At 44.9% G+C, this 57,561-nt stretch carries 46 protein-coding genes, 1 rRNA gene and 1 pseudogene; 20 read left to right on the top strand and 28 right to left on the bottom strand.

The features are described 5' to 3' along the window. A pseudogene (locus L5M71_RS20860) lies at positions 1–163 on the top strand (group II intron reverse transcriptase/maturase); the annotation flags it as partial. Positions 164–244: 81 nt separating this feature from the next. On the opposite strand, the gene L5M71_RS20855 reads toward L5M71_RS20860, so the two are convergent. Together L5M71_RS20855 and L5M71_RS20850 are read right to left on the bottom strand one after the other, a co-directional pair. After that, on the bottom strand, positions 245–721 hold the full coding sequence (locus L5M71_RS20855) for a hypothetical protein (RefSeq protein WP_263167021.1): 477 nt from the start codon (positions 719–721) through the stop codon (positions 245–247). Between the two features lie 105 nt (positions 722–826). Then, positions 827–1,210 (bottom strand): hypothetical protein, encoded by a 384-nt coding sequence (locus L5M71_RS20850; RefSeq protein WP_115334423.1) that lies wholly within the window; start codon positions 1,208–1,210, stop codon positions 827–829. Between the two features lie 570 nt (positions 1,211–1,780). On the opposite strand from L5M71_RS20850, the gene L5M71_RS20845 reads away from it, so the two are divergent. The 3 genes from L5M71_RS20845 (at position 1,781) to L5M71_RS20835 (ending at position 5,301) form a co-directional block, all read left to right on the top strand. Then, complete coding sequence (locus tag L5M71_RS20845; RefSeq protein ID WP_263209584.1) at positions 1,781–2,878, top strand: UDP-2,3-diacylglucosamine diphosphatase; 1,098 nt, start codon at positions 1,781–1,783, stop codon at positions 2,876–2,878. Then, complete coding sequence (locus L5M71_RS20840; protein WP_263209582.1) at positions 2,868–4,754, top strand: lysophospholipid acyltransferase family protein; 1,887 nt, start codon at positions 2,868–2,870, stop codon at positions 4,752–4,754. Before L5M71_RS20845 ends, L5M71_RS20840 begins: the two co-directional genes overlap by 11 nt. A 115-nt stretch (positions 4,755–4,869) precedes the next feature. Further along, complete coding sequence (locus L5M71_RS20835; RefSeq protein WP_113939315.1) at positions 4,870–5,301, top strand: CBS domain-containing protein; 432 nt, start codon at positions 4,870–4,872, stop codon at positions 5,299–5,301. Between the two features lie 62 nt (positions 5,302–5,363). Here the strand turns inward: L5M71_RS20835 and L5M71_RS20830 are convergent, their stop codons facing one another. Then, positions 5,364–6,716 carry an NCS2 family permease gene (locus L5M71_RS20830; protein WP_263209580.1) on the bottom strand — a complete coding sequence of 451 codons (1,353 nt, stop codon included), beginning with the start codon at positions 6,714–6,716 and terminating at the stop codon, positions 5,364–5,366. Positions 6,717–7,408: 692 nt separating this feature from the next. On the opposite strand from L5M71_RS20830, the gene L5M71_RS20825 reads away from it, so the two are divergent. Next, complete coding sequence (locus tag L5M71_RS20825) at positions 7,409–7,780, top strand: PilZ domain-containing protein (RefSeq protein ID WP_173243387.1); 372 nt, start codon at positions 7,409–7,411, stop codon at positions 7,778–7,780. An 81-nt stretch (positions 7,781–7,861) separates the two neighbouring features. Here L5M71_RS20825 and radA read toward each other — a convergent pair whose 3' ends face one another. Next, positions 7,862–9,226, bottom strand: a complete 1,365-nt coding sequence (gene radA / locus L5M71_RS20820; protein WP_006082696.1) for a DNA repair protein RadA — start codon at positions 9,224–9,226, stop codon at positions 7,862–7,864. A 100-nt stretch (positions 9,227–9,326) separates the two neighbouring features. Here radA and L5M71_RS20815 point away from each other — a divergent pair, with 100 nt between their 5' ends. Then, a complete protein-coding gene (locus L5M71_RS20815; RefSeq protein WP_263209578.1) occupies positions 9,327–11,708 on the top strand; it encodes a PilZ domain-containing protein in 2,382 nt (793 codons plus the stop codon). Here L5M71_RS20815 and L5M71_RS20810 read toward each other — a convergent pair. Continuing rightward, positions 11,705–12,691, bottom strand: a complete 987-nt coding sequence (locus L5M71_RS20810; protein ID WP_263209576.1) for an alpha/beta fold hydrolase — start codon at positions 12,689–12,691, stop codon at positions 11,705–11,707. The two genes, L5M71_RS20815 and L5M71_RS20810, sit on opposite strands and share 4 nt — an antisense overlap. Positions 12,692–12,806: 115 nt before the next feature. Continuing rightward, entirely contained in the window at positions 12,807–13,787 is a 981-nt protein-coding gene (serB, locus tag L5M71_RS20805) for a phosphoserine phosphatase SerB (RefSeq protein ID WP_173243378.1), read from the bottom strand. 79 nt (positions 13,788–13,866) lie between these two features. On the opposite strand from serB, the gene L5M71_RS20800 reads away from it, so the two are divergent. Beyond that, entirely contained in the window at positions 13,867–14,901 is a 1,035-nt protein-coding gene (locus L5M71_RS20800) for a YtjB family periplasmic protein (protein ID WP_411568993.1), read from the top strand. Positions 14,902–15,085: 184 nt separating this feature from the next. On the opposite strand, the gene ispH is transcribed toward L5M71_RS20800, so the two are convergent. The 6 genes from ispH to murJ all read right to left on the bottom strand — a co-directional run bounded on the left by ispH (position 15,086) and on the right by murJ (position 22,403). Further along, on the bottom strand, positions 15,086–16,042 hold the full coding sequence (ispH, locus tag L5M71_RS20795) for a 4-hydroxy-3-methylbut-2-enyl diphosphate reductase (protein WP_263209570.1): 957 nt from the start codon (positions 16,040–16,042) through the stop codon (positions 15,086–15,088). 1 nt (position 16,043) lies between these two features. Beyond that, entirely contained in the window at positions 16,044–16,466 is a 423-nt protein-coding gene (fkpB, locus tag L5M71_RS20790; protein WP_028760921.1) for an FKBP-type peptidyl-prolyl cis-trans isomerase, read from the bottom strand. Then, entirely contained in the window at positions 16,463–16,978 is a 516-nt protein-coding gene (gene lspA, locus L5M71_RS20785; protein ID WP_028760922.1) for a signal peptidase II, read from the bottom strand. Before lspA ends, fkpB begins: the two co-directional genes overlap by 4 nt. 9 nt (positions 16,979–16,987) lie before the next feature. Continuing rightward, on the bottom strand, positions 16,988–19,810 hold the full coding sequence (ileS, locus tag L5M71_RS20780) for an isoleucine--tRNA ligase (protein ID WP_263209567.1): 2,823 nt from the start codon (positions 19,808–19,810) through the stop codon (positions 16,988–16,990). Between the two features lie 32 nt (positions 19,811–19,842). Next, on the bottom strand, positions 19,843–20,778 hold the full coding sequence (gene ribF / locus L5M71_RS20775; protein ID WP_263209565.1) for a bifunctional riboflavin kinase/FAD synthetase: 936 nt from the start codon (positions 20,776–20,778) through the stop codon (positions 19,843–19,845). Between the two features lie 65 nt (positions 20,779–20,843). Beyond that, the gene (gene murJ, locus L5M71_RS20770; RefSeq protein ID WP_105249941.1) at positions 20,844–22,403 is read right to left on the bottom strand and encodes a murein biosynthesis integral membrane protein MurJ; all 1,560 of its coding nucleotides are present in this window, start codon (positions 22,401–22,403) and stop codon (positions 20,844–20,846) included. Positions 22,404–22,655: 252 nt separating this feature from the next. On the opposite strand from murJ, the gene rpsT reads away from it, so the two are divergent. Further along, positions 22,656–22,922 carry a 30S ribosomal protein S20 gene (rpsT, locus tag L5M71_RS20765; RefSeq protein WP_011790375.1) on the top strand — a complete coding sequence of 89 codons (267 nt, stop codon included), beginning with the start codon at positions 22,656–22,658 and terminating at the stop codon, positions 22,920–22,922. A gap of 63 nt (positions 22,923–22,985) precedes the next feature. Here rpsT and L5M71_RS20760 read toward each other — a convergent pair whose 3' ends face one another. Then, positions 22,986–23,282 (bottom strand): ArsR/SmtB family transcription factor, encoded by a 297-nt coding sequence (locus L5M71_RS20760; RefSeq protein ID WP_006084975.1) that lies wholly within the window; start codon positions 23,280–23,282, stop codon positions 22,986–22,988. A gap of 136 nt (positions 23,283–23,418) precedes the next feature. Here L5M71_RS20760 and L5M71_RS20755 point away from each other — a divergent pair, with 136 nt between their 5' ends. Continuing rightward, entirely contained in the window at positions 23,419–24,822 is a 1,404-nt protein-coding gene (locus L5M71_RS20755; protein ID WP_263209563.1) for a M28 family metallopeptidase, read from the top strand. 65 nt (positions 24,823–24,887) lie between these two features. Here the strand turns inward: L5M71_RS20755 and yaaA are convergent, their stop codons facing one another. Then, positions 24,888–25,661, bottom strand: coding sequence for a peroxide stress protein YaaA (gene yaaA / locus L5M71_RS20750; RefSeq protein ID WP_219252020.1), 774 nt, complete (start codon positions 25,659–25,661; stop codon positions 24,888–24,890). Between the two features lie 129 nt (positions 25,662–25,790). Next, complete coding sequence (locus L5M71_RS20745) at positions 25,791–27,233, bottom strand: alanine/glycine:cation symporter family protein (protein WP_113941318.1); 1,443 nt, start codon at positions 27,231–27,233, stop codon at positions 25,791–25,793. A gap of 428 nt (positions 27,234–27,661) precedes the next feature. Here L5M71_RS20745 and L5M71_RS20740 point away from each other — a divergent pair, with 428 nt between their 5' ends. The 5 genes from L5M71_RS20740 (at position 27,662) to L5M71_RS20720 (ending at position 34,661) form a co-directional block, all read left to right on the top strand. Beyond that, the gene (locus tag L5M71_RS20740; RefSeq protein ID WP_105249944.1) at positions 27,662–30,028 is read left to right on the top strand and encodes a phosphoketolase family protein; all 2,367 of its coding nucleotides are present in this window, start codon (positions 27,662–27,664) and stop codon (positions 30,026–30,028) included. Between the two features lie 242 nt (positions 30,029–30,270). Further along, positions 30,271–31,395, top strand: a complete 1,125-nt coding sequence (locus L5M71_RS20735) for an OmpA family protein (RefSeq protein WP_263209561.1) — start codon at positions 30,271–30,273, stop codon at positions 31,393–31,395. 250 nt (positions 31,396–31,645) lie between these two features. Beyond that, positions 31,646–32,602, top strand: coding sequence for a transaldolase (gene tal / locus L5M71_RS20730; RefSeq protein ID WP_263185993.1), 957 nt, complete (start codon positions 31,646–31,648; stop codon positions 32,600–32,602). 19 nt (positions 32,603–32,621) lie between these two features. Beyond that, positions 32,622–34,259, top strand: a complete 1,638-nt coding sequence (gene pgi, locus L5M71_RS20725) for a glucose-6-phosphate isomerase (RefSeq protein ID WP_219252934.1) — start codon at positions 32,622–32,624, stop codon at positions 34,257–34,259. A gap of 216 nt (positions 34,260–34,475) precedes the next feature. Further along, positions 34,476–34,661 (top strand): DUF3545 family protein, encoded by a 186-nt coding sequence (locus tag L5M71_RS20720; RefSeq protein WP_006080618.1) that lies wholly within the window; start codon positions 34,476–34,478, stop codon positions 34,659–34,661. A 311-nt stretch (positions 34,662–34,972) separates the two neighbouring features. On the opposite strand, the gene L5M71_RS20715 is transcribed toward L5M71_RS20720, so the two are convergent. The 4 genes from L5M71_RS20715 to L5M71_RS20700 form a co-directional block, all read right to left on the bottom strand. Continuing rightward, the gene (locus L5M71_RS20715) at positions 34,973–35,509 is read right to left on the bottom strand and encodes a hemerythrin domain-containing protein (protein WP_105249947.1); all 537 of its coding nucleotides are present in this window, start codon (positions 35,507–35,509) and stop codon (positions 34,973–34,975) included. Positions 35,510–35,745: 236 nt separating this feature from the next. Next, a complete protein-coding gene (locus L5M71_RS20710; RefSeq protein WP_263174636.1) occupies positions 35,746–36,477 on the bottom strand; it encodes a hypothetical protein in 732 nt (243 codons plus the stop codon). Beyond that, complete coding sequence (locus L5M71_RS20705; RefSeq protein ID WP_263209558.1) at positions 36,470–37,075, bottom strand: sigma-70 family RNA polymerase sigma factor; 606 nt, start codon at positions 37,073–37,075, stop codon at positions 36,470–36,472. The genes L5M71_RS20710 and L5M71_RS20705 overlap by 8 nt, the downstream gene beginning before the upstream one ends. A 45-nt stretch (positions 37,076–37,120) precedes the next feature. Further along, positions 37,121–38,992 (bottom strand): vWA domain-containing protein, encoded by a 1,872-nt coding sequence (locus tag L5M71_RS20700; RefSeq protein ID WP_263209556.1) that lies wholly within the window; start codon positions 38,990–38,992, stop codon positions 37,121–37,123. Positions 38,993–39,224: 232 nt separating this feature from the next. Between L5M71_RS20700 and dauA the strand changes: the two genes are divergently transcribed. The 4 genes from dauA (at position 39,225) to L5M71_RS20680 (ending at position 44,284) form a co-directional block, all read left to right on the top strand. Continuing rightward, positions 39,225–40,988 (top strand): C4-dicarboxylic acid transporter DauA, encoded by a 1,764-nt coding sequence (gene dauA / locus L5M71_RS20695; protein ID WP_263209553.1) that lies wholly within the window; start codon positions 39,225–39,227, stop codon positions 40,986–40,988. 284 nt (positions 40,989–41,272) lie between these two features. After that, positions 41,273–41,764 carry a 5-(carboxyamino)imidazole ribonucleotide mutase gene (purE, locus tag L5M71_RS20690; RefSeq protein ID WP_263175564.1) on the top strand — a complete coding sequence of 164 codons (492 nt, stop codon included), beginning with the start codon at positions 41,273–41,275 and terminating at the stop codon, positions 41,762–41,764. Beyond that, a complete protein-coding gene (gene purK, locus L5M71_RS20685) occupies positions 41,764–42,867 on the top strand; it encodes a 5-(carboxyamino)imidazole ribonucleotide synthase (RefSeq protein WP_263209551.1) in 1,104 nt (367 codons plus the stop codon). The genes purE and purK overlap by 1 nt, the downstream gene beginning before the upstream one ends. Before the next feature lie 163 nt (positions 42,868–43,030). Further along, positions 43,031–44,284 (top strand): sensor domain-containing diguanylate cyclase, encoded by a 1,254-nt coding sequence (locus L5M71_RS20680; RefSeq protein WP_263148967.1) that lies wholly within the window; start codon positions 43,031–43,033, stop codon positions 44,282–44,284. 193 nt (positions 44,285–44,477) lie between these two features. Here L5M71_RS20680 and L5M71_RS20675 read toward each other — a convergent pair whose 3' ends face one another. From L5M71_RS20675 to L5M71_RS20655, 5 genes are all read right to left on the bottom strand, one after another. Then, the gene (locus L5M71_RS20675; protein ID WP_317630058.1) at positions 44,478–45,095 is read right to left on the bottom strand and encodes a hypothetical protein; all 618 of its coding nucleotides are present in this window, start codon (positions 45,093–45,095) and stop codon (positions 44,478–44,480) included. A 166-nt stretch (positions 45,096–45,261) separates the two neighbouring features. After that, the gene (locus L5M71_RS20670) at positions 45,262–45,726 is read right to left on the bottom strand and encodes a hypothetical protein (protein WP_105249955.1); all 465 of its coding nucleotides are present in this window, start codon (positions 45,724–45,726) and stop codon (positions 45,262–45,264) included. After that, the gene (gene gshA / locus L5M71_RS20665) at positions 45,723–47,372 is read right to left on the bottom strand and encodes a glutamate--cysteine ligase (RefSeq protein ID WP_219252011.1); all 1,650 of its coding nucleotides are present in this window, start codon (positions 47,370–47,372) and stop codon (positions 45,723–45,725) included. Before gshA ends, L5M71_RS20670 begins: the two co-directional genes overlap by 4 nt. 185 nt (positions 47,373–47,557) lie before the next feature. Continuing rightward, positions 47,558–50,410 (bottom strand): M16 family metallopeptidase, encoded by a 2,853-nt coding sequence (locus tag L5M71_RS20660; RefSeq protein WP_173496309.1) that lies wholly within the window; start codon positions 50,408–50,410, stop codon positions 47,558–47,560. Positions 50,411–50,590: 180 nt separating this feature from the next. Continuing rightward, positions 50,591–51,016 (bottom strand): YqaA family protein, encoded by a 426-nt coding sequence (locus L5M71_RS20655; protein ID WP_263174626.1) that lies wholly within the window; start codon positions 51,014–51,016, stop codon positions 50,591–50,593. A 291-nt stretch (positions 51,017–51,307) separates the two neighbouring features. On the opposite strand from L5M71_RS20655, the gene L5M71_RS20650 reads away from it, so the two are divergent. Together L5M71_RS20650 and L5M71_RS20645 are read left to right on the top strand one after the other, a co-directional pair. Next, positions 51,308–52,561: a dicarboxylate/amino acid:cation symporter gene (locus L5M71_RS20650; protein WP_263209545.1), complete on the top strand. Its 1,254-nt coding sequence runs from the start codon at positions 51,308–51,310 to the stop codon at positions 52,559–52,561. A 232-nt stretch (positions 52,562–52,793) separates the two neighbouring features. Continuing rightward, positions 52,794–52,961, top strand: a complete 168-nt coding sequence (locus L5M71_RS20645) for a hypothetical protein (RefSeq protein ID WP_212601273.1) — start codon at positions 52,794–52,796, stop codon at positions 52,959–52,961. A 166-nt stretch (positions 52,962–53,127) separates the two neighbouring features. Here L5M71_RS20645 and L5M71_RS20640 read toward each other — a convergent pair whose 3' ends face one another. From L5M71_RS20640 to rrf, 4 genes are all read right to left on the bottom strand, one after another. Then, positions 53,128–54,258 (bottom strand): sodium ion-translocating decarboxylase subunit beta, encoded by a 1,131-nt coding sequence (locus tag L5M71_RS20640; RefSeq protein WP_168823572.1) that lies wholly within the window; start codon positions 54,256–54,258, stop codon positions 53,128–53,130. 8 nt (positions 54,259–54,266) lie between these two features. Beyond that, positions 54,267–56,093: a sodium-extruding oxaloacetate decarboxylase subunit alpha gene (gene oadA / locus L5M71_RS20635; RefSeq protein ID WP_263209542.1), complete on the bottom strand. Its 1,827-nt coding sequence runs from the start codon at positions 56,091–56,093 to the stop codon at positions 54,267–54,269. 11 nt (positions 56,094–56,104) lie between these two features. Beyond that, positions 56,105–56,371, bottom strand: a complete 267-nt coding sequence (locus L5M71_RS20630) for an OadG family transporter subunit (protein WP_263209541.1) — start codon at positions 56,369–56,371, stop codon at positions 56,105–56,107. A gap of 964 nt (positions 56,372–57,335) precedes the next feature. Then, positions 57,336–57,451, bottom strand: a 5S ribosomal RNA gene (gene rrf, locus L5M71_RS20625). Between the last annotated feature and the right edge of the window lie 110 nt (positions 57,452–57,561).

Genomic DNA, 57,561 nt, shown 5'->3' with positions numbered 1-57,561 from the left:
AGCGGCCGTTGCTTGTGGAATTACAAGCAAAGGGCCGTGGCGAAGCTCGAAAACACCAGGGATACAGCAAGCGCTGAGTAATGAGTATCTCAAGAAAGCAGGTTTATGTTCACTGAGAGATGGATGGATTGCAGTTCATTATCCTAACCAGAAAGTGAGTTAGGCGTTCTAAATGAACCGCCCTGTGCGGAGCCGCATGCAGGGTGGTGTGGGGGCTGGAGGCTAGATACCTCCGGCTACCCGATTAGGAGTTGCTGACACTGCGATCAAAACTGACACCGCCTCTGCTCAGGAACCCTAGAGATTGTCGATCGAGAAGGGTCGGACTCTGACGGATATACATTTTGTACCCCGTTGCTTGCAAAGATACTTCTCCTTCCTGGCATGCAAAGCAAAATTTGTACTGAGTAAACTTCCCATTTGGAGAGGGGCCCAGCTCTGTGCAATGCAGAGCCGAAATCTCCATATCTCCTTGAGATGATTGGATATCCACTCTTACGTCAAAAGCATTTTCAAAGACCATTGTTACTGGTGCAACCCAGAACTTGTAATAGGTTTCGCCGGGGCCTGGATCAACCCATTTGAATATGTAATCAAGGTCAATCAGAAACTCGAAGGACTCAGTATTTGCCACCATTGACCAAATTGTGGCGTCATGCCAACCCATGATTTTGAAGTCATGGTGATCCCAAATGTTTTTGTCCGGGCGGTAATGGTCCATGATTATGTCCTGGCGACTCCTAACGCCAGCAGCACGCGCGGCTTTGTAGTGGAGGCGAAGCCGCAACGAAAAAGCCGTCGCTGTGCCTGCGATTGTTAGGCATTTCTACTCCCTACCTCTCGAGATATAGTCAGCATATTCGTCTTGAATCATTAGCTCATTCAGTAACTTTTCAGATGATCCAGTGAATCGCTGCTCAATAAATTCGATCGCTTGTCCAAATGAAGCGAACGATATGTCTTCATTTGCTTCTTCAAGCTCCAGGTCTGGATCAAGCGGACCAAATTCATAAATATCAAGGAATGACTCATCACCCAAGTCGGCTGTTTCGTAAACCGAGACATCTATTTGGGGGCCGGCCCCCCGAATGCTTAGCCACTTTATGCCGGCACGGCCATCCCGTTCGCATCCGCCAAGGAAGCACTCAACTGCTTTTCCTCGTTTAAGCGCCGATTCGGCTTCCTGAAGATTGAGATATCTACGGCTCATTGTGTATGCCTAACATTTTATTAGTGCGCATGCGCGTTTACCTCATTAGACCAGTGAAAACGCGCACAGTTAACTACCTGTATGCAAAGAACTTATCAGTTTTTTATCAAATACACCATCCGGAAAAACGCGCATGCGCGTTTTCCAAACCTATTAACTAATTTTGGAAAAATATATACAAATGATTTTAAAGGGTTTTGTTAATTTCATGCTGGATAAACGCGTAAAAAAATGAGCTTAAAAACACTCAAAAGCATCTAAATTTAAATACGACTGTACCCATACATTGTTAGTCGCTTTACGGTAGGGCCAAACATTCGTTAAATAGATGAGATTTTGTAGGGCAATTTATTCGTCCGTTTTCGACTCACTAAATGAATGCTAGCAAGCTTTGGGGCAGAAGTAAGTTAAACCAACCTATCGGATCTAATTGTATCCAGATGTGAATCTTGCAGGTTCAGTCCAGGCTAATTCACCTTTTGTCATCTGCATGTCATCTAAACTTCATCATTCGGTCAAAGCCCCCCACTAAGCTCATATTCGTTAACAGCCTAATGGGGTGAATACGAGATGACAGGATTTAATTTCAGGAAACTTGAGAGGTCTACGCGGGAAGAGATAAATGACCCCAGCCTTTCTCCTCCCATCTTTAATCGCTCAACACAAACGCCAACATTAGCACCAACATCCTCAAATCAATTCAATTGTGCCGCGATTACCCCATCCGCATTAACTTCAGCCCATACAGCAAGCATCACAGTTAACGCCCTCTGGTTGTCAGATATCCATTTAGGCTGTAAGGATTGCAAGGCTGACTACCTGCTCAGCTTGCTTGAAACCGTGCGTTGTCAGCACTTGTATCTGGTCGGTGACATAGTCGATTTATGGGCGTTGAAACGTAAGCTGCACTGGCCCGATAGCCACAATAAGGTACTGCAGAAATTCATTGAACTGGCACAAAACGGCACCCAAGTGATTTATCTGCCGGGCAACCACGACGAACTGATTAAACCCTACGCCGAGCTAAGCCTGTGGAATATTAAAATTGCCCGCCAACATATTCACCACGGAATTGGCGGCCATAAACTCTTGATGCTCCACGGGGATCAGTTTGATGCCGATGTGTGTGTCGGACGTTTCTACGCCATATTGGGCGACCATTTATATGACCTATTATTGTTCCTCAATCGCAATCTCCATAGCTTGCGGGAACGCTTAGGTTATCCCTATTGGTCACTGGCAAGTTATATCAAGTCCAAAGTGGGCAAGGCTCAAGCCGCTATTGGACATTACCGTCAAGCGGTACTCAACTATGCCCAGCACTTTGATGTTGACGGTGTGATCTGCGGTCATATCCATCAGCCCGAACTCTCGACTCACTCCAGAGCCGCCCAATATTACTCACCACTCAGTCCCCCAGAAAAGAGGCAGATCATCTACGCCAACGACGGTGACTGGGTCGAAAACTGCAGTTTAATCACAGAAACCTTAAGCGGCGAATTACAACTTTGCCGCTGGAACGAGCAAACGCTCAAGCTCGATATTCTCAACAGTATAGCGCTGGTACAACAGCCGCCTGAGACGCACAAAGACAAGCAACAAAAAACGGCAGCGCAGCAAATGCCAGACATAAACACCGGCGAAACTCGCCCAAGGGATGTTGCCTAACACTATGAATCAATTACATAACGCTATGAAATACAATGAAAAAATGCTAAACAGCAACCTTAGCCACAAAAGGCATGCTGTGCCGTTTAAGGCGAATAACATGATTTTTACCGTTGATAATGTGGTTGAACAAAATCTGCCAGCGATCAATGACAAACCTTGGCTCGCTAAACCTGCCAAGGCCATGCTGCGTTACCTGCTCAATGAAAAACAGTGCAACGATATCGCCAGTCAATATACCTATTTACAGGGCGTAGACTTTGTCGAACAAATGCTGGCGAGTTTTGACTTTAGTTTTACCGTGCCCGCCAACGAGATAGAAAACATTCCCTGTGAAGGCCGAGTGGTCATATTCGCGAACCATCCTATAGGTTCACTCGATGCATTAGCGCTCATCAAACTCATCAGTGAAGTTCGCCCTGATATCAAAGTCGTCGCCAATGAACTCTTAATGGCGCTGGAACCGCTGCACTCAATCCTACTGCCAGTGCGCAATATGACCGGCGGCACACCGAAACAGCATTTAGAAAAAATCCACCAGCACCTGCGTAACGAAGGCGCAGTGCTGATTTTTCCGTCGGGCGAAGTCTCGCGTTTGCGTCCTAACGGCGTGCGTGATACCCAATGGCACTCAGGCTTTTTAAAGATGGCGATTTCCTGCAATGCGCCCCTACTGCCAATATTTTTAGATGCCAAAAACTCTGCCACTTTCTACGGCGCATCTATGATTTACAAGCCACTCGCGACACTGCTGCTAGTGAAGGAAATGTTCAAGCAGGCTAAACGTAATATGCCGATCCGCATTGGCGAGCTCATTCCCAATGAAGCCGTACGCTCAATGGACTTTCCACTCAAGACCAAGATAAAACTGCTTAAAAATCACTTGTATCGTATTGGCAAAGATAAAGATCCACTGTTTATCACCCAAAGCGCTATCGCCCACCCCGAATCGCGCCGTGAACTGCAAGCGGCACTGCAACAATGTGAACTTCTAGGGGAAACGCAAGATAACAAGTTGATTTATCTCTACCAACACCACGACAGTAATCCCATCATGCGGGAAATTGGCCGCCTGAGGGAAATCGCCTTTCGCGCCGTAGGCGAAGGTTCGGGCAAGCGCCGCGATATCGATAAATACGATTCCTACTACCAACACTTAGTGTTGTGGGATAAAGAGCAGTTTGAAATTATCGGCGCCTATCGTTTTGCCAGTGGTGAGCAAGTCTTAGCAAAATATGGCGACAACGCACTCTACAGCCAATCCCTATTCCAATACGCCGACAGCTTTATGCCCTTTGTGAAGCAAGGGTTAGAACTCGGTCGCAGCTTTGTGCAGCCTAAATATTGGGGTAAACGCAGTTTAGATTATCTGTGGTTTGGCATTGGGGCTTATCTCGCCAAGCATCCTGAATATCGTTATCTATTTGGCCCTGTGTCCATCAGTAATCAACTGCCTGGAAGTGCTAGGGAAATGCTAGTGCACTTTTATGCGCGGGAATTTGCACCTGCGCAGCAGATGGCAGTTTCCATGTCACCCTTTGGCTTATCTAAATCCCAAAAAGCTAAGTTAGATGACTTGTATTTCTCCGAGGATTATCAGAGTAACTTTAAGCAACTCAAACAAGTGCTCGCGAGTATGGGGGCGGCCGTACCTACGCTCTACAAACAATATGGTGAACTGTGTAAAGCGGATGGGGTTAAGTTTCTCGCCTTTGGTATCGACGCCGACTTTGGCGATTGTATCGATGGCTTAGTGCTGGTGGACACCCACAAACTGAAAGGCAAAAAGTATCAACGCTACATAGGCGCACACTTACCCGAATCGGAGCGGATGCCAATAACAGCGGATGATGAGCCAGAGGTCCAAGATCTTTGAGTTAAAACTTTGTAATGGGTGTTGGCTAAACTTGCACCACTCTGTTATAAGTAACTGTAATGCAGCGCATTAACAGAGCGCATCCTAGGATGCGCAAGCTTAACAGGGGATCATCATGCCGATCATTATCGCCGATATTATGAGTACCCGAGTCGTCACGGTTGAAATGGACGATCGATTAACTGTGGCGAAGGAAATCTTCGACCAAGCGAGCTTTCATCACTTGTTGGTCGTAGATGAGTACCAACTTGAAGGCGTGTTATCGGAGCGGGATCTATTGCGTGCGATTAGCCCGAACTTGGGCAGTAGCGCCGAAACCGCAAGAGACTTAGAAACCCTACAAAAACGTGTGCATCAAGTGATGACGCGTAATCCGGTTACCGTCGCACCCCACATCAATTTAGACACGGCTACCCGCATGTTATTAGATAACAATATAGGCTGCTTACCCGTGTTAGAGGACGGTAAATTGGTTGGGATTGTTACTTGGAAAGACTTATTACGTGCCTATTGTGAGTACAGAGCACAAAATCAAAGCGAGTGCTAATCCTAAGACTGCACTCGCTTCTGTTATCAATAACTCAGTTCAAATCACTCAGTTTGCCTAGCTTAAATCGCCCAACCACCCATATAGAACACCACTAAACCTAAGGTGATGGCAAGCACGCCTAACTTCAGTTTGCGCCATTCGCCACTGCAAATACGGCCTACCACCAGTGTCACAAAACCCAGCATTATACCGGTAACGATATTACAGCTTAAGATGATAAACACAGCGCAGGTTAAGCCCGACATGGCATCAACTTTATCGTCAAAATCGAGTTTCGCCACATTACTCAGCATCAACAAACCCACATACATCAAAGCAGGCGCTGTCGCATAGGCAGGCACTAAGTAGCTTAATGGCGCTAAAAACATCATCAATAAAAACAGTACGCCAACGATAGTCGCGGTTAAACCTGTCTTACCGCCCGCTGCAGTCCCCGCCGCCGACTCGATATACACAGCCGCTGGTGCTCCGCCGACTAAACCTGCCACCATACTGCTGACTGAGTCTGAGGTTAAGGCTTTACCACCGCCGACAATATTGTCGTCTTTATCGAGTAAATTCGCTTGCCCAGCCACAGCACGGATAGTGCCGGTCGCATCAAAAATCGCCGTCATCACTAACGCTAATACGATAGGCAATACCACAGGATTAAAGGCGCCCATGATATCGAGCTGACCAATCAGTGAATGCTCTGAGGTTAAATCAGGCAAGGCAAACAAACCTTGGTATTTCACGCTCGGATCGAACACTAAACCAAATACCGATAACGCGATAATCACCAACAGAATACCACCAGGTACACCGCGGCGCTCTAAACCGATAGTTGCCGCTAAACCTAGAATAGTCGCGATAACAGGTAAGCTGTTAATGTCGCCCAACTTCACCGGTAAGCCTGCGCTATTGGCCACAATCAATTGCACGCTGTTAGTCGCAATCAAGAGTAAAAACAAGCCGATACCTATGCCAGTACCGTGGGCTATGCCCTTAGGTAAATTAGCCAGCACCCACTGACGAACACCGGTCACGCTCACAAGCGTAAAGGTCACGCCCATCAGGAAAATCGCGCCTAAGGTAACCGGAATCGACATGCCCTGACCGAGCACTAAGCTAAACGCAGTAAAGGCGGTAAGCGAAATCGCGCAGCCAATCGCCATAGGTAAGTTTGCCCATAAACCCATGAGCAAAGAACCAAATGATGCAATTAAACAGGTAGCGATAAACACGGCACCAGGATCAAATCCCGCTTGGCCTAACATGTTTGGCACCACAATCACCGAGTAGACCATAGCGAGGAAAGTTGTTAATCCCGCAATCACTTCTTGGCGAACTGTGCTGCCACGTTGTTGAATAGAAAAATAACGGTCCAGAAACGAACCAGAGGGTACGGCTGTTGAACTCAATTGCTCAGACATAATGTTGTTATACCTTGTGATCTCTTAAAATGGGGTCGGTACCAATTACCCTAAAACGCAATTGGCGACGCTGGCTGCGGCAGATTAGAGCCCCAAATCCATCAGACTTGGGTGAGAGATCCACATCATTTTCCTACTGTGGGAAAAATCCATGATCTGCAAGCAGTGATGCTTCGCGATGATTAAAAAGCCATTAATCATGTAGACGCAGCCGTTGTTGGCCGCGGATGATACTGGAATCTCCCAAAGATAGCTAAGACATCACCTGCACTTCGATAAAAAATTAGCGGCAAAAGCCGAAATCAGTTGTTTAAAAAAACGCCTAAACCTATGTAATAACTGCTACTTAATATCACATTAATCACGATAAGAGTCTGCCAGTGCCGCGTAAACGTACGCTAACTTCCCCCCTCCTTCATCTCCCAATATTAGAATATGGCAAGTCAACCAAACCTTGATACTTAGTGTATTGATACTTGGCGTATTAACGTTTCAGGGGTTGCTGTACAAGGAGCCACACTTACGCTGTCTGTAACGAACACCTCGTCATTCACCGCCTGCGTGAATATGCGATCTTGGTAGCTTTATTGAACAAAAAATTACTCTGCTTTTACAGTCACATCAATATGACTTATGCTTAGAGGCACTGATGGGACTACACTTAGCTGACTATGAAAGAAAAAGGATTGGGTATGGACGAAAGGCGTAAGTTTTCGCGGATTCTATTTGCCACGAGCGCACATCTACAACAAGGTGGTGCACAGTGGGAGACGACCATTCTCGATTTGAGTCTAAATGGCGCCTTGGTTGAAGAACCGCAAAATTTTATTAATTCGGGTGATGCTATTACCCTCAGTTTTGCCTTACCAGAATCTGACATTGAGATCCGTATGGAAACTGAGTTGGTCCATCAAAAAAATGCCCAATTAGGTTTGAAGTGTAACTTTATCGATGTTGATAGTATCAGCCACCTAAAACGTATGGTGGAACTGAACCTAGGTGATGCTTCTTTGCTGAATCGTGAACTCATGTTGTTTATCGAAAAACACAATATCACAGATTAAGACACTCGCTCACAAACACAAACAGCGCCTCATGGCGCTGTTTTGCTTGCTGGTGTTAACTCACTTCGCGAGCATTTGATGCTAAATCGCTTCTAGCGCTTCGGATAACTTAGAAACACCCACCACTTCCATCCCAGCAGGAGGCTTTTTCGGCACATTGGCCTTGGGCACTATTGCTCGCTTAAAACCATGCTTAGCGGCTTCGATTAATCGCTCTTGCCCATTGGGCACAGGACGAATTTCGCCGGACAGCCCGACCTCACCAAAGGCCACTAAATCGCTAGGCAAAATATCACCGCGAAAACTCGATACCATAGCAAGCAGCAAGGTTAAGTCGGCACTGGTTTCAGTCACTTTCACGCCGCCCACCACGTTAACAAACACGTCCTGATCCGACATCTGCAAACCACCATGGCGGTGCATTACGGCAAGCAACATGGCCAAACGGTTTGCATCCATACCCACAGCCACGCGGCGCGGGTTAGACATGGCCGAGTTATCCACCAGCACTTGCAGCTCCACCAGCAAGGGCCGCGTGCCTTCCCAAACCACCATGACAAGCGATCCAGAAGATTCTTCTTCACCACGAGAAAGGAAGATTGCCGAAGGATTGGCGACTTCCTTTAAGCCGCGCTCTGTCATGGCAAATACGCCTAATTCATTGATCGCGCCAAAACGATTTTTATGGGAGCGCAAGGTGCGGTAACGACTATCGCTATCCCCTTCGAACATCACAGAGCAGTCGATACAATGCTCCAATACCTTGGGCCCAGCCAAACTGCCATCTTTGGTTACATGGCCGACCATGATCACGGCAATGCCATTTTCTTTCGCAAAACGGGTTAAGTAAGAAGCGGATTCACGCACCTGCGACACACTGCCAGGGCTCGATGCCACATCACTCATGTGCATCACTTGAATCGAGTCAACAACGATGACTTTAGGCAATTCTTTAAGGGCAACTTCGCAAATTTGCTCGACGCTGGTTTCAGACAACATCCGCAATTTATTGGTTGGTAAACCAAGGCGATGGGCGCGCATAGCTACCTGCTGCAACGATTCTTCACCCGTGACATACAGTGCAGGCATTTGCTCGGCCAGATGACACAGAGTTTGCAATAAAAGCGTACTCTTACCTGCGCCTGGATGTCCGCCTATCAAAATGGCAGAACCTGGTACAATCCCACCACCGAGCACTCGATCTAATTCGCCAAAATGACTCAAGATCCGCGGTAAGGCATTGAGATCGATTTGATCTAATGTCTTCACTTCATTGCTGCTTGCTCCGGCATAACCGACAAACTTAGTGCTGCGCCCAGGCGAAGCTGCACCGAGCCTCACCTCAGTGATCGTATTCCATTCCTGACAAGCGCTACACTGCCCTTGCCAACGGGGAAAGTCTTGCCCACACTCATTACATACGTACGCCGTTTTATTCTTTGCCATAACTCATTAAAATCTGTATAAAATCAATTTAAGTAACTGCGAATACTGCCGACATAAGACTAACAGCCCAATACAAAATAAGCATTAAAAAGAACCCTACATGAGTCTAGATAACCATAGTGCACTCATCGAACAGCTCAAGCCATTGCTCATGGAACCTAACTTCCAAGAGATTTTCCAGCAGCTGACGATAGATGAAACCAATTCGACCCGTTTTCTAGTGAAAATGGAACTCAGTCGTTTGGCTTCACCATGCACGCGAATTATCGATCTCAGGGATAAATCTGAGCTTCCTTGTGTTGAAGTGATGTTAGGTCAACAGCGACATTTTTTAGATGAACCCGCCAAAAACAGTATGCATGAGGCCATGTCACTGTTTCGCAATCAATATACCTTGGGAGTATACGAGTATGTGCTCAATGCTCACCAACAACGTCGGTTAAAGTTGCGCCAAGGTGTCACGCAGGTAGAGGCCGCTGAGTCAGAGCCTTTTATGGTGCCCGGCGTGGTATTAGGCAGTTATTTCAACCGCACAGAAGAGCGGATGAATTACAGTATTCGCATCGCAGCATCGCAAACTGGTCGTGGTGAAGTACAAGGAATAACTGCAGATTTATCCGTAGGTGGTGCCCGTATTCGTCTTGCAGCCAACCATCCCTTCGATCTCGACCATCCCCTAAAAATAAAGTTACTGGAACTCAGTGAGGAGTTTTACTATCCCGATCTCCAGCTCGGTGTTGACTATGAGGTTGTCGATAGCCAAACCAATGGCGAATATATTTGGTTAAGACTCAAGCGTATTGGGGGCAGCGAAGCCTTAAGTGAAATGCTTGGCAATTTAATCCGCGGCTACAAACTGCGTTACAAAGTAGATGTGAATGATGTGATAGTCACAGCAACAGGGCTTGGATTTGAGCGTCATTATTTACCCCATTTGCCGCACTTACCTTTATATTTCAATACTCAAACTCAAGGTTTGAGCCACATGCTACTCAGCCGAGATAACCAGCAGATAGTGCATTATTTTCAAGATGAAAATGATGTGAGTCAGTTACCAGCTATGCTGACACCAAGCCGTTTATCTGAGCTACTTAATCACCCTGAAAATCCCGACCATGGGCTATTTTTTAGCTTTACCTATAATGCCCAAGGTTGCTTATATTTTTACTCTGCCACCTTAGCAGAGCTTAAAGCTAAGGGCATGATGCCTTTATTTTTAGGCTTTGCATCGACCAAGCCCAGCTGGCGGATCTTCAAAGTCACCCAAGATAAAATTTATCATGATAAGGGTTATCGACGTGCGACCCTCCCAGGAGATGAAGCAAAATTTAGCCCATTGGTCGAACAACAATTATCACAATTTAGTCATTTGCTTCAGCTCATCGAAATCAGTAACGAAGATACCAGAGGCCATTACAAAGTTTGGCAAGACGACAGTAATGCCAACGCCCTAAAAACCTTTGGTCAACAACGACTGACCACCAATCAAATTAAGTTAGTTTCCATGCAGTTTAGCGAGCGACGCCAAGAAGCGCGTTTCGCCTTTAAAACCTTAGTCAATGTGACTCAAGACAAGCACAAAGCCACGGGCATTACTTTAGATATTTCTAGCCGAGGCATGCAATTAACCTTGGATAATCCTGCAGATTTTTCATCAAATAAACCACTACTGTTAAGCTTCCCAAAGCTCCAAACCATCGCAGGCAAAACACAGCTAGATAACCTCCCCTACCGCTTAGTGCGTACCCGCAAGAATGGTGTAACCTTACATTTAACCGCTGTTATGGGTCATACACCCCATGTTGGGGTCGAATTTTTAAATAAACTTATTGCCCATAACAAAGAAAAATTAGAGCAACTCACCGAAAACAATAGTGAAATCAAAGAACTTGCCGATGGTTTAAAAAATATTTTGATGCATGATTTACATTCTGTGCCCTATTTTGTTGAAAAAACGACAAAATCCGCCCAAGTCGCTTGTTTAGGCGTTGGCACGCAACAGGATGAGATCAGCGATATTTTTGCCGCAGGCACCTCAGATACCCTGCAATATAATTTAGCGCCACTGCTAAAAGACGGTTTTTTTAAGCAAGATATTCTCGAACCTATCCGTCAAATGAAACCTCAACAGGACATGGATTTTATTGAAGTATTTATTCAGTTAATTCGTCAATCTCGCGGAAAAATCTTTTTAAAGTGCACTCTTGCTACTGAAATCGGTGATGTCGAAGCACAGATAACCTTTATCAATCAGAGCAAAGCACTAGGCAGGTTCCTCGCCCTACGGATTTATCGCGGCGCGACAGAGAAGCCTGACATGAACTACCTACGCCGTGAATTGGAATACATTAATATTCATGCAAACCATAAAGCTAAGCAGTTAGAAGAACAGTTATGGCGTGTGATTGGTGTCGGCGAACTGTTAGATATTACCCAAGAAGTCGAATTAAGATACCCAGTACTTCATAAAAAGCAGTCTTAATTGTTTAATACCGCCAGATCAAAACTTAAATACCAATCCCTTATCTTAGGAAAATGATCGCTGGTGGCATCTAAATGCGTCAGCATATCTGCATGACCATAGTCATGCTTAAAGCCATTATCCTTAGAGAGAAGCGTCGATTTAACCCGTTTAAAACCACACTCTACGATCATATCCGCCACATCTTCTGGATGCCCCAACACAGTATCGTTTTGCCCTGAGATAAACCAAGCCGGTGGCCAATGAGCATGCTTTGCCGCTTTCGCATAATCAAATCTATCATCGTGATCGATCCAATCACCCCGCACCCAATCGATACTTTGAACTAATGAGGCACGGCTCTCATTATCCATCCCAATGCGCAGCTTATCGGCGGCGAGGTAACCTTGGCCCATCGCTAAACCTGGCGCTAAACGATTCCAAAAAACATCAACCATTAACCACTTTTTGAAGGACTTAACCCGAATTGTCCGTTTGCTACCGAAAGTAAGCAGTGAACGAACGCTTTGCTGCAAATCAGGATATCGGGCCAAACTACTCGCCATCAACACGCCGCCCCATGAATGGGCGCACCAATGCACCTGCAAAGGCGCCACGGCTTTACGAGTCGTCTGCTCTTGGCAGACTTTTTGATGTAAATCGAGAATAGCCTGCTGCACTAAAGGTAACTGCTCGCGGATCACTTCACCCTGCCCTAAGGTAAAATCACGATCGATTTTAGGCAAGCTGAGCCCTCTTCCTGCAGTATCCAGCACATACACTACAAATCCCGCCTTCGCTAAATAACAACCAAGACCACGGCCACTCTGGCTATAAAACACCCGACCGTTAGACATAGCGCCATGGAGCATGAGGATAGGCGTTTTAGAAAAATCAGGCGCAGCCGGTAATAACTGGCGTAGATGCAGTTGACCATCGCGGTACGGCAGGTAGATTGAAGACTGTGAAATGGTCGAAATTGAGCCTTGGGCAAGCTGAGTCAAAATAAGTCACTGGTAGTTTATCAATCTCCCTAAACTACCAGTTCATCGATAAAAGACAAGAGTCCTTACTCTAACTCAGTCTATATCCAGACTTATATTTAAATAAATGAATAACCTAGATTTGTAGCAGATAGGGTAGAACCCGCAGGTCGAGATGGCGAATATTGGCATCCGCCGCCGCTGCCAGCTTAGGTTTGGCATGGAAAGCGATACCAAAATCCGCTGCCATCACCATAGGAATATCATTCGCGCCATCGCCGATCGCGACTCTTTGGCCTTTTGGAATTTGCCACTGCTCACTGCAACGCTCAACCACATCTGCTTTAAACTGCGCATCCACAACTTTACCTGTTACTTCCCCCGCAAGTTTACCGTCAGTGATCACTAACTCATTAGCAAAGGCCGCATCTAAGTTTAAAAGCTGCCTTAAATGGCCAACAAAAGGCGTAAAGCCGCCAGATGCCACCACTAAACGCCAGCCATGGGATTTAAGCTCTAAAAGCATAGGCTCAAGCCCTGGCATCAAAGGCAAGTTGTCGCACAAGGTCGTGATAATACTGGCATCAGCGCCCTTAAGCTGTGCCACGCGCTGGCGCAAACTCTGCTCAAAATCTAGCTCACCTTGCATAGCACGTTCAGTAATCGCCGCCACGCGCTCGCCAACGCCCGCCATAGCCGCTAATTCATCAATACATTCAATCTGAATCGCCGTTGAATCCATGTCCATCACTAATAAACCGGGATGATTCAAGCAAGGCAAATCAAAATTGATGACATGCAATTCAGCTAAAGACTGCGGGAATGCCGCTAACTGCGCCTGAGAAGGCAAATTTACCAGTGCCAACTCGATACAATGTAAACCAACTTGGCGTTCGATATGGGCGATACCGATAACATTAGACTGAGGCAATTGTGCTATCCAGGCCGATATTGTCGCCTCTACCGCGGCATCTTGATAAATAATTCGCACGCGTGAAACACCAGCGGGGTTTGCTGACTCTTGATAACGTTCAAACACTTGCCCTTGGCGTTCAAACCTTGGGGAATGGTCAGAGACTAACCACAAAAAAAGCGCATCTTGGTTCAAGCTTTCCATCGGACTTAAATTCTCCAACTATCGGGCTCACTCAGAATCAATTATGATTAGGCAAGCGCTCTACATTTTAAGGGTCAAAGTGTTATATCTTAAAGGGCTAAAGAAAAGCCATAAAATCAGTAGACTGATCCAAATTGCCGCCGCCTTCGCCTTGATATTCGGCTTAGTACAATTGTGGCAAACAAGCCTACTACAAGGTCAGCTGCTTCTAAAGTCCCAAACTCAAAAGATGGCCAGATTACTGGTACAGCAAACCGCTTATGGTGCCGCGCCCGCGCTACAACTGCAAAATGACGAGCAGTTGCAATGGCTCGCCAGCGCTTTAGTGGAAGATCCTAAGGTGATGTCCGCCGCCATCTTCAGTGACCAAGGCATGCGGCTATCCTTCGCTCAAAGCATCACTAAGGATGTAGTTGATCCTGACTCGGAAGAAATGAATTTGCTGCTAAGCAAATATCCTCCCTATGTAGAGCCCGTGATCCAAGAAGGGAAAAATCTAGGTTATGTCGAAGTCAGGCTTGATACCAAGTTATTTTTCAATGAAATCAAAGAAGCCCATAATTTAAACATGGAGCAACAACAAATCATGCTGCTGGTTGCAGGCTTGATTGGTATGTTACTTTCGCGCTCTTTGTCTTTCAAACGTGCCGACTTCGACCGCCGTCGCTTTCGGGTTAAGTTGCGTCAAGCGCCGAAAAAACCTGAGAAACGATCATTAGCTAAAGAGCCATCAGAAAGTGTTAATGATGGTTTGGCGCAAGAGCTAACCGAAGATCAACCGGTGGCTACCACTGATAACCCACAAGAGAAAGCGACTAAGCCCACTAAAGCACCAAAAGCAGTGACAGAGGCAAATACCGATAAGCTCACTCAGACCAGCGTGCGAACTAAGGCCGAAAAAACGTCAGAAAAATCATTGGAATTACAGGATAATACAGCAGTTGAAAACGCGGCAAACGATGCGGAACAAGCGGTACCTGTTAAGGTTAAACCTAAAGTAAAAAGTGTCCGCCGAGTAAAACACGCGACTAAAGCAACAGCCGCTGCGGTCGAAACCTCGACGCCAAAAACGCCCAGTGAACCAAGTGATCTCGACACAGATTCAACAGGTTAATCTCGATCTCAATAGATAGGAAAATCACTACACTCTAGATAGCTAAGCTCTAGATAAGCCTTAAACAAGCAATTTCTAATAACCAAACCATTAATAACAAAGTCGAATAGAACAGCCGCTAAAAATTTGCATAAAAAAATGGTTCGCATTGCGAACCCTTTTTTCAGAATTAAACAGTCACTATTTAACGTAATTCGGCTGGCACAGCAAAAACAGTGTCTTCTTTACGCCCTTCAACTTCAGTCACAACACTAGGAGCAAGTTTAGCGATTGCTTGAACCACTTGTTGGACTAAAACCTCGGGGGCTGAAGCTCCAGCGGTGACGGCTACACGTGTAACATTATCAAACCAACTAGACTCAACATCATCTGCAGTATCCACTAGATAAGACTGAGTTCCTGTTTTCAATGCTAGCTCGCGTAAACGATTAGAGTTAGAGCTGTTCTTTGAGCCAACAACAATCAACAAATCAACGTCTGCAGACAAATTACGTACCGCATCTTGACGATTCTGCGTTGCATAACAAATATCGTCTTTTCGCGGACCTTCAATAGAGGGAAACCTTTTTTGTAACGCAACAATAATGTCCAAAGTATCATCTACAGACAAAGTAGTTTGTGTCACGAAGCAAAGATTATTGGGATCGCGCACTTCCAAAGCTTCAACATCTGCAGGCGATTCAATCAGATAAACACCACCATTAGGATTATCGTATTGACCCATAGTACCCTCGACTTCAGGGTGCCCTTCATGGCCAATCAGGATGCACTCAATACCTTTGCGGCTGGCACGCGTCACCTGAAGATGTACTTTAGTCACTAAAGGACACGTCGCATCAAAGACTCTCAGCCCTCGCGCCTTAGCCTCTTGTCTCACCACTTGAGATACACCATGGGCACTGAAGATAACAATGTTGTTATCCGGCACTTGATCTAACTCTTCGACAAAAACCGCACCGCGATCCTTCAGATTCTGCACGACATAGCGGTTATGCACGACTTCATGGCGAACATAGATAGGAGGCGAAAATAATTCCAACGCCCGTTCAACAATACTGATAGCACGATCAACACCCGCACAAAAACCGCGCGGGTTAGCGAGCATAATATTTAAACTTGGGCTAGTAGGATCGAGTTTCATCTTAAAATACCTTTACTACGTCCAGTTCAAAAGTGATCTTGTGTCCTGCCAGAGGATGATTAAGATCGACTGTGATGGAATCACCCGCAACATCACGGACAATACCTGGGATCTCACTACCACCAGGGCCAGCAAAACTCACAATCACGCCAGCCTCTAAACTCATGTCAGCCGGAAAACGGCTTCGATCTAGATAATGGATAGCATCAGGATTGGACTCGCCAAAGGCATCAATCGCTTCAAGCGTGAAACTGTGCTTATCACCTTCAGCAAGCGTCACCAGCTGCGCCTCAAATGCAGGACTTAAAGTACCATCACCCACATTTAATCGAGCCGGTTTACCCGAAGCTTTAGTGCTATCGGCAGTTGAGCCATCAGCAAGCACAATGTTCATGTGGCATAATAATGAACGTGTCACAGTCACTTTTTAACCCCTTCAGCGCTATCAGCTTCAGACTTATCGCTTACAAATGCATCCCAAATAATCAGCACTGCACCGACGCAAATGGCAGCGTCGGCAATATTGAATGCTGGATAATGGCTCTTATTCCAGAAGAAATCGATAAAATCAACCACGAAACCATGCATCAATCGATCGACTAAATTACCTAAAGCACCACCAATCACTAAGGTGTAAGCTAGATTCAGTTTCCACAAAGAAGACGATTGCTTACGCAACCACACAGTCAATAACGTACTGAATCCAATCGCAACAATCGTAAACAGCCAGCGCTGCCAACCTCCAGCTTCACTTAAAAAACTAAAAGCTGCACCATAGTTACGTACATAAGTGAAATTAAAGAAAGGCAATAATTTCACTGATTCATACAAATCAAAATTGGCTAAGACCCATTGCTTAGATAGCTGATCGGCTAAAAACACCAATACAGCTACCCAATACCAACGTAAGCCACTGTCTTTCCAAGTTAATGGCATACAGATCCTTTACGCAAACTGACGAACTTCGCCGTCACCTTCAATATTGGTTACGCAGCGAGTACAAAGTGTTGGGTGAGCCTCAATAGTGCCAACCTCTTCTCTGTGGTGCCAACAACGCTCACACTTCTCGGCAGTGCTTGAAGCAACCACTAATTTCAGTGATGCCAACTCAGTCTCAACCGCTTCCAATGTCGCATCGGCTAAAGGCAATACTTTGGCTTCAGAGGTCAACAACACAAATCTCAGCTCATCGCCGATATGGGTTAATTGCTCAGTCAAGGCAGCATCCGCAAACAAGGTCACTTCAGCTTCTAATGAGCCACCGATACGTTTGTCGCGGCGAGCTTGTTCAATCACTTTATTGACTTCATTACGCACGGTTAGTAACTGCTGCCAATAATCATCGCTTAAATCAGTCGCTAAGGTGACTGATTTCAAGCCTTGATACCATTCTTGGGTAAAGACATAAGCATCACGCTCGCCAGGCAGTAGTTGCCATACTTCGTCAGCAGTGAAGCTTAGAATTGGCGCAATCCAACGCACCATGGCCTCAGAGATCAGATACAGCGCCGATTGACAACTACGACGTGCATGGCCTTCTTGCTTAGCCGTATATTGGCGATCTTTAATGATATCCAGATAGAAACTGCCTAACTCAACCGAGCAGAACTGCATCAGTTTTTGAGTCACTATATGGAAGTTATATTGATCATAGGCTTCGATGATTTCCTGTTGCAGCGCAGCGGCACGGCGAACAACCCAACGGTCTAACGCCACCATATCTTCAACGGCCACTAAATCCTTAGCGGGCTCGAAACCGTTTAAGTTGGCTAATAAGAAACGGGCAGTGTTGCGAATACGACGATAGGCATCGGCGCTGCGATTTAAGATTTCGTCTGAAACCGTCATCTCACCGCTGTAATCTGTTGCCGCAACCCATAAACGCAGAATATCGGCGCCTAATTTGTTGGTTACCGTTTGTGGTGCAATCACGTTACCAATAGATTTTGACATCTTACGGCCTTTACCATCGACGGTAAAACCGTGGGTAAGCACTTGCTTATACGGTGCTTTGCCATTCATTGCGGTTGAAATCATCAAAGATGACATAAACCAACCGCGATGTTGATCGCTACCTTCAAGATACAAGTCAACACCGTGTCCGTGGAATTCAGGACGTGCGGCTACCACTGATGAGAATGTTGAGCCAGAGTCATACCAAACGTCTAAGGTATCGGTTACTTTGCGGTATTGTTCCGCTTCGTCACCCAACAATTCGGCGGCATCAAGATCCCACCAAGCTTGAATGCCTTGCTGTTCAATACGGCTGGCTACACGTTCCATTAACGACACGCTATCAGGGTGCAACTCTTCGGTTTCTCGGTTCACAAACAACGTGATAGGCACACCCCAAGTACGTTGGCGTGAGATACACCAGTCAGGGCGGTTTTCAACCATTTTTTCGATACGACTTTGGCCCCAATCAGGGATCCATTGAGTCTGTTCGATTTCTTTCAATGCTTGCGTACGTAGACCGTGGTTATCCATAGAGATGAACCACTGCGGTGTCGCGCGGAATATAATTGGTGTTTTGTGGCGCCAGCAATGTGGGTAGCTGTGACGGTAAGCCACGTGATTCAGCAAGGCACCTTTTTCTCTCAGCAAAGCTACGACGTTATCGTTAGCTTTAAAAACATGTTGCCCAGCAAAATACTCAGTATCAGGCTTGTATACACCGTTGTCGCCAACAGGGTTTGCGACTTCTAAGCCGTACTTTTGACCAACAACAAAGTCGTCTTGACCGTGACCAGGGGCAGTATGAACGATACCGGTACCCGCATCAGTAGTGACGTGATCACCTAAAATTGCAGGCACATCAAAATCCAAGAACGGGTGATTAAAGCGGACAAGCTCAAGCGCGGCGCCTTTGGTTGTACCAAGCACAGTATGGCTTTCGATGTTATAGCGAGTCAGGCAAGATTCAACCAAGACTTCAGCTAAAATAAGCGCTTGCGTCACACCGTCTTTTTCGAATTCGACTAAGCTGTAATCCAGTTCAGGACTCAAAGACAAGGCGCGGTTCGCTGGTAGCGTCCATGGCGTGGTCGTCCAAATTACCATAGAGACAGGATGTGAGTAATCGCTTACCCCAAACTTAGCCGCAACGGCTTTACTGTCAGCGGCGACAAACGCCACATCGATTGCGGGTGATGTCTTATCTTCATATTCGACTTCGGCTTCGGCTAAGGCTGAACCACAGTCGGTACACCAATGCACAGGTTTGACGCCTTTATGCAAGTGACCACTCTCAATCACTTTCGATAAAGAACGAACGATATTAGCTTCCGTCGAAAAATCCATTGTTAAGTACGGATTTTGCCAATCACCCAACACACCTAAACGGATAAAGTCTTCACGTTGACCGTTAACTTGCTCTGCAGCGTATTTACGGCATTCTTCACGGAATTCTGCTGCAGAGATTTTTTGACCTGGCTTACCCACTTTTTGCTCAACTTTCAGCTCAATAGGCAAACCATGGCAATCCCAACCTGGTACATAAGGCGCGTCAAAACCAGACATGGTTTTTGACTTAACAATAATGTCCTTGAGGATTTTATTAACTGAGTGACCAATATGAATACTGCCATTCGCATACGGTGGGCCGTCATGCAAAATGAAGGGAGTACGGCCAATTCGGCTATCACGGATCTGTTGATACAAACCGTCTTTTGTCCAGCGCTCTAACATCTCTGGCTCGCGATTTGCCAAATTACCACGCATCGGAAACTCTGTTTCCGGCAAATTCAAAGTAAATTTATAGTCGCTCATTGATCCTATACCGTTAATTAAACTGATAAATTTCAGCCTGCATCATTACCAAATAAAGCTCTGGCTTCATTTGCATCATTTAAAATCTGTTTTTTTAGCGCATCCAATGAGTCAAAAGGTTGCTCATCTCGGAGTTTAGCCACCAACTCGACTTCAACATGTTTGCCGTAAATGTCACCTTCAAAATCAAAAAGATGCACCTCAAGCTGACACACTTGACCGTTCACTGTCGGGCGAAACCCAATATTGGCTACGCCCTCATAAATATCGCTGTTATCCCAATAACATTTAACCGCAAACACACCGCGTACCGGCACAACATTGCGCTTTAAGGCGATATTCGCGGTGGGAAAACCAATTGTGCGGCCAATTTTTTGCCCATGCGCTACACGGCCACTCAAGGTAAAAGGATGTCCTAATAGGCGTCTCGCCTGTTCAAGATTGCCCTTCGCCAATTGTTCACGCACAGCAGTCGAGCTCACTCTTTGCGAGCCCAGCATAAAACTTTGAGTGCTGACCACAGTAAATCCATATTGGATACCCGCCTGCACTAGCATTTCAAAATTGCCTTTACGGCCTTGACCAAAACAAAAATCATCACCGACGACGAGGTATTTGACACCCAGTTTGCTGACCAACAATTCTTCAATAAAATGCTCTGCAGGTTGATTAGCAAAAGTGCGATTAAAGTTAACACACACTAACCGCTCAACCCCGAGTTCATCGAGTAAAATGACTTTATCACGTAATAAACTTAAACGAGCCGGCGCGTTGTCGCCGCTAAACAATTCTTGCGGCTGAGGCTCAAACGTCATTAATGTCGATGGCAGCGATAACTGCTTCGCCTTCTGCACTAAATTCGCAATCACTTGTGCATGACCACGATGGACGCCGTCAAAATTACCTATAGTCAATACACACCCGTGGTGGGATGACAAAATGTTATGTATACCGCGGATTAATTCCATAACGTTAGACAACTGCCAAGCGCAAATCGGCTGATTATATAACAGCTAGCGATGAGAATCAGCAATCAAGCTCCTCGTTTAATTGACCAAGGACGAATTCCGAGCAAAAGCAGACACAATAAATAACTGACTGCCCCAACTAAAATTAAGCCTATCAAGGCTTTCGCACGATCGAACAAATGCCAATCTAACCAAATTTGTTGTGAAGGCAAAAAGTAATACAAGACTACCACCATCAAGGCTGTAGAGACCACGGCTTTAGCAAAAAACACCATAGTCGGCCTAGAAACACGATAAACGCCAGCTAAATGCAAGCCTCGGTATAGTAATGTGGCGTTAAGCAATGCTGACATCGAAGTCGCAATCGCCAGTCCAACATACCCAAAAGGAATAGCAAACAGCAAGTTAAAGCCCATGTTTGTGATCATGGCAATAATGCCATAACGCACAGGTGTTTTGGTATCTTGACGAGAGTAATAGCCAGGAGCAAGCACCTTAATCAACATAAAGCTAAGCAAACCACTGCCATAAGCCATCAAACTATAGGAAGCCATTTCAACATCATGCAATGAAAAAGCGCCGCGCATAAATAATACCATCAGCATGGGCTTTGCGAGCACGATCAACCCCATCATAGCCGGTAGACCTAGCAGTAGAATCGCTTTAATCCCCCAATCCATCGTCTTGCCAAAGCCCGCACCTTCGTCATTCACATGGTTTCGTGACAACGCAGGTAAAATCACAGTAGCAATCGCGATCCCAAACAATCCTAAGGGGAATTCGAGTAAACGGTCGGCATAATAGAGCCAACTTATTGAACCCGTCATCAAAAAACTGGCGATAAATGTATCAAATAGCAGGTTAATCTGTGAGACAGACACGCCAAACAATGCTGGGATCATCAAAGTTCTGATTTTCACCACGCCTGGGTGATGCCAGCCCCAAGAAGGCTTGACGAGCGCATTTTCTCGCAATAAAAAGGGAATTTGAAATAGGAACTGAATCAAACCACCACAAAAAACGCCCCAAGCCAAGGTAATCTCAGGCTGGGTCGATGTAGGCGCATAGAAAATAGCCGCCGCAATAATTGCCACATTGAGAAAAACGGGTGTAAAAGCCGATACCGCAAAACGGCCTCGGGTATTTAAAATTGAGCCAGCTAATGCCGTAAATGTGATAAACCACAGATAAGGAAAAGTAATTTTAAGCACAACGGTAGCGAGTTCAAATTTAGCACCATCTGGCTCGTTGTTAAGCCAAGCGATAAACCAACCACCACCGAATAAAGCTGACAACACAGGTGATGCAACCACCCCCAAAAGGGTCACTATTGTCACTAGTAAACCTAATGTGCCCGCAACTTTACTCAATAAATCACGAGTCTCTTCTGCGGTATGTTTCTCTTGGTACTCAGTTAAAACAGGTACAAACGCCTGTGCAAAAGCCCCTTCAGCAAACAAACGGCGTAAAAAATTAGGAATTTTATTTGCAAAGAAAAACACATCAGCACTTGTCCCTGCGCCCATCAAATTAGCAACAACCACATCCCTAACTAGACCTAAAACTCGGGATATCAATGTCATAGCACTAACAATCAGGCCAGATTTTAATAATTTTCTACTCAAACGTCCCCCAGACCCATATCGAATTGATTAGGTGATACATCTCAAAAAATCGATTCAGGCTCTGTCACACTGCAGTAATAGCTGCTAGAATTGCGCCACATATTACACGAGTTGGGTCGAAGATAGCCAAGGCAGGTTGGATTAATTTATCTTTATGATGAATATTCAATCATAGTCATTGACAAAGTGACTAAATGCAGGCATATTCCTCGGCCTTTAAAAGTATCAAATCCAGTTTTTAGGAGTTGCACCTTGGCTAATAGCAAGTCTGCAAAGAAGCGCGCGCTTCAATCTGAAAAGCGTCGTCAGCATAACGCCAGCCGTCGCTCAATGTTACGTACATACGTTAAAAAAGTAATCGCTGCAATTAAAGCAGGCGATCACAAAACAGCAACAGAAGCTTTTGCTGTTGCACAACCAATCGTTGACCGTATGGCGACTAAAGGTCTTATTCACAAGAATAAAGCCGCTCGTCAAAAGGCACGTTTGAACGCTAAGATCAAAGCAATCGCTGCTTAATCTATAAAATAGCAAATGAAAAAAACCGGCAATTGCCGGTTTTTTTATATCTGAAAAACACTATTAATGACAATAAATGTTGTTCAATAAGTGAATCATCTCCCGTACTTCATCACTCTTGAGTGAATAAAATACCGTTTGCGCTTCTTTGCGTGTGGTTACTAAATTATCTTTGCGTAACCAAGCAAGGTGTTGTGATAGTGCCGATTGACTTAAGCCTAATTTTTTATTCATTTCGCCAACGCACATTTCTCCTTCATTCAATAAATAACAAAGAATAAATAAACGGCGTTCGTTCGCGAGTGCCTTTAATAGCACTACGGCATGATCGGCTCGCTCCTGCATTAATTCAATATTCATTACGCACTTTCTCTCCTAAAACTAACCCCTGCGCTAATATAGCGTCGCCTTACGGATATAGTCGGGACATAAAGCACACTTTTTGCTAGATTGTTTTTAAAAATGGGACATGCTTAATAAAAATAAAGGAAATCTAATGAAGCCCTATCAAACTACACTTCTCTCGAGTCTTTTAATCGGGGGGTTAAGTGCGTGCCAAACTCAAGTAGAAACTGCCCCTAATAAAATCATTCAATTACAACAGGCAGCATTATCTTCGCAATTAAGCTATGACTTAGTCGAATCACTCACGGTTGAAGTGGGTCCAAGACTTGCAGGTAGTCCAAAGGATATCCTCGCCGTTAACTGGGCGATAAATAAACTGACCAGCCTTGGTTTTGACCGTGTTTATAAAGAAGCCGTACAAGTGCCAATTTGGGAGCGCGGTGAAGCCAAAGCCAAAATCACCGTCCCTGTAGAACAGCCGTTGGTCATTACTGCGCTTGGTGGCAGTATTGCGACTCCTGCTGGAGGTATACAAGCTAAAATCGCGCGCTTTGATAGCCTAGAGGCATTACAACAAGCCAAGCCTGAAGAGGTGCAAGGTAAGATTGTTTTTATTGACCAAAAAACAGAGCGCCATATCACTGGTGAAGGTTATGGTAAAAGCGTTGGTGGCCGCTCGAAAGGGGCAGTCGCTGCAGCGCAAAAAGGCGCAGTTGCTATCGTGATCCGCTCTATTGGCACAGATCATGACCGCATGGCCCATACTGGCATCATGCGCTACCAAGATGGCGTGCCTAAAATCCCCGCGGCTGCCATGTCAAATCCCGATGCTGATTTGGTTGGTGCATTACTAAAACGCGATCCTAATGCCCTGCTCGAATTGCATATGTCGCCAAAAAACTTAGGTTTTAATACTTCCTACAATGTCATTGCCGAAGTAAAGGGCAGTAGTAAGCCCAATGAAATAGTGCTCATTGGTGCTCATTTAGATTCCTGGGATGAGGGTACTGGCGCGATTGATGATGGCGCTGGTGTCGCCATTGTGACGGCTGCAGCCAAGCATATTCAAGATCTCCCCATAAAACCCGCTCGCACTGTTAGAGTCGTGCTATATGCCGCTGAAGAAGTTGGGCTCGTTGGCGGTAAAGCGTATGCAGAGGCTCATAAAGCTGAATTACCGCTGCACTACATAGCTGCAGAGTCTGATTTTGGGGCCGGTAGAATTTATCAAATCGATACTAAAGTGAATGAGAACATATTCACCGAAGTACAGCAAGCGCTCAGCCCTATGTCATTCAATGGCGTTGCACTGGGCAATAACCAAGCTTCTGGCGGGCCAGACGTGTCTATGCTCCCTGCCTTAGGTGTTCCAGTTGCATCCTTGAGGCAAGATGGCCACGATTATTTCGATTACCATCACACACCGAATGATACCTTAGATAAAATCGACCCTGCCGCATTGGCTCAAAACGTCGCCGCCTACGCACAATTTGCTTATATCATGGCAAATTCAACGGTGACATTAACGCCTTTAGTCACTCAATCTGAAAAATAGGCCATCAATAATATAGAGAACAGCATTAGCTGTTCTCTATCAATTAACATCTTATCGATATTTCGCTATTGCTCTTCACGTAAAAACGTTGGATTTGTTGGGGAACTCTGCTCTTCACTATAATAATAACCAGCAACATTAAATGCTTTTAATTCATCTAAAGTGTCAATTTGATGCGTAATGAGATATCTCGCCATCATGCCTCTAGCACGCTTAGCAAAAAAACTGATCACTTTATATTGACCATTTTTACAATCTTTAAATATGGGTGAAATTAATTGCCCTTGAAGTTTTTTAGGCTTTATTGCTTTAAAATATTCATTAGATGCAAGATTGACAATAATATCACTACTCGTTTCAGCAAGCGTTTCATTTACCGCTTGAGTTAACGTCTCTCCCCAAAACTCATATAGGTTTTTACCTTTAGGATTAGAAAGTGCCGTGCCCATTTCTAAACGATAAGGCATAATTAAATCCAGCGGTCTGAGCAAACCGTAAAGTCCAGATAAAATACGTAGTTGTGACTGAGTTCGAGCAATTTCATCTTCAGACAATGTATCAGCATCAAAGCCAGTATACACATCGCCTCTAAAAGCAAAAATGGCCTGTTTTGCATTATCTAAACTAAAATCTGGCCGCCACTCCCCAAAACGTGCCGCATTTAAACCCGCAATTTTATCGCTCACCTTCATTAAAGTGGCGATGTCTGTAGGGGTCAATTGCCGACACACTTGGATCAACTCCTGACTATAAGTTAAAAAATCAGGTTGTGAATACACCTGCGTCAGTGGCGGCTGTTCAAAATCTAAGGTCTTCGCCGGCGAAACCAATATCAACATCAAAAACTCCCAACAGAAACAAAAATACATGCCTATGATACTGAACGAACATAAAAAAACCACGCTTTAACAGCGTGGTCTTTTCGATTACAACAATCAGTAATGCCTATTCTCGATGCGCTAGGCTAACTAAAGCTTTTTAGCCGGCACGAGACTGGTATCTTGCCAAATATCATCATCAAGCTGATCCATCAACTCAGGAAATTTACTACGATCGAATTCTGGAGTCTTACCCGCGTTGATCTGTTCGCGATAATCATTAATAACGCGAATTGCCAGGCCCGATAATAGTAATAGAGCAACAATGTTTACCGTCGCCATCAACCCCATCGAAACGTCAGCCAAGTTCCACACTAAACTTATCTTAGCGACGGCACCAAACATGACCATGCCAAGCACGCACAAACGGAATAAAGGCAGTGCTTTGGTACTATTTCCCATTAAGTACATCACATTTGTTTCAGCGTATGAGTAATTGGCTATGATGGATGTAAAGCAGAATAAGAAAATAGCCACCGCAATAAATGCGCCACCCCAGTCGCCAACATGTGCAGACATGGCATTAATGGTTAATCGAATCCCATCATCACTCGAGCCAATATCCCCTGATAGCAGGATTATCGCAGCCGTTGCAGTACAGATAACGATAGTATCCGCAAACACACCCATCATCTGCACAAAACCTTGGGATGCTGGATGATTAGGGTTAGGCGATGCACTTGCCGCGACATTCGCCGCACTGCCCATACCCGCTTCGTTCGAGAAAAGTCCGCGAGCAATACCCGCTTGCATTGCCTGCGCGACAGTATAAGCCACGCCGCCAGCGGCAGCCTCTTGCCAACCAAAAGCACTTTTCACAATTAAGCTAATAATCGCAGGTAATTGTTCTAGGTTGAAAATAACGATAATGAAGGCTACAAGAATGTAGGCTAAGGCCATAATGGGGACAAGAAATTCAGATACTCGCGCAACTTTACGTAGACCACCGACAATCACAAATCCACTGGCAATCACTAGCCCAATCCCTACATAGGTTGGATTAAAACCAAATACTCGCTCCATGGCACCGGTAATAGTGTTAGCTTGTACTGCATTGAATACTAAACCAAAAGCAATGATCAAAAAGACAGCAAATAAAATGCCCATCCATTTCTGACCCAATCCTTTTTCCATATAGTAGGAAGGACCACCGCGGAACTGGCCATTATGATCTCGGACTTTATAAACCTGCGCTAAGGTTGATTCAACCATAGCGGTCGCCATACCTAAAATAGCGATAAGCCACATCCAAAATACTGCACCTGGACCCGCTGCACCAATAGCAACAGCAACACCGGCCATATTACCAGCACCGACACGGGCTGCCATACTCGTACAAAAGACTTGAAATGAAGAAAGACCGCTATCGCAACCTTGCCGACTCATGGTCATAACTTTGATGGAATGTTTAAAGTGGGTTAACTGAATAAAGGCAAGTCTAATGGTGAAATAGAGACCAGCTCCTACTAGTCCATATACTAACAACTTACCCCAAAGTAGCGCATTCAAAAAATTAACTATGGTTTCTAACATATTATTTTACTTCTTCCCGTAGCAAATGCTCCTCTAATTGCAATTAAAGGTACAACATCTGTGGTGAATGAATCCTTCCAAGTTAAAGGTAAGAATTTCGGTAGATTTATTTTTTCAAATTATCCTTCCGTGAATTTACAACATCACGGCTACCGAATTCAACGCAGCAAAATAGCACAGTATTCGAAATTGCTCATGTGATCAAGCTCGCGTTTGCACAGCTAAACGTCATTGACATCACGTCTTACAACACTAGCTAAGCTACTGTTAAAGCTGGATTAACAAAAGGTCTAAGTTGCGCTATTATTTTTAACAGCAAAAACAACTTTTAAAATTTGGATGTAGGGCACATTTTTGTAATAAAACTACAAATATAGTAACCCCATAGAAACTTCAATCATCTCTTGTTTGTTTTAGTGAGGCTTAACATGACACAAATACATGAAATCAATGCTCTGAAAAAGTACGTCAGAGCGACAAACTTTCTTGCGACCTCGCAAATTTACCTCAAACAAAACGTCTTACATAAACGTCCACTTGCCCATACTGATATCAAGCCACGTTTACTTGGCCATTGGGGTACCTGCCCAGGTATTAACTTTGTCTATGCCAACATTAACCGCTTGATAGTGAAGCATAACCGCTCTTTTATCTATTTAGTCGGTCCAGGCCATGGTTTTCCCGCTGTACAAGCAAACTTATTCATTGAAGGCTCTTTAAGTCATTTCTACCCAGAAACTATTCCCTACAATGAAACTGGCATCGAAGATATTTGTAAGAAGTTTTCTGCCGCTTATGGTTATCCTTCACATGCAAACCCTGAAGCACCTGGACAAATTCTTGAAGGTGGCGAATTAGGCTACTCACTCTCAGTAGGCTGGGGGGCAGTATTAGATAATCCAGATCTGATCGCAACCGTCTTAATTGGTGACGGCGAAGCAGAAACGGGACCATTAGCCGCATCTTGGTATGCAAACCGCTTAGTTTCACCAGCGACCAGCGGTGCAGTATTGCCAATTGTGCATATTAACGGCTATAAGATTTCCGGTCCTACCCGCATGGGACGTATGAGCCATGAAGAACTGGATCTTGAATTCCGTGGTCTTGGCTATTTCCCCATCATAGTTGATAACGAATTAGAAGAAGATATCTATGTGCAGATGACAAATGCCATGGATACCGCTTATACCATGATCAATGACATTCAACGTCGAGCACGCAGTGGCGAAGACGTAGTTAAACCAAAATGGCCAGTCATTTTAATGCGCACAGCCAAAGGTTGGACTGGTGTCAGTGAATATAAAGGTAAGAAATTAGAAGGTAACTGCGAATCGCATCAAGTAATCGTCAATAAATGTGCCACTGATAAGGGCCATTTAGATGCACTGGATAATTGGCTTGCCAGTTACGACTTCCAAGAACTCTATCAAATGAATGAAAAAGGCGAACTGATTTTTGATGCCGACATTTGTTCATTAATCCCACCCAAGCAACTTGCCTGTGGCCGTCAACATTTAACCTATGGCGGGGAAGTTGTTAGAGCATTAACCAATCCAGATCTTGAAAAACTCAGCTATGGTCCAGAAGTACCACGTGGTCAACGTGGCTATTCAATGTTAAAAATGGGCGAATGGATGCGCGATGCATTCAAGTTAAACCGCGACCAACGTAATCTACGTATTTTTAGTCCTGACGAAACCTATTCAAATCAACTACAAGCTGTATTTGAAGAAACCGATCGTGCATGGCAGTGGCCAATTGAGAGTTGGGATGAAGATATGTCCCGTGAAGGTCGAGTCATTGAACTGCTTTCTGAAAACTTACTTTTTGGCATGCTACATGGTTACACAGTAACAGGCCGCCACGGCATGCTACCCACCTACGAAGCATTCTCACAAGTTATCTCATCGATGGCCGATCAGTACTGTAAATATGTCTACGCCAGCCAAGGCGTACATTTCCGTAAGCCACTGCCAGCCTGTAATGTCGTATTATCTTCATTACTTGAGCGCCAAGATCATAATGGCTATTCACATCAAAACCCATCTTTCCTTGGGGCTATGCTGGAGAAACATCCAAAAATAATCTCGGCTTACTTACCCGCAGATGCCAACAGCACATTGGTTTATACAGAGCGAGCCTTCGCAGACCGTGACAAACTCAATATTCTGGTTGCAGGTAAAAAAGAGTTACCACAATGGCTAAGCTTGGAAGAAGCGCGTAAACAAACAAAAGACGGCGTAATGGTGTGGGATTTTGCCTCAGATGAGAATCCCGATATTGTGCTGGCAGGTTGTGGTGATTATGTCACTCAAGAATGTATGGCTTCTCTAGTATTAATCAGAGAACTCCTTCCAAGAGTGAAAATCCGCTTCGTTAGTGTCACTGAATTAAGCAGTGATGGCTTAGGTAGCCGTAAATTTAAAGAAAAACCTTGGTTAATGGACGAAATATTTACTCAAGATAAAGGCGTGGTATTCAACTACCATGGTTACCCAAATACAATCAAAAAGTTAATTTTTGATTACAAAGGCAGCCGTCGCTTCAGAATTAAAGGCTACGAAGAAGAAGGTTCAACAACAACGCCATTTGATATGGGTGTTCGTAACGGTACATCACGCTATCACCTTGTAATTGATATGGCTTACAAGCTGTTCCAACAGGGCGTTATTGATGAAACTATGCACGTTTCTATCACCACTGATATGCTGCAAAGATTAGTTGACCACCGCAACTATATTAAAGCGAATGGTGTAGACCCAGTAGAAATCGAAAATTGGGTATGGACACGTTAACATTTACATAAAGCCAACAAAATAGTTCATTTTAAAGGCACTCCTCGGAGTGCCTTTTTTACGTTTAAAAATAACTTACAGAATGCCTACCCATAAAAATAAAGAGCCTTAGCTCTGGCTAAATTTAACAAACCAAGTGATAATTAATCGCTGGCTACAATACCAAAGGATCCCCACACTAAGTGCTAGCAATGTTTTGCGCACACATAAGCGCAAAACATATTGGTGGAGAATCATAAATAATGGAATTGGAGAACATGATGAATCATAAATTAAAATTTGTACTGCTTGCATCGCTATTACCTTTCACTGTATCTGCGGCTCAAGAACTGACACCTTGGTATATCGGTGGCGGACTTGGCGTAAATAACTATGAGCCGAACTGCGATTTAAAAACGACTAAAGTGTGTGGTGAAGATGACCCATATGCTTGGGATATATTCGCAGGTTACATGTTCAATGACTACTTTGGTATTGAGTTAGGTTACCGTAATCTTGGTCGTGCAGAATGGACCGACTATAGCAATAAGCTAAATGATCTAGGAGTTAAAGGTACTACTCTTGGGCTAGTTGGTGTTTGGCCGATTGCTAACAACTGGAGTTTATCAGTCGAGGCTGGCGCGATGAACTACTTAATATCCAATAATAAACAATGGGGTAGCGAATACTATAGTGATAGCGGTATTGCTCCTTATTTGGGTACAGGTATTGGTTATAACTTCACTGAAAACTTAAAACTTCAAGCTAAATATCGTCGTTATGAAAATTTAGATGAAGATAAGTGGGGTTCGTTTGAAGGTGAAAGCAACTACTGGGGTCTAGAACTGAGTTACCGTTTCGGAACTCCAGTTGCAGCAACTCCAGTTGCAGCAACTCCAGTTGCAGCAGCACCTGTTGATTCTGACAACGATGGCGTTTACGACGACAAAGACCAATGTCCAGCAACACCAGTAACGCACAAAGTTGACTCTGTTGGCTGTACCATTTACGAAAACGTAAAAACTAAAGAAGACGTAGGTTCAATCCAGTTTGCTAACGATTCTGCTGTAGTTAAAAATGTTTACTACAAAGACATCGAAAGATTAGCTAACTACTTGAACAAAAATCCAGCTTTCACTGTTGAAATCGCAGGTCACGCCTCAAATGTAGGTAAACCAGAATACAACATGGAATTGTCTGACAAACGTGCTGACGCCGTTGCCAAGATTCTTGTAGAGAAATATGGTATCAGCGGAAGCCGCGTAACTTCTAACGGTTACGGTGTTACTCAGCCATTGGTTGCTGGTGATTCAAAAGAAGCTCACGCTGCGAACCGTCGCATCGAAGCTATCGTGACTACCACAACAAAACAACCTGTTCTGAAGTAATAGTTCTTACTGAAGTAAAAAAGTCGCTGCTTGCAGCGACTTTTTGTTTTTATGGGGTATACACTAGGACAAGCGACGCCCTCTACTGCTGCCAAGATGATAGCCCGTAGCTCGAGCCATACCTTAATAGACATAAAATTGTCATTTTTGTAATTTTTTTACATTCAAGGTTGGAAAAGTTGGCAAAATCGCTTCTAATAGTCATCAGTGAATTCCGAGTTAAAACTGCTACCTGAGAAGGATGTTTTTCATGGCCAATACATTAGAGCAACTCAAGTTATATACCACTATCGTCGCTGACACAGGCGACATCGAAGCGATTAAACGCTACCAACCTGAAGATGCGACCACTAATCCATCACTCATCTTGAAAGCGGCTCAAATTCCTGAATATGAATCCCTTATAGATAACGCTATAAACTGGGCAAAATCACAAAGTACCGATCTCGTGCAGCAACTTGATGATGCCAGCGACAAACTAGCGGTCAATATCGGCGTAGAAATACTGAAACTCGTTCCAGGCCGAATTTCAACTGAAGTTGATGCACGTTTATCATTCGATAAAGAAAAATCAATCGCTAAAGCCCATAAATTGGTTCGCCTATATAAAGAAGCGGGTGTAGATAAATCACGCATTCTGATCAAACTTGCTTCAACTTGGGAAGGCATTTGTGCCGCTAAAGAACTAGAGCAAGAAGGCATCAACTGCAACTTAACCCTACTATTTAGCTTTGCTCAAGCGCGTGCGTGTGCCGAAGCGGGTGCTTATCTCATTTCTCCTTTTGTAGGCCGCATACTTGATTGGTACAAAAAAGATACAGGTAAAGATTACAATGCCGTAAATGACCCTGGTGTCATTTCAGTGACTGAAATTTATAACTACTACAAACAACACGGTTTTGACACTGTTGTTATGGGTGCAAGTTTCCGTAATATCGGTGAAATTATTGAGCTAGCAGGTTGCGATCGTCTGACCATTGGCCCTTCTCTATTAGAAGAACTGGCTAATTCGCAAGTTGACATCACACCTAAACTGGTTGCAGCAACGACCACTGTCGCTGCAGAACCCCCATTGACTGAAGCACAATTCCGTTGGGACTTTAACCAAGATCCAATGGCGGTTGATAAGCTTGCCGAAGGCATTCGAAACTTTGCGATAGACCAAGGTAAGCTCGAAGTCATGCTCACGGCTAAGCTCGCGAACTAAGCACTCTGGAGACGGTGAAATGACACTCTTGACCCAAAGCTCAACATGGCAAGCTTTATCAGCACACAGTAAAAATGTTCCGCATATGCGGGAATTGTTTGCAACTGACGCGGCACGTTTCAATAAAATGTCGCTATCAGCCTGTGGTTTATTACTGGATTACTCTAAAAACAGAGCAACAGCGGAAACGCTGGATCTGTTATTTGCGTTGGCAAGCAATAGCCAACTTGAAGCAAAAATCAAAGCGATGTTTGCAGGTGAAATCATTAACACCACAGAGAAGCGCGCCGTACTGCACACAGCGCTTCGCAGTACTGCAGAACAATCGATTATTGCCGAGGGTCAAGACATAGTTCCTGAAGTTCAACAAACTCTAGATAAGATGCAAGGGTTTGTGAACTCAGTGACGTCAGGTCAATGGAAAGGTTACACAGGTAAAGCGATAACCGATATTGTCAGTATTGGTATTGGCGGCTCTTTCCTAGGCCCCAAAATCGTCTCTCAAGCGTTGCGCCCTTATTGGAACCCCGAATTAAATTGTCACTTTGTGGCAAACGTCGACGGGACTTCTATTAGTGAGAAGCTGAAGTTATTGGATCCTGAAACGACCTTGTTCATCATGTCATCCAAATCTTTCGGGACACAGGAAACCTTAACCAATACCCTCACCGCAAGAGACTGGTTCCTAGCGAAAGGCGGTTTGCAGTCTGATGTGGCAAAACACTTTGTCGCAGTCACTTCAAACGTGGCAAAAGCGACAGATTTTGGTATCGATGCAAACAATATTTTCCCTATGTGGGATTGGGTTGGTGGCCGTTACTCTCTCTGGTCAGCGATTGGCTTGCCGATTGCACTTTTGATCGGTATGGATAACTTCAGAGCTCTACTCACGGGTGCGCATCAAATGGATGAGCACTTTGCTACAGCGCCACTGACTGAGAATATGCCAGTTATCATGGGATTACTCTCTCTATGGTACGGAAACTTCTTTAATGCTCAGTCCCATGTAGTATTAACCTACGATCATTATCTGCGAGGCCTACCCGCTTACTTCCAGCAGCTCGACATGGAAAGTAACGGTAAGTCAGTCACCTTAAATGGTACTGATGTTGACTACAGCACAGGTCCCGTCATTTGGGGGGGCGAAGGCACTAATGGCCAACATGCCTACCACCAGCTATTACATCAAGGTACCGCACTGATCCCTGCCGATTTCATTATGCCGCTGCAAAGCCATAATCCTATCGGTGAGCACCATGACCAATTAGCGTCAAACTGCTTCGGTCAAACCCAGGCCTTAATGCAAGGTCGTACTTTTGATGAAGCTTTAGCCGAACTTGCTAATAGCGCATTATCCGCCACAGAGAAGCAGCTGATCGCTCAACATAAAGTCATGCCTGGTAACAAGCCGAGCAATACCTTACTTATGGATAAGCTCACACCAAGTACCCTAGGCGCTTTAATTGCCTTGTATGAACATAGAACATTCGTTCAAGGTGCTATTTGGGATATCAACTCCTTCGATCAATGGGGTGTAGAACTCGGTAAGAATCTCGGTAACGATGTGTTAGCACGCATTGGCGCAGAGCAAGATTCCGATGCTTTAGATGCCTCAAGCAACGCATTGATTAACCTTTATCGACAAGGCAAAATCTAATCGAACAAAAAGCCAGCAATTGCTGGCTTTTTAATTCTACCCCGTTCTTTTTATTAAATTTTCCTACTTAACTCCGCTCTACTTCTGCATATAACATCAATGACATATCACTCAAAGTTCATTTCAACTTAACACAAATGAAACATAATTCTTGCACCCTGTTTTAAAAATATGTTATTTAATCGCTGACAAAACATACAACAACAGGAGGTTGCCATGGATCGTTTAGATTATGGTTGTGCGCTAGATGAAGTCGTTGAAAGACCCGATCGTTCGCGAGGCTCCAATAAAAAGCGTAAATGGCGTGAGATCGAAGCATTAAAAGATAAGCATCGTTTGCTCAAAGAACTCCAAGAAATCGATAATAACTTTAACTACGACATTGATGCTATCCAGTTGTAATTACATGTTTATATGAGCTAGTTATCATTTCAAACATGAATAGAAAAGCGCCCTTCGGCGCTTTTTTTATTTACAACTATTGGAGCAAACAGAATATAAGCATGGTATGGCCTTACGAGCCGGAGCTTTAAAAAAACCAAAAAAACCAGTAAGTTACGATAAAATCCAACGTCATCAACACCGATAATACTTTACAAATCCCAACCAACTTTGGCTCACGAGACATCGCCGTCAGAATCAAAAATGTGCTCCTCAGCCGTATAAAAACACCAGCTTAAGCCGACAACATGGGCCCAATAAACTAAAGAGTATTAGTCAGACGCTGTGAGATAAACCCGTAAATCTTCAAATTCTTTCTGCTCTCGGTCAAGAAACAAAGGATCATCGATCAGCGATTTCTGACACTCTAACTCAATAACTTGCCAATCTTGCTCAGTTAAACTTTTGGCTAACAAAGGAAATATTTCCCGTTCCTCCATCTGCATATGTCGCTCTTGCAATGCGACATACTCTGCAAAATCAACAATCAGTTTCTCGCGGGCAACCACAATATCACTGAGGATCAAGTTTAAAGTCGCCATCAAGGTGGCCGAGGATTGGATCACAGACTCATGTTCGGCACTCAATTTATCGATAGTATCGTTCGTTTTATGGGCTAGGTAGTAGGCATAAATAATGTCTTCAATGGGATGATGGCATCGTTCAGCATATCCTTGCATATATTCAACAATATCGCGCACGACGCTGAAGTTGATTGACTCACCTTCGGATAGTTTCATCTGCTTGTTTTTTAAAACATTTAGCAATACAGCTATATGTTTATGATCATGCATGAGTCTTTTAAGCATAATGCCTCCTGAATATGGGTCTGACTATTGATACTAGCCAAGTCGTGAACTAACACCAATATAACAGGCTAAAACCTGTTCACTTTATGATGTTGATCAAGTAAATCACATACCAAACAGTAAACAGACCACAAACATTAGCACGTCTCGGCATATTTCAGGGAAATTTAGCTGTTTATCTCACCACTTTGCGATTTCTAATCACTTTTTTATTCGTAAATACCACAACCACATAGTCATTTGGCAAGCTGATGTAATTGCTGTTGTAGCTTTTTAAACTCAAGTCTTAATACTTGCTGCGATTCGATTAGCTGCGCTTCATCGACATCCTTAACTGCAAGATACGGGTAATCCTTGAGCAGTTTTTGTTCCAGCACGAATGCTTGCTCAGTCTCCTTCGCTTCGATAAGGACTTGTAACCGATGTAAATACTCAGTCAATGACACTTGATTGATTTCAGCAGACTCAGATAATTTTGGTGCATTCATAGACCTTGCAGCGATAGCGGGGCTAATTGCATCCTGCTGCTCAGTTGCTCCCAATGCGGCTTTAGCTTGCTGCATTTCCGTCTGTCTTTTATGTTCAGCCACGGCTTCTGTTTGCATTTTTAAAGATTGCATCGCTTCAGTATCAGCCATTCTTGCCATCATTTGTGGCGCGGGGGCACTCATCACCATAGGACTTGGAACAAGTGTATCTTCGACTTGAGGTCGATTCAGCACCAGCAGACCAACAACAAGCACTAACGATGCCGCGCTCGATAACACCCAAGGATGGCGTCGCCAGACAGAACTTGGCGCTTCAACGGCGGTTATTTTGCTTTGATGCATTTCAGCTAAGTGAGTTTGCGCCAGCTGTAAGATATCTTGATCGAGTTGCTGCGGTGGAACCTCTAAGGCCTGCTGGCGATACCAAGCCAGCACTTCCTGTTGTAATGCGCGCTCATCAGCACTTGAAGAATTACTCATGACCCGCCTCCTGCCATTTCGCGCTGACACAATCTTTTAGGCTTTGGTAAGCATAACGAATACGGCTTTTAGTCGCTTCTAAGGTCACGCCCGCAATGTCGCTAATGATGGCAGCCGTAAAACCCATTTCAATATTCAGGATAAATTCCTCTTTCTGAACTTGGGGTAACAGTGCGATACAGGTCTTTAGCAATAAGCTCTTTTGCGCTTCTTGCCACTGCACATCGGGTTTATCTTGCTCACCCGCCACAAAAGTATCGAGCCCTACATCATCTTCATCAGTAGCGACAAAATCCACGGGCTTAACCGCCCGCACATGATCAATCAATAAGTTATGAGCGATACGATACAACCAGGTAGTAAACTTAGCACTGGCTTCGTAGTTAGCCGCAGCGCGGATCACCCGCCCCCAGGTTTCTTGATACAAATCTTCAGCTAACTGCTTATCACCTAACTGGCGTACAAAGTAGCGATAGAGTGCACCTTTGTGCTTCAGGTATAACTGTTCAAATGCTTTTGAATCGCCCTTGGCATAGCACAACATCAATTGCTCATCTGAGTGCTCATGGTTTGATAATTGCGCTATTGCTAATGCCACGGGAAATTCCTCATCATTGGGGTTAGCCCCACGAATTTACTTTTACTATTGTAATCTCTCATTGCGCGTATTGCTCTTGTCTCTCACTGGCTCGCCATGAAGCTTATCTTGGGGAGGAAAAGGTTTATCCGTACCATCGAATACCTTCTTAATCGGCACATGATTAGATTGCTCTATGGCCGCAGCGGTTTCCATTAATTGCACAAACTCATGGCGATAGCCAAAGGGATCGTCCCCTAATGCAGAACGTGCTAACTGGCTTAACTTAGTATAATCAAATTGATGTAGATAATGGCTGCCATTCAGTAATTGCCCTAATCCTGCAACTGCTGCTGCAAATCTAAAATCATCACTCGCTTGTTCTAACAGCTTAACATTTTGGTCTAACCTGATGGGATAACTCAGTAACTGACTCTGTGTTTGCTCTGGCAACTTGTATCTCAGTTTAAGGAAAGCGATTTCTTCACGGCTGTATTTTTCTTGCCCCGTTTGAGCATCAACGCCATATCTGAGTTTATCATTCGCCATCTGCCCTGCTTCAACATATCTTAATTCATATAAGGCAGTCACTGTATGACCCGCGCCAATTTCGCCCTCATCCACCTTATCGTTGTTGAAATCCTCCCGTGCTAAAGCACGATTCTCATAACCAATTAGACGATACTCAGACACTAAGGCCGGATTAAACTCCACTTGCACTTTGACGTCTTTAGCAATAGTGAACAAGCTTGAACTTAACTCGTCCACCAGCACTTTTCGCGCTTCATTCAGGGTATCGATATAGGCATAGTTGCCATTGCCCTTATCCGCTAATTGCTCCATGAGTTGATCGTTGTAATTCCCCAAACCAAACCCTAAGGTTGTCAGGCCAATACCATGATCTTTTTCCTTCTCAATCAAGGCAATCAAATCATCAAAATCTGTCATACCAACGTTGAAATCACCATCAGTCGCGAGGATGACTCGATTAATACCATGGGGGATGAAATGCTTTGTCGCCAATTGATAAGCTTGTGTGATTCCTTGCCCACCATTGGTTGAACCACCTGCGCTCAATTGCTCTAACGCATAGGTTAAAGTTTGAGTGTCATTCCCCGACGCGCCATCGAGCACCACACCAGCAGCCCCAGCATAAACCACAATAGAAACTTTATCCTGCGCGCTTAATTGCGCCGTCAGCAACTTGAGTGCTGTTTGCAGTAAAGGCAATTTATCGGCAGATGCCATAGAACCTGACACATCGAGCAAAAAGACTAAGTTCCTCGCGCCTAACTGAGATTTAGCTAAGTCATACCCTTTAAGACCAATCCGTAACAGCATCATGTCATCGTTATAAGGGGATGGCGCAAGCTCTGTCGTAACGCTAAACGGCGCGGCATTTTTAGCAGGTAAGGGATAATCGTAGGCAAAATAATTGAGCATTTCCTCGACTCTGACTGTACCTTTCTCGGGCAAGCGCCCTTCCCTCAGCATCCGCCTTAAGGTGGCATAACTGCCAGTATCAACATCGATGGAAAAAGTCGATACTGGGATTTCTCCCGCCACCATGATGCCATTTTGCACCAGCGGCTCGAATTTATTTTGTGCTAACGGAATCGCGGCATAGTCTGACGGCATTGGGGCTATGTTCATTCCCATCACTGCACCATGGGTAGACATTTGCATCGGCGCCGCGACTCTGGCCATCTCAATCTTAGTAGCATCACGCATTTCAGCACGGCGCAGTGACACTTCTTTATTATTCTGTTCGGCTTGCAGCTCCGCTTGTCGTTGTTGAGCCTCAGAGCCTTTACCGCCACAGGCCGTTAAACTCAGCATGACTAAGAATAAAGCTGCGCTATTGCTCGCCGATATGCTGGCGTTTCCCCAAGGTAATAAGGAATGTGCAATGGTTTTCTGGAAGTATATTGTTTTCATGTTGAATGCCTTTGATGTTGACCTAAGGCTGTAAACGGCGCAAATGACTAAAAGGGTTAAAGTATCAAAATATTTTACAAACCACTCTTAAATGAGAATCAAACAGCCTCCAAGCACACTATTTATACAAAACAAAGTATTTTCAATCGTTTTTGCAATCAAGCTCACACTGCGTCTTGTATCAGGTCACTAAAATAGAAGCTTGTTACTCGCCTCGCTATGGGACCCACTCGTGTCACACTCAGCTCATTTGTTTTCCCTAAGAATCGCCCACGCACTCACAGAAGCTTGCGTGAAGGATAAGTATTCGTTTAAACGTTTTGGGCAAGATCTTCTTGCAGGTCTCACTGTCGGCATTATTGCCATTCCGTTAGCAATGGCATTAGCCATTGCCAGTGGAGTTGCACCTCAATACGGTTTATACACTGCGATTGTCGGCGGCTTTATTATCGCCATATCTGGCGGCTCACGTTATAGCGTGTCAGGCCCGACAGCGGCATTCGTAGTATTGCTCTATCCGATAGCCCAACAATTTGGTTTAGCAGGATTATTAATCGCGACTGTGATGTCCGGAATGATACTCGTCGGCATGGCAATGCTGCGACTTGGCCGATTAATTTTGTATATCCCTGAATCCGTCACCTTAGGCTTTACCGCGGGGATAGGTGTCGTCATCGCTACCTTGCAGCTCAAAGATTTTTTCGGACTCGATATAGCCCAGATGCCAGAGCAATATCTGGCTAAGTTGATGACATTAGCTCAAGCCCTACCCTCGGTGCATTTACCTAGCCTACTGGTAGCATCCGCGACCTTAGCGACTATGCTACTTTGGCCAAAACTCAAAACACCCGTGCCAGCGCACCTTCCAGCTATTATACTCGGCACTATGTTCGCCTTGGTTCTCAATGCCATGGGTGCAGATATAGAAACCATAGGAACCCGTTTTCACTATCAACTGAGTGATGGCACCACAGGCATGGGAATTCCTGCCGTATTACCCAGTTTCGAATGGCCTTGGCTGCAAGCTGGCGCGAATGGCCAAGCCTTTCAGTTTAATCTCGCGACCTTTCAAGCCTTATTACCTGCCGCCTTTGCCATTGCCATGTTAGGCGCAATTGAATCACTACTTTGTGCAGTGGTACTCGATGGCATGACAGGTAAACGTCACAGTGCCAACAGTGAATTACTAGGGCAAGGTATAGGTAATATCATCACGCCGTTTTTTGGTGGTATTCCGGCCACTGCAGCAATTGCCCGTAGCGCGGCAAACGTCAAAGCGGGCGCTCAGAGCCCGATAGCGGCCATGATCCACGCCATAGTAGTCTTAATTGGTTTAGTCGCCTTAGCGGGCGTATTAGCTTATTTGCCCATGTCAGCCATGGCAGCCCTGCTACTTGTTGTGGCTTGGAACATGAGTGAAGCCCACAAAGCGCTGCATTTAATTAAAACTGCGCCCACCAGCGATATCATGGTTTTTGTCAGTTGCTTTTCATTAACGGTTATTTTCGACATGGTGATCGCCATCAGTGTGGGAATTATCCTTGCTGCCTTGCTGTTTATGAAAGAAATTGCCGAGATGACAAAGCTTTACGATATCAGCACCAACAAGCGTTATGTAGATCAAGAGCTACCTGCCGATTGGGCTGTCCTTAAAATTAACGGGCCGCTATTCTTCGCTGCTGCTGACCGCATTTTCTCCGAAATCGCGAGTCTCACTGAAGATAAACAAGTGATAGTGCTTTATCTCGATGGAGTATCTATTCTGGATGCGGGAGGATTAGCCGCACTGACGAAGCTGATTGAAAAATGCAAAGCGAATAAGACTAAGCTCATTATCGCCGATCTGCAGTTCCAGCCCATCCGAACGCTGGCAAGAGCCAAGATCCAGCCAATTGAAGGTGTATTGAAGTTTTACTCGACCCTACGTGAAGCCATGACAGAAGCGCCAGTCATCACTCAGCAAACAGAAATCACTACTGATAAGCAAATACTGTAAACCTTGCAACCCAATATCAGCTGCTTATCACTGCAAACTAACGCCAAAGGCCAAAGGCCAAAGGCCAACCTCAGTGTTGGTCTTTTTTATTGCTCCATCACCTCACCTATTCATCGCCGCGAAAGACGTTTTTTCACACGCAAAAACGGGCAGAAATCGCTAGGATCATGGTATTATTCAGCGCCATGATGCTAGCTACCGGTGACGGCGAGACAAGCATCAACTGTACCTAGACCTGAAACAAGGTCAAAATATAATTAAAATTAGTGAGTTAAGGAGTTATCATGCAAGCCCTTGTTGCTGTTGTTATGGGTTCTAAAAGTGATTGGCCCACGATGGAAGCCGCCGCTGAGATAATGGATAAACTGCAAGTGCCTTATCATGTTGAAGTGGTTTCCGCCCATAGAACGCCAGATAAACTCATGGAGTTTGCAGCCTCTGCCGCCGAACGTGGTTTTAAAATCATCATTGGTGGCGCTGGTGGTGCAGCGCACTTACCCGGTATGATTGCCTCTAAAACTCGCTTACCCGTATTAGGTGTACCAGTCCAAAGTAAAGCCCTATCCGGCATGGATAGCTTATTATCCATCGTTCAAATGCCAAAAGGCATCGCCGTCGGCACCTTAGCCATAGGTACAGCGGGCGCATTCAATGCGGGATTATTGGCCTGCCAAATCCTTGCGAATAACGATGCAGAATTAGCGGCTCGTGTTGACACTTTCAGAGAAGAACAGACCCGTGCGGTATTGGACAATCCAGACCCGAGGGAAGCCTAATGACCCAGACAAACACTAAACCTAAGGTTTGGGTATTAGGTAATGGTCAGCTGGGCGCCATGTTGACCCACGCTGGTGAGCCATTAGCGATTGAAGTTAACGCCGTCGATATCATGACGCCTTCGGATGACATTCTGCCACTCGCGCCCCACGACATTATTACCGCCGAGCGCGAACAGTGGCCAGAGTCCGCCCTGAGTTTACAACTCAGCTCACACCCCCATTTTGTTAATGGTCCGGTATTTAGCCGTTTAGCCGACCGTTTTAGCCAAAAGAGTCTACTCGACCAGCTCAACGTTCCCACGGCGCCTTGGACCTTAGTCGACGATAACACCCAAGTCGATACCCTGTATCAGCACTATGGTCCTAGAGTCTTGATGAAACGCCGTACTGGGGGTTATGACGGTAAAGGTCAACATTGGCTAAAAGAAGCCGAAGCGGGTGATATTCCAAACGATTGGCGTAACCTTGCGATTGCTGAGCAAGCGATTAATTTTGATGAAGAAGTATCATTGGTTGGCGTGCGTACTCGCAAAGGCGAATGTGTGTTTTATCCGCTGACGCTGAACTTACATCAGGACGGCATTTTAATGGCGTCGATTTCGCCACTGGCACGCTTAAGCCCCTTACAAGCCCAAGCCGAAACTATGCTCAGCGCCATTATGCACGAGCTTGAATACGTTGGTGTAATGGCGATGGAATGCTTCCGTGTTGGTGATGAGTTATTGGTGAATGAGCTGGCACCGCGAGTGCACAACTCTGGCCATTGGACTCAAGCCGGAACCCATATGGATCAATTCCAGCTGCATCTTAGAGCACTTTGCGGAATTGCGATCCCACAGCCACAAGTGAATTTTCAGTGTGTTATGGTCAACCTTATCGGTATCGATAATGACCCTCGCTGGTTAAGTTTGCCCAATGCTGAGTTGTACTGGTACAACAAAGAAGTTCGCCCGGGTCGTAAAGTCGGACATTTAAACCTATCAGTGCCAAATCAAACTGTGCTCAACCAGAGCATAGCCGCACTGCAAACTTGGATGCCAATCCAATACCAAGCACCATTAGCTTGGATATTGGCCGAATACGCAGAAAATTCGCGTTAATTCAGTATTTAGTACCAAAATCACTGATATGAAATTGTTCACAGTTTCATATCAGTTTATATTTCAATTTTCGTTATATACTTAACTGAACTCAGTGTGAATACGTTAGTGATGTATAGCATTCAATGATTACTAGCAATGACACAGATAAAGGAATAGTCGAGTGAAATTAAGGGATAATTTCAAACGTAAGACCATAGATCGCTTAGATTATCGCTATCATCTGCTACTGCTTATAGTGCCGATATGTCTATTCATCCTGCTGTTTATCTTTAATGCATCCACAGAAAATTGGACTATCCTGCCCTTACTGTTTGTTTGCATCATTTATATTTTTGCCTACAGCCTAATTTACTATTTGCATCAGGGTCGTTTAACTCGACTATGGCAGCATTTAGAGCAAGTCGTCACCATCAACGATGCCATCTATGAACTCGCCCATCTCTCGAGTCATTATAAAAATGAGCATGCCTTTCTGGACGCCTTACTCAATAAAGCCGTGTACGTGATTAATGGTGCCGAAATGGGCAGCATCATTAAAATCAACGAGGTGAATAATAAACTGTATTTTGAATCTGTCGTGGGGCTCGATTTAGCAAAGCTCAGACAACTGGATTTTACCTTAGAGCAAACTTTTGAATATCGACTCACTGAAGGGAGATGCGATCAAGTGGTGGTCATCAATGATATGAAGAATATCAATGCGGCTAGCACTTTAACGGAAGATGATCAAAAAGTGTTACTCTCAGTGTCGAAGCAGCCGATACGCTCAACCCTGTCTAGCCCTATTCGTATTGATGGCAAACTGTATGCCATGCTCAATCTCGATAGCAGTAGCATTGGCGCCTTTAGCGATTACGACCGCAATCTTGTCTCTATCCTAACTCACGAAGCTAGCAATGCCATTGCGCTCTATCAGAAGTCACTGCAGATCACTAAACTTGCCAATTTTGATCCATTAACAGGGCTTTATAATCGAAAGAATTTTGAAGATGAACTGCACCACTGGCAGCACAAACCTCACTTAGGCAGTTTTTTAATTATTATCGATATGGACAATCTCAAGTCCATTAATGATGCCTATGGGCACCAGATGGGTGATGTTGCCATCAAGCGAACAGCCACCGCCATGCTCACCTATTGGCAAAATAAAGGCATTATTTCCCGTTTTGGTGGAGATGAGTTTGTCGCTTTATGCCATGGGCCGTTAGCTCAAATTGAACAGGACTTAGATGATATGCGCAAAACCTTGAATCAAGGTTCAGAGCTTAGCCTAGGTTTTAGTTTTGGTATTGCGCCGTTTGAAACCGATTGGTATCAATCCTTTAAGACTGCAGATCATGCTATGTATGAGCAAAAGCGTGCGAAGAAAAAAGCCATTCAGGCATTAGAAACCTTCGCAGTGAAAGCGCAATAAATCAATTGAAGTATGGTGCTGCAGCCGATGTCAAAAGGCTAATATCAACAATCAGTAAGCGTCGGAGTTGAATATCTGAGTTTAAGATTTGAGTTTACTATCTCGATTAGCTATCTCGATTAAATATCTAAATTGAACACCGACAGTCAGCCATTCTCACTTAAGTGGCTAACAATGATATAAAAACGTAATCCTAACCAAAAAATAAACGCCACAGCCAAGATGAATCTAAATCTTCTTGGCAGGTTTTATATTGAGCCGCGTAGCGTTTCGACCTTTCATCCACCTTATTCGCCACTTTCACTAACCACGCCTTAGATTTATAACTGCCACGGCGATAACCGCCCCAGCCTTCGTGATAATTAAGATACTGCGCCCGCGCATCCCATTTAGATACGCCATTTATCTTATGGGTTTTGCTGATAAACCAGCCCATAAAATCCAAGGCATCATCGAAATCACTGCGGCTCGACCAACTGTTTCCCGTCTCACGCACATAATCATCCCACGTCATAGTCTTAGCCTGCGCGTAACCATAGGCATCGCTGGCACGGCCAATTGGAATAAAACCTAAAAAGTATTCCATCGGTGGCGCGGCGTTGTGCTTGAATGAACTCTCTTGATACATCATAGCTAACGGCACATGCACTGGCACACCCCATTTATCACGGACATCTTTAGCGGCATCGTACCAATCTCGGTGTTCTTGAAATATCTCACACAAATTTTCGGGAGACTTAGGCGGAGATGTCGCGCAACCTGACAAGATGCCGAGACTGGCGCAGAGTAAGATAGCGAAGGATTTATTCATTAATATCATGTTCTTTGGAGAGTTAGCTCGCGCCATAATGTCATAGACTCAGGCTGAGGCAAGCATAAAAAGCCTTTTTTGCGCTTAGAAGATCTCAGCGCTAGAGGCTAAATCAATATGACTTAATCGTATGTTGCTGGCTTACCACTTGAACTTAACAATTTGGCTATTTCGTTTCGGGACTCAGCTCAAACTGACACTCATGCTCTTCTTGCTGCCACACGCCGGGTTCCCAATACGCAGTGTCTTTACCCATATAGCGCTTATCGGTGTGAAATAACGCACCGATATGATAACGCTGATGACTTTCGACATTGAGCTTGAATACTTTGGGTGTCCGCGCGGCAAGCGTGACTGACAAACTTGGATCATCGATCAGCTCCGCAACGGTAAATTCATATTCGCCAGGCGCTAACTGATAATTAGGCTTAGAAACGACTGCCTGCCCGTTTAAATGGGTCACCACAACTCGATACCAGTGAGTACTGGCATCGGGCTGCAAATAACCCGACACAGTACCACAGCCCAGTGGGTCTTCAGGTGACGCGGCGCAGCCAGATAACAAGGCACTGAACACAATCAAAGCTGCGCGGGCACGTAGGCCAGTGAAAGAGAATAACCCCTCTTTCACGGCTTCACTCCAAAGTAATCTTCCAGATAATCATCGAATGAAACTGCACTCTGCGCCGCCTCTAGTTCAGCTTGCTTGTTAAGCGAACTGGATGCTTCAGCTTGATACTGCGCTATGGTCTCGCTCGACAAGGGATAATCGATAAAATATTGATAGTATTGTTGCGCTAACGTCATCACCCACTGACCATGATCTTGGCCCTTGTTGATCACGTTTTGCAGTACTTGTCCCGACAGGGTTAAATTCGGATCTTCAGCCGCTTTACGCCAATGGGCCAAAGCCACTTGATAATCCATCCCCTCACCATCAAGCAATACTGCCAAAGGTTGCAAGGCATCAAACAACTCTTCTAACCAAGATTTAAGCGAACGTGAACCGTCTGCAGTTAATAACTCAAGCCCAGGTTTACGGCCTTCAAGCACCACAGCTTTAAGATTCGCGCTTAATCTCGCCTCTTCGCTCGCCTCAGACTTAGGCGACTGCGTTAATAAACAATAGAGTAGGAATAAATCGAGGAAACGCACTTGTGTCGCCTCAATGCCAACTGGGCTAAATGGATTAACATCCAGCGCTCTCACTTCAATGTATTCCACCCCAGCACGGGCCAGAGCTTCAGACGGTTTCTCGCCACTACGTGTGACCCGTTTCGCACGGATTGGCGAGTAGAACTCGTTTTCAATCTGCAATACATTGGCATTAAGTTGACGATACTCACCATCGACTTTAACGCCGATATTAGCAAAGTTTGCTGAAGGCATTTTAGTGGCAGCATTCACGCCAGCCAGATACTCAGGCAAAGAGTTATAGCTGATATTTAGATCTTCTTGCTCTTTGTTGGTGTAGCCTAAATCACTCATACGCAACGAAGTGGCATAGGGCAGATACAGAGTTCCGTGGCCCGTTTTTTCAAACTTGAGGTCGGTTTTTTGATCTTTAATAAAGGAGCTACATAACGCTGGCGAGGCACCAAATAAATAAGGTAGTACCCACACTAAACGGCGATAGTTACGGATCAAGCCGAAATAGGATTCTGAAATAAAATCATCGTAAGTTAACTCTTTATCACTTAACTCATACAGACTTTGCCATAATTCTTGCGATACCGAAAAGTTAAAGTGCACCCCAGAGATGATCTGCATCAGGGCGCCATAACGATAGGTTAACCCCTTACGATACAAGGTTTTCATCATGCCAGTATTCGATGAGCCATAGCGGGCAACGGGGATCTGTTGCTCATCTTTCACATAGCAAGGCATGCTCACGGGCCACAAACGCTGACCATTTAAGTGGCGCACGCTGAAGGCATGAGTCTCAGTTAACCCAGTGAGAAGTTGCTCAACATTGTGATTTACTGGCGTAATAAACTCGAGCAAGGCTTCACTGTAATCCGTCGTAATACGTGAATGCATTAACGCCGAGCCTAAGGCTTCGGGATGCGAGTCTGTAGCGAGATAACCAAACTCATCAATCCGCAACGCCTCACGTTCTATGCCACGTAACATACCCAAGAGTGCGGTGCGCCCATTGGCGTCCGAGAGATGTTGTACTAATTCATTGAATGACTTCAATTTGCGCTTCTCTAATTGGTGATTCGCTATCGCGACAAGGTTAACAGTCAGACCTTTATTTTGAGGCTTATCTTGCAAAATATGCCTCAAAATAAATCTAAACCTGTCTGTGGGGCAAGCCAAATTCACACCTTGTATGATTAAAAGCAGACGGTGACAGCTAATGCTGTCACCGTCTTTCGATGTAAATCCGGTAAATATAGGGCAAATAGTCGTTAACTAATGCACCCGTCTATCTACCTATATAAGGGCGAAATACTAATTTACAATACTAAAGTTTCAATTGGATAGCCCAATACCGCTAAATCCGCTTCAATTGTCGCTTTATCTCCCACCACCAGAATCACCATTTTATTGATATCTAGCTCGGAAGCCGCGAGGGCATTGAGTTCATCTTTTGTTACAGTATTAATGATCTTGTCCTGTTGAGTCGTAAAATCTTGACTCAATTGGTAACGTTGGATCATCCGCATAAAGCCCGCTTTTTGATACGGTGTTTCATAATCAAGAGCTTGCCCTTGAGAGACTGAATTACGCATAAAGGCAAGTTCAGCATCTGTCATGCCCTGCTGCTGATAAGCACTGATTTCTTTTACAAACTCAATGAGTGCTTTCGCCGTCACGTCACTGCGAACGTTACTTGATGCGACAAAATCGCCCACTTCAGCACCGCCAGTAAAACGAGTGCGAGCACCATAGGTATAACCTTTATCCTCACGTAAATTCAGGTTGATACGGCTATTGAATGCGCCGCCTAACGGATAATTCATCAGATAGGATTTAAAATAATCGCCTGTGGCATCGTAGGGTAATGCGCGCTTGGCAATATTGATTACCGATTGCGCCGCACCAGGTTTATCAATCACATAAATTGTGCCGCCTTTTAATGCAGGGAGTGGCTTAAGTGGCGGTACCACAGCTGCTTCTCCTTTCCACTGGTTTAATCCCGCTAGTTTAGGCAGCAATGCAGATTCAGATAAATTAGCAACAGTGACAATTTTAGCGTTGCCGCCTTGATACTGCTGGGCATAAAATGCTTTTACATCGGCTAACGTAAGCGCCGCGACAGAATCGAGCGTGCCGAGATCATTCACACCTAACGCATTGTCTTTACCGTATAACAAAGACGACAACGCCGTATCAGCCAGATAGCTAGGATCGGACTGCATATGCTGGATTTGTTGTAATTGCTGCTGTTTCACTCGCGCAAAGTCAGCTTCGCTGAACGCTGGTTGAAACAGCTTTTCTTCCATAATCGCCAGCGTCTCATCTAAATGTGCTGTCAGAGCCGATACTTTGATCGAACTTTGATATTCAGACGCACTAAAGTCGACACTACTACCTAGCATTTCTAAGGCTTGTGATAGTGCTTCACTGCTGCGCTTCTGGCTCGATTCATTAAGCATTTCCGCAGTCAGCGTTGCTAAGCCTGCTTTTTCGACGGGTATGAGTCTGTGGCCACCATTGAGATAAACAATTAACTCAACTGTTGGCGTTTCAGTACTTTGAGTGCCCATGACTTCGATGCCATTGGCTAAGGTTTTTGTCCAAATTTTAGGTACTTTGAGCATAGGTGCAACGCCAGATGCAGGCATCTTAGTCCGATCAAAACTTGAAACAAGTTCAGGCTTGGGCAAATCCCCCTCTACCGCAGAGTGTGCAATCGGCAACGTTGCTGGCGTGAAGTTATCCGCATGGGCAATAAGTGACGTCATTCCCTGCGGCACCACACTCATAACCACCATAGGTTTATCTTTAATGTATTGCTTAAACACGCGCATCACATCGTCTTTGGTCACATTGGCATAACGATTCAGATCTGAGGCAATCATGTTCGGATTGCCCGACAGCGTTTGGTTCATCGCTAAGGTCGACACTTTGCCAGAAACACTCTGCAGGCTATAAATGGTATCAGCCTCAAACTGCACTTTGACTTTTTGCAAATCGTCATCGGTAACGCCACGTTGCTCAAACTCCTTAATCGAGTCGAGAATACGTTGCTCCAGATCCGCCAGTTTGCCGCCCTTTTCAGGATTGGCTAAAGCATAAATCGACATCTGACACGCAAGCTCTTGACAAGGATGACTCACATTAGCCTGCACGGCATAACCGTCCTTAACCAAGTTTTTATATAATAAGGATGTTTTACCACCACCTAAAATATTGGCTAACAGATCGAGCGCGGCCTCATCTGAATGTCTAGCGTATACGGTTGGAAAACCAATACGGATCAAAGGCAAGTGCACTTGATCTTCCATGGAGATGTAACGCGTCTTGTCTAAGTTAACCAGCGCCTTTTGCTCTAACGAGACTTCAGGACCGCGGGGGATTTCACCAAAATATTTATTGACCCAGGCTAAGGTCTGCATTTCATCGAAATCGCCACCTATGGTCAAGGTCGCATTGTTAGGGCCATACCAACGTTGGAAAAAGTGTTTAACATCGTCAACCGTGGCGCGATTAAGATCGTCCGGCCAGCCAATTACAGGCCAAGAATAAGGATGACCGACAGGGTACATAGCTTGGCTAAAACGCTCACTCATGCGGCCATAGGGCTGATTATCGATACGTTGTGCGCGCTCGTTTTTGACGGTTTCGCGCTGCACTTCAAATTTTTCACTGGTGAGTGCCGGCAACAAAAAGCCCATACGGTCCGACTCGAGCCACAACATTTTTTCTAATTGATTGTTGGGTACTGTCTCAAAGTAATTGGTTCTGTCGGTATTGGTCGTGCCATTTAGGGTACCACCGGCTTCGGTAACCACTTCAAAATGCTGTTCATCGGCAACATGCTGCGAGCCTTGGAACATCATGTGTTCAAATAAATGCGCAAATCCCGAACGCCCAGCTAATTCGCGAGCAGAGCCCACATGATAAGTGACGTCAACATGCACTAAGGGATCGGAATCATCTTGATGTAAAATAACCGTTAACCCATTGGCTAATTGGTACTTTTTGTAGGGGATCCCTACTTGCGAATCGGCCAATTGCACATTTTCGATAAGTTTAACGCCTGCGGGCAAGTTCGCCGTAGTCGTTTCAGATGCACAACCCGCAAGTGCGGCAGAAATTGCGACCGCTAATATCCATTTCTTCAAAACATTCCCCTCATACATCAATGGGCCAAAAATACAGCTTCATAATCATAGTGCTGCGTTTAGTCATAGTGCGCTTAAATGATTAAGCATTGGGATTTATGACTCGCAAAATTGACACTAAGTTCCTATCTATACAGTAAATTCAGTCTAAACGGAAAAACACTCCCGCCCTTGACCATTAAATGCATCCTAGCGCCATCATGCCATCCATTGCAGCACGGCAGCGGCAATAATTAAGTAACGAATTGTTTTACCAATTAAAATCATCACCAAAGAAGGTATTAACGGTAGCCTCAACCAACCCGCCAATAAACAGAGAATATCACCGACAACCGGTGCCCATGAGAGTAACAACGCCCACACGCCGTAGCGTTCGATCAAAGCGAGCCCCTTTGCGTGTTTACCTTTCGCTAACGCTTCTGGTGATTTTGCTAGACGGCCTAAGCGGCCTAAATAGAAACTGGTCATCGCGCCCAAGGTGTTGCCAATGCTAGCCACCACGACCAGCGCAACCCAAGCCTCTGGAGTTTTGTTTAATAGCGCCACGAGTAAGACTTCAGATCCCCCCGGTAACAAAGTGGCCGCTAAAAAAGCGCCGGAGAACATAATGCCTAACTCAGTCATAATGGCTTACTCAATGATAAATCTCTCTTTTTGTATTCAATGCGATAAGGTTTGTCATGGGTTAATTGAATGTTTCACTTAATCTTTTTACAACAAACTCACTTATCACAATAAGTTATAAGAAAAACGGTTTGTTATAACCCTAGCTCTGTCGATACAATGGTTAACTATGGCAGGCAATAACCATGCGCATGACTGAGAGCGCGTTAACATCACGCTCATCTCGTTAAATACGAATCCTATCATCGCAGGCCTATTGGCTCACTCTTAATTTATTTTTCTGGAATATGCATGATCCTTCAAACCATTAGCCGCATTCCGTTTTGGCAAAAAGTCTTAGCAGGCTTTATCTTAGGTGCGCTCGTTGGCGTTATTTTAGGTGAAAGCGCCACAGTGCTAAAACCATTAGGTGATCTGTTCATTGGGGCCATTAAGATGTTGGTCGCGCCTTTGGTATTTTGTGCCATTGTCGTGAGTATCACATCGCTCAACTCGCAAACCAGTCTGAAACGCCTGAGCTTGAAAACTTTGGGTATGTTCATGCTGACAGGCACAATCGCCTCTCTGATCGGCTTAGCTGTTGGCTCAATGATCGACATGGGTGGCACCATGCAACTCACAACGACTGAAGTGCGCGAGCGTAATATTCCCGGTTTCGCACAAGTGTTGCTCGACATGATCCCTGTCAATCCTTTTGCTTCACTCGCTGAAGGCAATGTACTGCAAATTATCGTGTTTGCAGCTTTGGTGGGTATCGCTATCAATAAAGTCGGCGAGAAAGCAGAGCCATTAAAACGCACTATTGAAGCAGGTGCTGAAGTCATGTTCCAACTGACTCGCATGGTCCTAAAACTCACTCCTATCGGCGTGTTTGGTTTAATGGCATGGGTTGTGGGTGAATATGGTTTATCAACCTTATTGCCTTTAGGTAAGTTTATCGGGGCTATCTACATTGCCGCCTTTATCCACATCATCTTCGTTTATGGCGGGTTAGTGAAGTTTGTTGGTGGTTTAAGCCCACTGCAATTTTTCCGTAAAGCTATACCTGCACAGTTAGTCGCCTTTAGTACTTCCTCAAGTTTTGGTACTTTACCTGCGAGCACTCGCGCAGTCGAAACCATGGGCGTATCAAAGCGTTATAGTGCCTTTGTGATGCCATTAGGTGCGACCATGAATATGGACGGCTGTGGGGGTATTTACCCTGCGATAGCCGCTATCTTCATCGCTCAAATTTACAATATTCCGCTCGACACACTGGACTATGTGATGATCGCCGTGACTGCGACAGTGGCTTCTGTTGGTACCGCTGGCGTACCAGGAAGTGCGATGGTGATGTTAACTGTCACCTTAGGTGTAATTGGTCTGCCACTTGAAGGCATTGCCTTTATCGCCGCGATTGACCGTATTATCGATATGATCCGCACAGCAACTAACGTAACGGGCGATATGATGACTGCTGTTGTGATTGGTAAATCCGAAAATGAACTCGATGAAGTACAGTTCTATTCGAACGACAATCAAGACGTTACACCAGTGAGTTCGTAGCAATAACAATACTGTATAAAAAGTATAAAGCTAAATAATCAGTACCATTGACCACAGTAAGAGACCGCTTCGGCGGTCTCTTTTATTATCCTACAAACGGTCTTTAATCTATTGGCTTTAGAAGCCACAATCAACTTCGACAGTCCCTATAAACTGCAAAATAGGTTACTCAAATAAGATCAAGCTGTTAGACTCTAAAACTACTCTAACTCACACTTTAGCAGAACAAACAATGACGAGACTCTTCCTTATCCCGCTGATCCTATGTTTGTTTTGGGCATTATTTTTAAAAGCCAACAAACTCACGCTAAAACAAGGCCAGCGAGGTTTTATCTACATTATCGGTATAGGTGGCGGGCTGATTTTAATCCTTATGGCATTACTCTGGTTAACGGCTTAGGTTAATACCAAGGATTCATTTTCTAAATTAGTGACTTAACAAAAAGCCAACTCAATACTGAGTTGGCCTTAGTGATAAAACAGCGTTAACGACTAGAATAAATTCGAAGATAAACCCGCTAAATTTACCCACTCAGTCAAGCCCAATCAGTTAACCCACTCTGTCATCAACCCAGCACAGCAAGTAAAATCCCCGCAGCCACAGCAGAACCTAGCACTCCCGCCACATTGGGACCCATGGCGTGCATTAACAAGAAGTTGTGTTGGTTGGCCTCTAATCCAACTTTGTTCACGACTCGTGCTGCCATAGGTACAGCCGACACCCCTGCGGCACCAATCAACGGATTAATCTTACCACCCGACAACTTACACATCAGTTTTGCCATCAATACACCTGCAGCAGTACCAATGCCAAATGCTAAAGCTCCCAATACCAAAATTCCTAAGGTTTCAAGCCGCAGGAATTGGTCGGCTGATAACTTAGAACCGACAGCTAACCCTAAGAAAATCGTAACGATATTGATAAGCTCGTTCTGCGCCGTTTTCGATAATCTATCCACCACGCCCGATTCGCGCATCAAGTTACCAAGACAAAACATACCCACTAACGGCGTGGCTGCAGGTAGGAAGAGAATCGTTAATCCCAGTACCATCAAAGGGAAAATGATCTTTTCCTTCTTACTGACTTCGCGCAGCTGCTCCATTTTAATTTCGCGCTCGGCTTGAGTTGTCAGTAACCGCATGATCGGCGGTTGAATAATCGGGACTAGTGCCATGTAGGAATAGGCCGCGACCGCAATCGCCCCCAATAACTCAGGCGCCAGTTTTGAGGCAAGGAAAATCGCCGTTGGTCCATCAGCACCGCCAATAATCGCAATGGCCGCCGCGTCCTTCATAGTGAACTCAAATCCCGGCACTAAGTTCAGCGCTATTGCGCCAATCAGTGTCGCAAAAATCCCAAACTGCGCAGCAGCCCCTAATAACAGAGTTTTAGGATTCGCGATCAAGGCACTAAAGTCGGTCAGCGCACCAACACCCATAAAGATCAATAGCGGAAACACCCCAGTCTCAATCCCCACATGATAGGCGTAATACAGCATGCCACCTTCTTCGGTAAATCCCGCATGGGGAATGTTCGCCAGCACTGCACCAAAACCAATGGGCAACAATAGCAAAGGCTCAAAACCACGTACGATGGCGAGATACAAGAGCAAAGCGCCCACTGCCATCATCAACACTTGCCCGCCAGTAAAGTGAGCGATTCCCGTCTCGGCCCAAAAAGCTATTAAACCTTCCATAATGACTCCTACGCCAAGGCCAGTAATTGAGAACCCACAGACACTGAGTCACCTTCTTTCACCCAAATCTTAGCGATAATGCCATCGCCCTGTGCACGAATTTCAGTTTCCATCTTCATCGCCTCAAGGATGATCACGACATCGCCTTCACACACTCTATCGCCTGGAGAAACATGCACTTTGAAGATATTGCCCGACAGAGGCGCACTCATTTCAAGCCGAATCTCTCCATGGCTCGCAGTTGGCGTTGTACTCTCAGTCACAGCTTGCACAGCATGAACACTTTGTCCCTGTGGCTGGATTTGCGAGATCTCACCGCCTGCGGCGACTTCAACTATGTACTCTTGCCCTTCGACTATTACCGTGTAAGTTTCTGGGCCACGATCCGTAACATTAGAAGCAGCAAGTTCCGAAGTCAGCTCAGGCTTAGGCTCAAAGGCACCCGGATCGTCACGATTCTTTAAGAACTGCAATCCTATTTGTGGGAAGAGTGCATATGTCAGCACATCATCGTCATGCTCTGAAGATAGGCGAATGCCTTGTTCCTGTGCTTTATCAGCTAACTCAAGCCGTAATTTAGCCAGCTCTGGCGTTAATAAATCAGCAGGGCGACATGTAATGGCTTCGGCTCCTTGTAAGACTCTCGCTTGCAATGCGGCATTGACTGGCGCAGGCGTCGCGCCATATTCACCCTTAAGCACGCCTTCAGTCTCTTTAGTCAGTGACTTATAACGCTCACCCATCAACACATTAATGACCGCCTGCGAGCCGACAATCTGCGATGTAGGTGTCACTAAGGGCAAAAAACCTAAGTCAGCACGCACGCGGGGAATTTCTTCCAAGACCAAGTCCATCTTATCGGCCGCGCCTTGTTCCTTAAGCTGGCTCTCCATATTGGTCAGCATGCCACCAGGCACTTGTGCACGTAAGATCCGCGAATCAATGCCTTTCAGCGCGCCTTCAAACTTAGCGTACTTCTTGCGTACTTCACGGAAATAAGCGGCAATCTCCTCAAGCAATACCATATCGTAACCAGTCGCACGCTCAGTATCTTCCACCATAGCGATAACGGTTTCAGTAGCAGTATGTCCATAGGTTTGGCTCATTGACGAAATTGCCGTATCGAGCACATCGATACCCGCTTCAATGGCTTTCTGATAAGTGGCGGTACTTAATCCTGTCGTCGCATGACAATGCATAGATAACACGAGTTGCGTTTGGGATTTTAGTCGACTGATAAGCTCAAACGCTTCCATAGGCTTAAGTAATCCCGCCATATCTTTGATACACAAAGAATCACATCCCATATCTTCGAGACGTTTTGCCATATCAACCCAAGTCTCTATGGTATGCACTGGACTTGTGGTGTATGAGATCGTCCCCTGCGCATGGCCGCCAACTTGGCGCACCGCTTTCACCGCAGTTTCGAGATTACGAACATCATTCATTGCATCGAAAATACGAAATACATCGACGCCATTAGTATGGGCACGCTCAACAAAACGCGTGACTAAATCATCGGCATAATGGCGATAACCTAATAAGTTTTGGCCACGCAGCAGCATTTGCTGCGGCGTATCAGGCATTGCCTTTTTCAACTCACGAATTCTGTCCCAGGGATCTTCACCAAGATAACGAATACAGGCATCAAAAGTCGCCCCGCCCCAAGATTCCAACGACCAGAAACCAATCTTATCGAGTAACGGCGCTATAGGTAACATGTCATCAATGCGTAAGCGCGTCGCTAAAATGGATTGATGTGCGTCCCGCAATACGACATCAGTTAAAAATAATGGCTTAGCCACTGCTGTCGTAGAATTAGATACAAAAGTCATACTGCTCCCCATTACTTAATCTGTGAACGATACTGCTTTACCGCTAGTGAAATCGCAGCGACCAAACTTGGCTCTAACGGTTTAGCATCAGATTGCGCTACCCTCTGCTGACTCTTAGCATGATTTTTAGCAAAACGTGCAGATGCAGCATCGACTGCACACCAACGCGCAACCAAATGAATCCCAAGGGTTAGTACACTTAAAAATAAATAAACTAAGCCCATCCCCAAAAACATAATGCCAACGGCATCCAATAAAGATTGCGTTACATCCTCCATAGCTCCCCTACCCCTTACTCTCTAGATCCCTATCAACAGCGCGATTGCCCCAAAATCATCGCTATCGCATTACAAGTTCAAAATTCATCAAATGAACAGCTCCAAACTATGGTTCTTCCGTAAACAGACACATAGCGACCACCAATCAGAAAAAATCGAATAAAAAATCACATTTCAAAGCTAACTAATCACACAACAAGAAAACCAGCTGAACTCAACCTGCTACGAACATAACCAATTGATAACAAAAAAACCATATCAATGTAAATTGGTCTTACCAATATCAAGTAAATCCACAGGCAGCAAGTTATTAATCCTCATAAATCGAGCGATTAATTCAATATTCCATAATAAAACAAGCATAATATTGGATTTAAGCTGAAGTGATATCTTAGGCTAAAAAATGATTCCTAAATTGAAAACAACGAGCATAGGAATAAACCAAGTGAAAAAATATGCAAATCCAACAATCCAAGTCACTGCTATTTGATTCTGAGAGAAGATAAAAAGGAATGTCGTTCTGAAGGCATTGATTGAAGAAGAGGAATGGGTTCAATCTAGACAAATTAAATCATCCATTTTGACAACTTAAGTATCCGCCTTGGTATCAACGCCGAGAAGTGCCCGACAATACGATCTGTGTATCGAACAGTTACCTTGAGAGATACGTAACAGTATTACCTCAGAAAACCTTAGCCTCTTAGTTATGCGCAGGATTAAGCAATAAGACTAGGGCAAGAACGAAATGAGGAAGCCTAAGAGCGACAAGTGAGTTGGTGAGTTGGTGAGTTGGTGAGTTGGTGAGTTGGTGAGTTGGTGAGTTGGTGAGTTGGTGAGTTGGTGAGTAAAAATAGCGGAGAAACATGCAAGCGGAAAGAAAAACGGACTAATTTCTACAAATTGCAAATGCAAAAAAGCCAGCTTATTCAGCTGGCTTGATTACATCTCAATGAGATAATTAGGCGCTTGGCGATGACCTACTCTCACATGGGGAGACCCCACACTACCATCGGCGCGTTTGCGTTTCACTTCTGAGTTCGGGATGGGATCAGGTGGTTCCACAAGGCTATTGTCACCAAGCAAATTCTGTTTATTACCGTGTCCATCTCTGGCTCACGTTAATAATAATTCGGAAAGCTGATTTGCTTTGTTTGAGTTCAAACTTTATCAAGTATCTGTATTCTGTCTCT

The sequence above is a fragment of the Shewanella sp. SW1 genome (assembly GCF_025653545.1).
GTDB lineage: Bacteria > Pseudomonadota > Gammaproteobacteria > Enterobacterales > Shewanellaceae > Shewanella > Shewanella oncorhynchi.
Note: the sequence above shows the minus strand (reverse complement) of the source record. Positions and strands in the feature narration are given on the sequence as shown.

Excerpts from the sequence above, each read along its gene's own strand:
- L5M71_RS20645 (WP_212601273.1), top strand. The coding sequence starts at position 52,794 with ATGACGAGACTCTTCCTTATCCCGCTGATCCTATGTTTGTTTTGGGCA.
- L5M71_RS20710 (WP_263174636.1), bottom strand. The coding sequence starts at position 36,477 with ATGAGTAATTCTTCAAGTGCTGATGAGCGCGCATTACAACAGGAAGTG.
- L5M71_RS20650 (WP_263209545.1), top strand. The coding sequence starts at position 51,308 with ATGATCCTTCAAACCATTAGCCGCATTCCGTTTTGGCAAAAAGTCTTA.
- L5M71_RS20735 (WP_263209561.1), top strand. The coding sequence starts at position 30,271 with ATGGAATTGGAGAACATGATGAATCATAAATTAAAATTTGTACTGCTT.
- purE (WP_263175564.1), top strand. The coding sequence starts at position 41,273 with ATGCAAGCCCTTGTTGCTGTTGTTATGGGTTCTAAAAGTGATTGGCCC.
- oadA (WP_263209542.1), bottom strand. The coding sequence starts at position 56,093 with ATGACTTTTGTATCTAATTCTACGACAGCAGTGGCTAAGCCATTATTT.
- radA (WP_006082696.1), bottom strand. The coding sequence starts at position 9,226 with ATGGCAAAGAATAAAACGGCGTACGTATGTAATGAGTGTGGGCAAGAC.
- L5M71_RS20700 (WP_263209556.1), bottom strand. The coding sequence starts at position 38,992 with ATGAAAACAATATACTTCCAGAAAACCATTGCACATTCCTTATTACCT.
- lspA (WP_028760922.1), bottom strand. The coding sequence starts at position 16,978 with ATGCCATTAACTTGGAAAGACAGTGGCTTACGTTGGTATTGGGTAGCT.
- ribF (WP_263209565.1), bottom strand. The coding sequence starts at position 20,778 with ATGGAATTAATCCGCGGTATACATAACATTTTGTCATCCCACCACGGG.
- L5M71_RS20825 (WP_173243387.1), top strand. The coding sequence starts at position 7,409 with ATGGACGAAAGGCGTAAGTTTTCGCGGATTCTATTTGCCACGAGCGCA.
- L5M71_RS20640 (WP_168823572.1), bottom strand. The coding sequence starts at position 54,258 with ATGGAAGGTTTAATAGCTTTTTGGGCCGAGACGGGAATCGCTCACTTT.
- ispH (WP_263209570.1), bottom strand. The coding sequence starts at position 16,042 with ATGAAACTCGATCCTACTAGCCCAAGTTTAAATATTATGCTCGCTAAC.
- yaaA (WP_219252020.1), bottom strand. The coding sequence starts at position 25,661 with ATGTTGATATTGGTTTCGCCGGCGAAGACCTTAGATTTTGAACAGCCG.
- ileS (WP_263209567.1), bottom strand. The coding sequence starts at position 19,810 with ATGAGCGACTATAAATTTACTTTGAATTTGCCGGAAACAGAGTTTCCG.
- L5M71_RS20815 (WP_263209578.1), top strand. The coding sequence starts at position 9,327 with ATGAGTCTAGATAACCATAGTGCACTCATCGAACAGCTCAAGCCATTG.
- L5M71_RS20740 (WP_105249944.1), top strand. The coding sequence starts at position 27,662 with ATGACACAAATACATGAAATCAATGCTCTGAAAAAGTACGTCAGAGCG.
- L5M71_RS20660 (WP_173496309.1), bottom strand. The coding sequence starts at position 50,410 with ATGTATGAGGGGAATGTTTTGAAGAAATGGATATTAGCGGTCGCAATT.
- L5M71_RS20840 (WP_263209582.1), top strand. The coding sequence starts at position 2,868 with ATGTTGCCTAACACTATGAATCAATTACATAACGCTATGAAATACAAT.
- L5M71_RS20830 (WP_263209580.1), bottom strand. The coding sequence starts at position 6,716 with ATGTCTGAGCAATTGAGTTCAACAGCCGTACCCTCTGGTTCGTTTCTG.
- pgi (WP_219252934.1), top strand. The coding sequence starts at position 32,622 with ATGACACTCTTGACCCAAAGCTCAACATGGCAAGCTTTATCAGCACAC.
- L5M71_RS20715 (WP_105249947.1), bottom strand. The coding sequence starts at position 35,509 with ATGCTTAAAAGACTCATGCATGATCATAAACATATAGCTGTATTGCTA.
- L5M71_RS20655 (WP_263174626.1), bottom strand. The coding sequence starts at position 51,016 with ATGACTGAGTTAGGCATTATGTTCTCCGGCGCTTTTTTAGCGGCCACT.
- tal (WP_263185993.1), top strand. The coding sequence starts at position 31,646 with ATGGCCAATACATTAGAGCAACTCAAGTTATATACCACTATCGTCGCT.
- L5M71_RS20720 (WP_006080618.1), top strand. The coding sequence starts at position 34,476 with ATGGATCGTTTAGATTATGGTTGTGCGCTAGATGAAGTCGTTGAAAGA.
- L5M71_RS20855 (WP_263167021.1), bottom strand. The coding sequence starts at position 721 with ATGGACCATTACCGCCCGGACAAAAACATTTGGGATCACCATGACTTC.
- L5M71_RS20630 (WP_263209541.1), bottom strand. The coding sequence starts at position 56,371 with ATGGAGGATGTAACGCAATCTTTATTGGATGCCGTTGGCATTATGTTT.
- L5M71_RS20850 (WP_115334423.1), bottom strand. The coding sequence starts at position 1,210 with ATGAGCCGTAGATATCTCAATCTTCAGGAAGCCGAATCGGCGCTTAAA.
- L5M71_RS20675 (WP_317630058.1), bottom strand. The coding sequence starts at position 45,095 with ATGAATAAATCCTTCGCTATCTTACTCTGCGCCAGTCTCGGCATCTTG.
- purK (WP_263209551.1), top strand. The coding sequence starts at position 41,764 with ATGACCCAGACAAACACTAAACCTAAGGTTTGGGTATTAGGTAATGGT.
- serB (WP_173243378.1), bottom strand. The coding sequence starts at position 13,787 with ATGGAAAGCTTGAACCAAGATGCGCTTTTTTTGTGGTTAGTCTCTGAC.
- L5M71_RS20745 (WP_113941318.1), bottom strand. The coding sequence starts at position 27,233 with ATGTTAGAAACCATAGTTAATTTTTTGAATGCGCTACTTTGGGGTAAG.
- L5M71_RS20835 (WP_113939315.1), top strand. The coding sequence starts at position 4,870 with ATGCCGATCATTATCGCCGATATTATGAGTACCCGAGTCGTCACGGTT.
- L5M71_RS20845 (WP_263209584.1), top strand. The coding sequence starts at position 1,781 with ATGACAGGATTTAATTTCAGGAAACTTGAGAGGTCTACGCGGGAAGAG.
- L5M71_RS20755 (WP_263209563.1), top strand. The coding sequence starts at position 23,419 with ATGAAGCCCTATCAAACTACACTTCTCTCGAGTCTTTTAATCGGGGGG.
- L5M71_RS20760 (WP_006084975.1), bottom strand. The coding sequence starts at position 23,282 with ATGAATATTGAATTAATGCAGGAGCGAGCCGATCATGCCGTAGTGCTA.